The sequence below is a fragment of the Paenibacillus terrae genome, from assembly GCF_005217525.1.
GTDB classification, from domain to species: Bacteria; Bacillota; Bacilli; order Paenibacillales; family Paenibacillaceae; genus Paenibacillus; species Paenibacillus terrae_C.
Window position 1 is genome coordinate 1,068,736 of record NZ_PNXQ01000016.1, and the last position, 57,312, is coordinate 1,126,047.

General features: G+C 45.9%; 60 protein-coding genes, 2 tRNA genes, 1 pseudogene and 1 other annotated feature (1 of these 64 only partly in view). Of the genes and pseudogenes, 17 read left to right on the forward strand and 46 right to left on the reverse strand.

Features of this window, described 5'->3' with window-relative positions:
* Positions 1-600: IS4 family transposase (locus tag C1I60_RS25980; RefSeq protein WP_252361832.1), on the forward strand; the 600-nt coding region annotated here is incomplete at its 5' end.
* A gap of 544 nt (positions 601-1,144) precedes the next feature.
* Here the strand turns inward: C1I60_RS25980 and C1I60_RS22525 are convergent.
* Together C1I60_RS22525 and C1I60_RS22530 are read right to left on the reverse strand one after the other, a co-directional pair.
* Positions 1,145-1,402 carry a hypothetical protein gene (locus C1I60_RS22525; RefSeq protein WP_137063704.1) on the reverse strand — a complete coding sequence of 86 codons (258 nt, stop codon included), beginning with the start codon at positions 1,400-1,402 and terminating at the stop codon, positions 1,145-1,147.
* A 133-nt stretch (positions 1,403-1,535) separates the two neighbouring features.
* Positions 1,536-2,177 carry a hypothetical protein gene (locus C1I60_RS22530; protein ID WP_434784421.1) on the reverse strand — a complete coding sequence of 214 codons (642 nt, stop codon included), beginning with the start codon at positions 2,175-2,177 and terminating at the stop codon, positions 1,536-1,538.
* 133 nt (positions 2,178-2,310) lie between these two features.
* On the opposite strand from C1I60_RS22530, the gene C1I60_RS22535 reads away from it, so the two are divergent.
* Positions 2,311-2,628: a hypothetical protein gene (locus C1I60_RS22535; protein ID WP_137063706.1), complete on the forward strand. Its 318-nt coding sequence runs from the start codon at positions 2,311-2,313 to the stop codon at positions 2,626-2,628.
* Positions 2,629-2,803: 175 nt separating this feature from the next.
* Here C1I60_RS22535 and C1I60_RS22540 read toward each other — a convergent pair whose 3' ends face one another.
* Positions 2,804-3,142 (reverse strand): hypothetical protein, encoded by a 339-nt coding sequence (locus tag C1I60_RS22540; RefSeq protein ID WP_137063707.1) that lies wholly within the window; start codon positions 3,140-3,142, stop codon positions 2,804-2,806.
* A gap of 561 nt (positions 3,143-3,703) precedes the next feature.
* Here C1I60_RS22540 and C1I60_RS22545 point away from each other — a divergent pair.
* Positions 3,704-4,987: a tyrosine-type recombinase/integrase gene (locus C1I60_RS22545; protein ID WP_137063708.1), complete on the forward strand. Its 1,284-nt coding sequence runs from the start codon at positions 3,704-3,706 to the stop codon at positions 4,985-4,987.
* 76 nt (positions 4,988-5,063) lie between these two features.
* Here C1I60_RS22545 and C1I60_RS22550 read toward each other — a convergent pair.
* Positions 5,064-5,149, reverse strand: a tRNA-Leu gene (locus C1I60_RS22550).
* Between the two features lie 247 nt (positions 5,150-5,396).
* Here C1I60_RS22550 and C1I60_RS22555 point away from each other — a divergent pair.
* Together C1I60_RS22555 and C1I60_RS22560 are read left to right on the forward strand one after the other, a co-directional pair.
* Complete coding sequence (locus C1I60_RS22555; RefSeq protein ID WP_013371953.1) at positions 5,397-5,555, forward strand: hypothetical protein; 159 nt, start codon at positions 5,397-5,399, stop codon at positions 5,553-5,555.
* Between the two features lie 133 nt (positions 5,556-5,688).
* Positions 5,689-5,880, forward strand: a complete 192-nt coding sequence (locus tag C1I60_RS22560) for a hypothetical protein (RefSeq protein WP_137063709.1) — start codon at positions 5,689-5,691, stop codon at positions 5,878-5,880.
* Positions 5,881-5,957: 77 nt separating this feature from the next.
* Here C1I60_RS22560 and C1I60_RS24610 read toward each other — a convergent pair whose 3' ends face one another.
* From C1I60_RS24610 to C1I60_RS22570, 3 genes are all read right to left on the reverse strand, one after another.
* Positions 5,958-6,110: a hypothetical protein gene (locus C1I60_RS24610; RefSeq protein WP_162833923.1), complete on the reverse strand. Its 153-nt coding sequence runs from the start codon at positions 6,108-6,110 to the stop codon at positions 5,958-5,960.
* Between the two features lie 98 nt (positions 6,111-6,208).
* Positions 6,209-6,535: a YnfA family protein gene (locus C1I60_RS22565; protein WP_137063710.1), complete on the reverse strand. Its 327-nt coding sequence runs from the start codon at positions 6,533-6,535 to the stop codon at positions 6,209-6,211.
* Between the two features lie 55 nt (positions 6,536-6,590).
* Positions 6,591-6,773, reverse strand: coding sequence for a hypothetical protein (locus tag C1I60_RS22570; protein WP_137063712.1), 183 nt, complete (start codon positions 6,771-6,773; stop codon positions 6,591-6,593).
* Between the two features lie 352 nt (positions 6,774-7,125).
* Here C1I60_RS22570 and C1I60_RS22575 point away from each other — a divergent pair, with 352 nt between their 5' ends.
* A complete protein-coding gene (locus C1I60_RS22575; protein ID WP_137063714.1) occupies positions 7,126-7,404 on the forward strand; it encodes a hypothetical protein in 279 nt (92 codons plus the stop codon).
* 32 nt (positions 7,405-7,436) lie between these two features.
* On the forward strand, positions 7,437-8,468 hold the full coding sequence (locus C1I60_RS22580) for a glycosyl hydrolase (protein ID WP_137063715.1): 1,032 nt from the start codon (positions 7,437-7,439) through the stop codon (positions 8,466-8,468).
* 72 nt (positions 8,469-8,540) lie between these two features.
* Here C1I60_RS22580 and C1I60_RS22585 read toward each other — a convergent pair whose 3' ends face one another.
* The 3 genes from C1I60_RS22585 to C1I60_RS22595 all read right to left on the reverse strand — a co-directional run bounded on the left by C1I60_RS22585 (position 8,541) and on the right by C1I60_RS22595 (position 10,700).
* Complete coding sequence (locus C1I60_RS22585) at positions 8,541-8,756, reverse strand: hypothetical protein (RefSeq protein ID WP_025685324.1); 216 nt, start codon at positions 8,754-8,756, stop codon at positions 8,541-8,543.
* Between the two features lie 158 nt (positions 8,757-8,914).
* Positions 8,915-10,018 (reverse strand): glycerol dehydrogenase, encoded by a 1,104-nt coding sequence (locus C1I60_RS22590; RefSeq protein ID WP_137063717.1) that lies wholly within the window; start codon positions 10,016-10,018, stop codon positions 8,915-8,917.
* Between the two features lie 133 nt (positions 10,019-10,151).
* The gene (locus tag C1I60_RS22595; protein ID WP_137063719.1) at positions 10,152-10,700 is read right to left on the reverse strand and encodes a GNAT family N-acetyltransferase; all 549 of its coding nucleotides are present in this window, start codon (positions 10,698-10,700) and stop codon (positions 10,152-10,154) included.
* Between the two features lie 352 nt (positions 10,701-11,052).
* Between C1I60_RS22595 and C1I60_RS22600 the strand changes: the two are divergent.
* Positions 11,053-11,220, forward strand: a pseudogene (locus tag C1I60_RS22600) (excalibur calcium-binding domain-containing protein); the annotation flags it as partial.
* A 70-nt stretch (positions 11,221-11,290) separates the two neighbouring features.
* Here C1I60_RS22600 and C1I60_RS22605 read toward each other — a convergent pair.
* The 3 genes from C1I60_RS22605 to C1I60_RS22615 all read right to left on the reverse strand — a co-directional run bounded on the left by C1I60_RS22605 (position 11,291) and on the right by C1I60_RS22615 (position 13,528).
* A complete protein-coding gene (locus tag C1I60_RS22605) occupies positions 11,291-12,277 on the reverse strand; it encodes a ketoacyl-ACP synthase III (RefSeq protein ID WP_137063721.1) in 987 nt (328 codons plus the stop codon).
* Positions 12,278-12,331: 54 nt separating this feature from the next.
* Positions 12,332-12,682, reverse strand: a complete 351-nt coding sequence (locus C1I60_RS22610) for a hypothetical protein (protein WP_137063723.1) — start codon at positions 12,680-12,682, stop codon at positions 12,332-12,334.
* A 186-nt stretch (positions 12,683-12,868) separates the two neighbouring features.
* Positions 12,869-13,528, reverse strand: coding sequence for a cell wall hydrolase (locus C1I60_RS22615; protein ID WP_137063725.1), 660 nt, complete (start codon positions 13,526-13,528; stop codon positions 12,869-12,871).
* Between the two features lie 349 nt (positions 13,529-13,877).
* Between C1I60_RS22615 and C1I60_RS22620 the strand changes: the two genes are divergently transcribed.
* From C1I60_RS22620 to C1I60_RS22630, 3 genes are all read left to right on the forward strand, one after another.
* Positions 13,878-14,549, forward strand: coding sequence for a cupin domain-containing protein (locus tag C1I60_RS22620; protein ID WP_137063727.1), 672 nt, complete (start codon positions 13,878-13,880; stop codon positions 14,547-14,549).
* Positions 14,550-14,656: 107 nt separating this feature from the next.
* Entirely contained in the window at positions 14,657-14,887 is a 231-nt protein-coding gene (locus C1I60_RS22625; RefSeq protein ID WP_137063729.1) for an LSm family protein, read from the forward strand.
* Positions 14,888-15,379: 492 nt separating this feature from the next.
* Positions 15,380-15,649, forward strand: a complete 270-nt coding sequence (locus C1I60_RS22630) for a YuzF family protein (RefSeq protein ID WP_137063731.1) — start codon at positions 15,380-15,382, stop codon at positions 15,647-15,649.
* Positions 15,650-15,729: 80 nt separating this feature from the next.
* On the opposite strand, the gene C1I60_RS22635 is transcribed toward C1I60_RS22630, so the two are convergent.
* Both C1I60_RS22635 and C1I60_RS22640 read right to left on the reverse strand, forming a co-directional pair.
* Positions 15,730-16,917, reverse strand: a complete 1,188-nt coding sequence (locus tag C1I60_RS22635; protein WP_137063733.1) for a GH25 family lysozyme — start codon at positions 16,915-16,917, stop codon at positions 15,730-15,732.
* Between the two features lie 200 nt (positions 16,918-17,117).
* Complete coding sequence (locus tag C1I60_RS22640; RefSeq protein ID WP_137063735.1) at positions 17,118-18,179, reverse strand: YeiH family protein; 1,062 nt, start codon at positions 18,177-18,179, stop codon at positions 17,118-17,120.
* Between the two features lie 118 nt (positions 18,180-18,297).
* Between C1I60_RS22640 and C1I60_RS22645 the strand changes: the two genes are divergently transcribed.
* Both C1I60_RS22645 and C1I60_RS22650 read left to right on the forward strand, forming a co-directional pair.
* Positions 18,298-19,185 carry a LysR family transcriptional regulator gene (locus C1I60_RS22645; RefSeq protein WP_137063737.1) on the forward strand — a complete coding sequence of 296 codons (888 nt, stop codon included), beginning with the start codon at positions 18,298-18,300 and terminating at the stop codon, positions 19,183-19,185.
* Positions 19,186-19,251: 66 nt separating this feature from the next.
* Positions 19,252-19,761 (forward strand): SpoIIAA family protein, encoded by a 510-nt coding sequence (locus C1I60_RS22650; protein ID WP_137063887.1) that lies wholly within the window; start codon positions 19,252-19,254, stop codon positions 19,759-19,761.
* Positions 19,762-19,924: 163 nt separating this feature from the next.
* On the opposite strand, the gene yqeK is transcribed toward C1I60_RS22650, so the two are convergent.
* The 8 genes from yqeK to C1I60_RS22690 form a co-directional block, all read right to left on the reverse strand.
* Positions 19,925-20,545, reverse strand: a complete 621-nt coding sequence (gene yqeK / locus C1I60_RS22655) for a bis(5'-nucleosyl)-tetraphosphatase (symmetrical) YqeK (RefSeq protein ID WP_137063738.1) — start codon at positions 20,543-20,545, stop codon at positions 19,925-19,927.
* Between the two features lie 184 nt (positions 20,546-20,729).
* Positions 20,730-22,307 carry a glycoside hydrolase family 43 protein gene (locus C1I60_RS22660; protein ID WP_137063740.1) on the reverse strand — a complete coding sequence of 526 codons (1,578 nt, stop codon included), beginning with the start codon at positions 22,305-22,307 and terminating at the stop codon, positions 20,730-20,732.
* Positions 22,273-23,277 carry a pectinesterase family protein gene (locus tag C1I60_RS22665; RefSeq protein ID WP_137063741.1) on the reverse strand — a complete coding sequence of 335 codons (1,005 nt, stop codon included), beginning with the start codon at positions 23,275-23,277 and terminating at the stop codon, positions 22,273-22,275. The genes C1I60_RS22660 and C1I60_RS22665 overlap by 35 nt, the downstream gene beginning before the upstream one ends.
* A 25-nt stretch (positions 23,278-23,302) precedes the next feature.
* Complete coding sequence (locus C1I60_RS22670; protein WP_137063743.1) at positions 23,303-24,187, reverse strand: dienelactone hydrolase family protein; 885 nt, start codon at positions 24,185-24,187, stop codon at positions 23,303-23,305.
* A gap of 48 nt (positions 24,188-24,235) precedes the next feature.
* The gene (locus C1I60_RS22675; RefSeq protein ID WP_137063744.1) at positions 24,236-25,597 is read right to left on the reverse strand and encodes a glycoside hydrolase family 28 protein; all 1,362 of its coding nucleotides are present in this window, start codon (positions 25,595-25,597) and stop codon (positions 24,236-24,238) included.
* Between the two features lie 179 nt (positions 25,598-25,776).
* Positions 25,777-27,297, reverse strand: coding sequence for an extracellular solute-binding protein (locus C1I60_RS22680; RefSeq protein ID WP_137063745.1), 1,521 nt, complete (start codon positions 27,295-27,297; stop codon positions 25,777-25,779).
* Positions 27,298-27,325: 28 nt separating this feature from the next.
* On the reverse strand, positions 27,326-27,949 hold the full coding sequence (locus C1I60_RS22685) for a YesL family protein (protein ID WP_137063746.1): 624 nt from the start codon (positions 27,947-27,949) through the stop codon (positions 27,326-27,328).
* A gap of 21 nt (positions 27,950-27,970) precedes the next feature.
* Positions 27,971-28,942, reverse strand: coding sequence for an ABC transporter permease (locus tag C1I60_RS22690; RefSeq protein ID WP_137063747.1), 972 nt, complete (start codon positions 28,940-28,942; stop codon positions 27,971-27,973).
* Positions 28,943-29,210: 268 nt separating this feature from the next.
* Here C1I60_RS22690 and C1I60_RS22695 point away from each other — a divergent pair, with 268 nt between their 5' ends.
* Entirely contained in the window at positions 29,211-30,095 is an 885-nt protein-coding gene (locus C1I60_RS22695; RefSeq protein WP_137063748.1) for a carbohydrate ABC transporter permease, read from the forward strand.
* Between the two features lie 31 nt (positions 30,096-30,126).
* Here C1I60_RS22695 and C1I60_RS22700 read toward each other — a convergent pair whose 3' ends face one another.
* Entirely contained in the window at positions 30,127-32,388 is a 2,262-nt protein-coding gene (locus C1I60_RS22700; RefSeq protein WP_137063749.1) for a helix-turn-helix domain-containing protein, read from the reverse strand.
* Between the two features lie 219 nt (positions 32,389-32,607).
* Between C1I60_RS22700 and C1I60_RS22705 the strand changes: the two genes are divergently transcribed.
* Both C1I60_RS22705 and C1I60_RS22710 read left to right on the forward strand, forming a co-directional pair.
* Positions 32,608-34,119: a GDSL-type esterase/lipase family protein gene (locus tag C1I60_RS22705; RefSeq protein ID WP_137063750.1), complete on the forward strand. Its 1,512-nt coding sequence runs from the start codon at positions 32,608-32,610 to the stop codon at positions 34,117-34,119.
* Positions 34,116-34,727, forward strand: coding sequence for a uridine kinase family protein (locus C1I60_RS22710; RefSeq protein WP_137063751.1), 612 nt, complete (start codon positions 34,116-34,118; stop codon positions 34,725-34,727). Before C1I60_RS22705 ends, C1I60_RS22710 begins: the two co-directional genes overlap by 4 nt.
* A gap of 200 nt (positions 34,728-34,927) precedes the next feature.
* Here C1I60_RS22710 and C1I60_RS22715 read toward each other — a convergent pair.
* From C1I60_RS22715 to lspA, 11 genes are all read right to left on the reverse strand, one after another.
* Positions 34,928-35,001: transfer RNA gene (locus C1I60_RS22715), tRNA-Ile, on the reverse strand.
* 125 nt (positions 35,002-35,126) lie between these two features.
* Positions 35,127-35,291 (reverse strand): hypothetical protein, encoded by a 165-nt coding sequence (locus C1I60_RS24615; protein WP_014282411.1) that lies wholly within the window; start codon positions 35,289-35,291, stop codon positions 35,127-35,129.
* 129 nt (positions 35,292-35,420) lie between these two features.
* A complete protein-coding gene (pyrE, locus tag C1I60_RS22720) occupies positions 35,421-36,062 on the reverse strand; it encodes an orotate phosphoribosyltransferase (RefSeq protein WP_137063752.1) in 642 nt (213 codons plus the stop codon).
* Positions 36,059-36,796 (reverse strand): orotidine-5'-phosphate decarboxylase, encoded by a 738-nt coding sequence (gene pyrF / locus C1I60_RS22725; RefSeq protein WP_137063753.1) that lies wholly within the window; start codon positions 36,794-36,796, stop codon positions 36,059-36,061. Before pyrF ends, pyrE begins: the two co-directional genes overlap by 4 nt.
* 124 nt (positions 36,797-36,920) lie before the next feature.
* Positions 36,921-40,139, reverse strand: a complete 3,219-nt coding sequence (gene carB / locus C1I60_RS22730) for a carbamoyl-phosphate synthase large subunit (protein WP_137063754.1) — start codon at positions 40,137-40,139, stop codon at positions 36,921-36,923.
* A 1-nt stretch (position 40,140) separates the two neighbouring features.
* On the reverse strand, positions 40,141-41,277 hold the full coding sequence (locus tag C1I60_RS22735) for a carbamoyl phosphate synthase small subunit (protein WP_137063755.1): 1,137 nt from the start codon (positions 41,275-41,277) through the stop codon (positions 40,141-40,143).
* Positions 41,278-41,340: 63 nt separating this feature from the next.
* The gene (gene pyrC / locus C1I60_RS22740; RefSeq protein ID WP_137063756.1) at positions 41,341-42,663 is read right to left on the reverse strand and encodes a dihydroorotase; all 1,323 of its coding nucleotides are present in this window, start codon (positions 42,661-42,663) and stop codon (positions 41,341-41,343) included.
* Positions 42,664-42,766: 103 nt separating this feature from the next.
* Positions 42,767-43,681 carry an aspartate carbamoyltransferase catalytic subunit gene (locus C1I60_RS22745; protein WP_137063757.1) on the reverse strand — a complete coding sequence of 305 codons (915 nt, stop codon included), beginning with the start codon at positions 43,679-43,681 and terminating at the stop codon, positions 42,767-42,769.
* A complete protein-coding gene (gene pyrR / locus C1I60_RS22750) occupies positions 43,678-44,244 on the reverse strand; it encodes a bifunctional pyr operon transcriptional regulator/uracil phosphoribosyltransferase PyrR (RefSeq protein WP_137063758.1) in 567 nt (188 codons plus the stop codon). Before pyrR ends, C1I60_RS22745 begins: the two co-directional genes overlap by 4 nt.
* Positions 44,245-44,746: 502 nt before the next feature.
* The gene (locus C1I60_RS22755) at positions 44,747-45,718 is read right to left on the reverse strand and encodes an RluA family pseudouridine synthase (protein WP_137063759.1); all 972 of its coding nucleotides are present in this window, start codon (positions 45,716-45,718) and stop codon (positions 44,747-44,749) included.
* 1 nt (position 45,719) lies between these two features.
* Complete coding sequence (gene lspA, locus C1I60_RS22760) at positions 45,720-46,211, reverse strand: signal peptidase II (RefSeq protein ID WP_134913499.1); 492 nt, start codon at positions 46,209-46,211, stop codon at positions 45,720-45,722.
* A 237-nt stretch (positions 46,212-46,448) separates the two neighbouring features.
* Here lspA and C1I60_RS22765 point away from each other — a divergent pair, with 237 nt between their 5' ends.
* Positions 46,449-47,180 (forward strand): TraR/DksA C4-type zinc finger protein, encoded by a 732-nt coding sequence (locus C1I60_RS22765; RefSeq protein ID WP_137063760.1) that lies wholly within the window; start codon positions 46,449-46,451, stop codon positions 47,178-47,180.
* A gap of 30 nt (positions 47,181-47,210) precedes the next feature.
* Here C1I60_RS22765 and C1I60_RS22770 read toward each other — a convergent pair whose 3' ends face one another.
* The 11 genes from C1I60_RS22770 to sigE form a co-directional block, all read right to left on the reverse strand.
* Positions 47,211-47,606 carry a DUF5665 domain-containing protein gene (locus tag C1I60_RS22770; RefSeq protein ID WP_434784422.1) on the reverse strand — a complete coding sequence of 132 codons (396 nt, stop codon included), beginning with the start codon at positions 47,604-47,606 and terminating at the stop codon, positions 47,211-47,213.
* 143 nt (positions 47,607-47,749) lie between these two features.
* Entirely contained in the window at positions 47,750-50,839 is a 3,090-nt protein-coding gene (gene ileS, locus C1I60_RS22775; RefSeq protein ID WP_137063761.1) for an isoleucine--tRNA ligase, read from the reverse strand.
* Positions 50,840-50,915: 76 nt separating this feature from the next.
* Positions 50,916-51,202 (reverse strand) — a binding site (T-box leader).
* Positions 51,203-51,369: 167 nt separating this feature from the next.
* The gene (locus C1I60_RS22780; protein ID WP_014282424.1) at positions 51,370-51,879 is read right to left on the reverse strand and encodes a DivIVA domain-containing protein; all 510 of its coding nucleotides are present in this window, start codon (positions 51,877-51,879) and stop codon (positions 51,370-51,372) included.
* A gap of 170 nt (positions 51,880-52,049) precedes the next feature.
* Positions 52,050-52,832 (reverse strand): YlmH family RNA-binding protein, encoded by a 783-nt coding sequence (locus tag C1I60_RS22785; protein WP_137063762.1) that lies wholly within the window; start codon positions 52,830-52,832, stop codon positions 52,050-52,052.
* 8 nt (positions 52,833-52,840) lie between these two features.
* A complete protein-coding gene (locus tag C1I60_RS22790) occupies positions 52,841-53,098 on the reverse strand; it encodes a YggT family protein (RefSeq protein ID WP_014282426.1) in 258 nt (85 codons plus the stop codon).
* A gap of 7 nt (positions 53,099-53,105) precedes the next feature.
* Positions 53,106-53,558 (reverse strand): cell division protein SepF, encoded by a 453-nt coding sequence (locus tag C1I60_RS22795; protein WP_137063763.1) that lies wholly within the window; start codon positions 53,556-53,558, stop codon positions 53,106-53,108.
* A complete protein-coding gene (locus C1I60_RS22800) occupies positions 53,549-54,250 on the reverse strand; it encodes a YggS family pyridoxal phosphate-dependent enzyme (RefSeq protein ID WP_137063764.1) in 702 nt (233 codons plus the stop codon). The genes C1I60_RS22795 and C1I60_RS22800 overlap by 10 nt, the downstream gene beginning before the upstream one ends.
* 8 nt (positions 54,251-54,258) lie before the next feature.
* Positions 54,259-55,143, reverse strand: a complete 885-nt coding sequence (gene pgeF, locus C1I60_RS22805) for a peptidoglycan editing factor PgeF (protein WP_137063765.1) — start codon at positions 55,141-55,143, stop codon at positions 54,259-54,261.
* Between the two features lie 96 nt (positions 55,144-55,239).
* Entirely contained in the window at positions 55,240-55,584 is a 345-nt protein-coding gene (locus C1I60_RS22810; RefSeq protein ID WP_170970873.1) for a YlmC/YmxH family sporulation protein, read from the reverse strand.
* A gap of 118 nt (positions 55,585-55,702) precedes the next feature.
* On the reverse strand, positions 55,703-56,485 hold the full coding sequence (sigG, locus tag C1I60_RS22815; protein WP_007431182.1) for an RNA polymerase sporulation sigma factor SigG: 783 nt from the start codon (positions 56,483-56,485) through the stop codon (positions 55,703-55,705).
* Positions 56,486-56,581: 96 nt separating this feature from the next.
* Positions 56,582-57,312, reverse strand: the 3' portion of a protein-coding gene (gene sigE, locus C1I60_RS22820) for an RNA polymerase sporulation sigma factor SigE (protein ID WP_137063767.1). 10 nt of this gene lie beyond the right edge of the window; 731 of the gene's 741 nt are visible here — the last part of the coding sequence; its start codon lies beyond the right edge, outside the window; it ends in the stop codon at positions 56,582-56,584.

The following is a 57,312-nucleotide window of genomic DNA, read 5'->3' on the forward strand; positions in this document are numbered from 1 at the left end:
CCGGACTACATTGTGGTGATGGACCGTGCTTATGGGAAACTGGAGCGTCTGGACGACTTCAAAACCCATGGGCAATCGTTTGTCATTCGGCTTCGCGACAACGTCCATTTAGAAAAAACCCATGCGCTACACCGCCTCCAGAAGCCGGATTCATCTGTCATTCGAGATATCACTTGCCAGTTGGGGACACCGCAGTGTCGTTCCAGGCAACGTCATCGTGTGGTGATGTTTCGAGATTTTGAAGGTCGGGAAATTCGGGTGGTTACCCATTTAATGCAGGTGACCGCAGAACAAATCGCGCAGATGTATAAAGCTCGGTGGCAGATTGAAGTCTTCTTCCGTTGGATCAAGCAACATTTGAATATTCCAACCCTGTTTGGTACGACCGAAAATGCGGTCTATGGGCAACTATTCTGCGCTCTGATCGTCTATGTCCTGCTCAAATGGCTATTTGATGCTGCCCAGACTCCATGGCCAAAACATGCCGTTCTTTCCTTTGCGCGTTTTTCTCGTCTAGCTCTTCTTCAAAACCTACCTGTTGAATGGCTGATTCAAATTCAGCGCGTTCTTCTCCAGAGTACCTCTGGTTTTATTAATTAAATTACTTATTATGGTTAATCAACAGGCGTGTCCTTATACTTCTTTTAAAAATTTCTTATTTTCTAGCTCTTTGTATCCTAAAAGACCGCAATACATTAAAGATAAGATACTGGAACACAGTAATAATATGAGGGAGACATTGTTTCAATCTGCACTACGCTAATATTACTTTGAAAGCAAATACAAAAGCCGATGGTTCTCAGGTTCTAACACGCTCATCGAGTGTGTAACCGATCAATCCATCAGCTGCTTTTTGATGTGCTTATAACTTTGAGTACAGGCAGCATGTTATTAAGCGGTAATTTGTAACATGCTGCTACCGCTAATCCGCCATGCCTGGAATGGACCTTCAGTGGACATCCTTCTTGCTCCGGGTTTATATTACCCTCTGAGTCCTGTCTCCGATTTAGTTTTGAATGCGCCCTAACCCTCCGTCATGCGCTTACCGTGACCGCTCCAGTATACTTGCGGTGTGGTTCCCACTATAGACGGTCGCTACCCTTCAATTGGCCGCCGCTTTCTTTCAGATGAAATGTTTAACGATCTACTTCAACTCTGCCGCAAGCTGCTTGAGCACTAGTGGAGTAGGGATGAGTTGACCATCATTCTTATTGCCTTTGACATACGCTTTATCTTCTAGCGCATAATAAACAACGCCTTGCCCTTCTACAACTGGGAAGCCGCTCTCATCATCAGTCAAAGATGTTTGTATGTGCTTACCGTGCTGGGCTGCATGTTCTTCATCGTGCAAGTGTAGAATACCGTCAGAGCTGAGAAATGCAAAACGTGGTTGTGCAGACATAATTCGTGTTCCTCCTAAAGTGGGTTTGATTTGTTCCTGAATAAAGTGTAAATCATTTCTACTCCGTACCTACTGCGGATTTGTCTTACCCTACATAGCAAATAAAGACCGCAAAGGCTTAAGCCCTTACGGTCTAATTTACTTCTGGCATCCTGAGTCCGATTTCGCCTTCCTTGTTACGGCCCCGACCATAGTCGATGATCACAAAATCCAATGTTCGGTTGACTTTAAGACTTTTTGCTAAATTTTCTATGACCTTGCGTCTTTTGTCAGCGAATGTTGTGGCCGATATACCATGAATCCCTTTTTTATACTCTCTGCTCATATACTGTTGAGCTTTTAGATACTTCATTCCATCTAGGAACAAAAGCTTTGCAGCAAGCCTTTCATGCGCATCTCTAATATTAGAGATTGCAAAACAGATATTGTTTGTAATGAGGAGATAAAACCTGTAATTTATGTGGCGCTGATCCTTGAGCAAAACAGCATTTGCTGTTACGTCTGCTGTCAGTTCTTGACCTGTTACCCTTTTTGCTACAGAGCCTTCCGCCGAAAGCAAATCATACGCAGCCATTCCGTTTTCCAACTGCTGAAGTGAATATTCATAGTTTTTGATTACATCAATTAAGTCAGTATATTTGTTTAGCAGCCACTTTGTTTTTCTTATATCTACTGCAACTACATCATCAAAGAAGTTTACTTGGACTATTTTCTGTGTATCAGAAGACTCATTTTCAAGATTATTAATTATACACATTTGATTGTCATTCATCATTTATCATTCCTTTATATAATGTGATAATTTGGTGAAATCGTTTTTTTTGGTGGATTAATGTAAATAGAAACACTATAATAACCTTACACCATAGTTTGCACACGAAGATAAACAAACTAAGGAGGCTTTACTTTTGAAAAAATCTATTATTGCTTTGGCTGCTGGCACAGTTCTTCTCGGGGCATTGTCTGTACCGTCTTTAGGTTTTGCAGAGCAAACCAAAACTTCAGCAAATATTTCTTCTGAGAGATCATATACTCCCAAAGAAAACGCAAAAATGGTACGGGGCATCAGAGGCGCAACGGTCAAAGAGTCTATGAAATGGATGGTTCCAACTTCAATATTTTACAGACAAGGAGACTATGCAGGAGATATTTATTTACATAAATGGATTAAAAAAGGCAAGGATGAAGTATACCCAATATATCAAGGCTTAATTTACAGAAAATAAAGTCAACCTTAAAGTAAGCACTTTTCTCATAAGTGCTTACTTTTTTTCATCGTTGTTATCTGCCATATTTAATCCTCACCTCGCTTGGATCTACCCTTCTATAATCATATACCGATCTATACTGACTACACCTATAAACAACAGTCAGCAGCTAATATAGTGGTATATGTGTAGGTCATGGCTCTTCACCTTCTACCTTTACAATATTTTCAGGAAGGCAAGAACTGTATACCCTAGGGAATAGGACGTTAGTATTCCCTTCTGAAAAGCCCGTTACTATACCCACACCGTGATCTATCCTTTTATGCCGCACCCGATCCCCTACCTGTATATCTGGCTGCTTTGCTGAGTCTGGATCAAACTTTCCTAATGCAATAGCATCATCTAAATTGTCGAATGATTGGGTAGCTTGGACGGTCATCTCTCCTTCTCCCCAAAAACCTTCTGCTTCTGGAGATTCCTCAATCCACTTAAGCAGCTTATCTGCATCTATTAAGCGTGGTTTATCTGTCATTGTTGTTCCTCCCCATCCTCTTCATTGTCATAATACTCTTCCCACCAAGCTGACAATGTTTCGCAATCCGGGCATTTAATCTGTATCCACGGACCATCCTGATTCCACCGGTAATGATGTCCTTTTCCACATCCAGTACATCTGATGTATCCCTGCGAGCATGGTGCGTTATGGGCTCCGTTAATTACATGTACCGGGTAAGGAGTTGCTTTCGGATCATAGTGTGGTGTATACATAACGAACTAGCTCATGACCAACTACATCCAGGTTTAAATAGATTTTGGCTTGATCAGAATGCATTTTTAACACTGGAAAATATGAGAGACAAGCCAACATATTCGCTTTAAAGTTGCTTACACATGGGATAGAACAATATGCTGAAGAATCAATTGCGAATTATTACTTTCGCTGCGGAATCCCTGTTGAACTACATAAATTATTTATCCAGTAGTCTTTCTTAAATGACTTTTGTTTTTCTACGCCCAAAATAAGAACGTATATTCCTGTAAAGGAGGTGATTTGGTTAATATCGGGTCTTATAATTAAGAAAGGAGCTTATCTATGGCAAAAGGAAGTATAGAAAAACGAGGAGATAACAAGTGGCGACTTACCGTCGATCTTGGTCTCAATAGTGACGGCAGCCGCAATCGTCCCCGTAAGGCAATCACTGTTGAGGACAAGGCGTTACTGAAAACCACAAAGAAACTTAAAGATTATTTGGATGACGAGTTGGCTAAGTTCAAACAAGAGGTGCTGAGCGGGAATTACATTTTACCGTCTAAACTCACATTCAAGGACTTCTATGAGAACGAATGGAAGTCCAAAGACGCCGAGCCGAGGTTAAAGCGTACGACGTATCTATCACATTGTTCTAAAATTGATCATCATGTTTTACCGGCTATTGGGCATTTGCGGCTGGATGAGATCACGACAATGAGGCTAGTGACCTTATTCAACGACTTGCGGAAACCTGGTGCGCGGATTGACAAACGAGGTAGAAAAGAGACCATCAGTTCTCGTACAATTCAATACATTTATGATGTGACTATGAGCATATTCAAGCGAGCTGTAGAATGGGGAGTCCTAAGTAAAAATCCATTAGACGGCATCCAGCGCCCGCAGATCAGCAAGGAAGATAAGAAGGCTCGGAAAGACAGAAAGAACTTTTTCGAAGAAGAGGAAGCTACTGAGGTCATTGATACGTTAATCAAAAGCGACTCGGTTTGGAGACTCTACTTTCTTGGAGCGATAATCGGGGGCTTCCGGCGCGGAGAATTGATTGCTTTGGACGAAGACGATTGTGATTTTGTAAATAATCAGTTACGTATCGACGAAAACATTTCGCACACCGAAAAAGGAAAGGCCGATATAACCGACACGAAAAATGAAGCCTATGATGACTATGTGGACATGCCACAATGGTATATGGATGAGCTAGCCAAACACATTAAAACGATGCGTAAAGCAAAACTTGAGGCAAAAGCTCTGGGAATATGGCAAGGTGATGATCGAAACTTTGTCTTTCATGCTGGATCGGGCAAGCCCTATTACCACACAACCCCATCCCAGCGATGGAAAGACTGGTGTGAGCGGAGCGGATTCCGTAATGTTTCACTTCACGGGCTGCGCCACACAAATGCAACGTATTTGCTTGGGCAAGGAGCATCCATCAAGGAGATTCAGCATCGACTGCGACACTCCACTTCTCAGGTGACCACAGATACCTATGCGCACGTCACCAAGAAGCTCAGTCGCAAAACGACAGCTCACCTTGATGTCTTCTATCCAAAAGTAGTTCGTCCCCAATCCGTCCCCAAGAGCGAAAAAGGCGCTCGCTCACTGTGATATGGAAGTCATGATTTCAATCACTAAAAAATAAAAAATCCCTTGATTATCAAGGGATTCAAGAGATAAACGATAGTGCCGAGGACCGGGATCGAACCGGTACGGTAGTCACCTACCGCAGGATTTTAAGTCCTGTGCGTCTGCCAATTCCGCCACCCCGGCATAAATTTAGGAACGTTATTTTCATACTTACTTGACTTATAAGTAATGGAGAAACATCCAGCTTATGTACAAAATGGTTCTCGTTATGTAAATACCGTTTTAATGGGCACCAACATATAATACGACAATTTCATCAAGTTGTAAAGTATTTTTTTCTAAAATAATAAAATTTCTTTTCTGCATAACTTGGGCGCATTTGAATTACACTAATAAACGTCTTTCCAAACTACCAGAAGGGGTGTTACGAATGCGTGAAGGTATGATTCCAACTGTTCTTGGAACGGTAGTATCGGCTTCAGGCGCTGTGTTGCTGAGCAGTAAGTACAAGCTTGCGGCTACAGGCATTCTCGGTTTCGGACTGGCTCATGTTGTTCTGGGAGCGATTGATCTGATTGAGCATCGCTAGTCGTTTGGGAAGTGCCGGGCGGGAGCTATTTCCTCCCCGGCTTTATTATTATAGCCGCTTTAGCCGCCTTGAGCGTAACGTTTATATAAAGCGTACAATATGCTTGCACTCGTAAAGGAGCGTGTGATGTATTATGAAAGAAAACACTAGGGAAGAAAAGAATCGCACCGTCGATCAGGTCGAACATGAACAGTCGTTAGATCAGCGCGAGCCAGGTTTTAATCGGATCCCTGACCTCGATGCCGATACTCCTGCTGCTACAGATATAATTGAAGAAGCTGTGGGCCGTGGCCTGAACAAGTTGCGTAACGATTTTACAGATTAAAGCATGGGTCATAAGGCATGGGTTACTCAAACAACAACATTGAACCAAGCCACCTTATAAACGGTGATTTCTAGTGATCACTTGAAAATAAGCATAAACCAGCCAATAATCGAAACCCAAAGCACAATACTAATCAGGATTCCCCACACGATGCCCACTGAGAAATTCCCTTCACTCTTCGGTACAGCATGGCCAAATTTCAATCTAAGCTTCATTTGATTCCAGTTCATAGAACCCCCTCCTTAAGTTCTATTTCGGAATATGGAGCTCATTTATGTAGATCAATAGTCATGTTTTCCGAAAAAATAAAAAAGGGCTTTTTGTCCTATCATCCAGTCCGGGGATAAAGTATTACTGCTATTCCGACCAAACAAATCAATCCACCCACGATATCGTACAAATCAGGTGTCTTTTTATCAATCCACCATCCCCATGCAATGGAAAGGACAATAAAGACACCTCCGTATGCTGCATACACACGCCCAAAAGAGGAGAAAACCTGAAAAGTTGCAATGACTCCGTATACAGCCAAAATCACCCCGCCGCAAAGTCCGACATACCATGTCTTCCCTTCACGCAGCCACTGCCAGATCAGATACCCTCCCCCAATTTCAGCTATGCCAGCCAAAATAAAAAGTAACGATGCCTTTAACACCATTCCACATCCCTTTTCTGCTAATCTTCTCGACTTTATTTCTTAAATGCCATCCTTAGAGCACTCGACCTAAAATAATAATCAACGCAATTACGCCAACCAAAATAAGCAGATTGCTGACCTGACGCCATAAGCCAGAGGCTCCCTCAGAGTGAAGCTTCCGCTGGTTCACATCAAAATTCGCTTTGGCTCCTTCAGTATCTACAGGGCTAGAAAACGGTCGGTTATCTTCATTCATGTGAATGGCCTCCTTATCAATACCACCTTAATGATACCAAACTTTTCCGCTGATTTCGCGTTGATTTTATACTCATGCTTACTGTATATTTCCCACTGCACCTGCATATTTATGAAGTGTACAACTATGTGTCAATATTTCACTGAATATAGCGTATGATGGCGAAGCAAGGCAGAGTAGGTATTTTGACACCTTTTATTGCAGGACGGTAGTTATGGTATAATTTAGTCAACTTAATCATGATCGTAACGAGAGTACAACTACTTGTCCATCTGTATTGAATTCACATCCCATGAATCCTCATCCCGGTTACAACCTGCATAATCTGATGTAATTTAGGAGGAGGATACCAATGTCCCCAATCTTTCTAGCTACTTTAATGTTAATGGGCATGTTTTTACTCCAGGCAGCCATCGTTCTGGGCATCATACACTGGATTTCCAAACGTAGCCGCCGTCCAGCGCAAACCAAAATGGTTCTTATCATGGGTTTGCTTGCGTTGATTTTCGTCTTACTTCTGGTAAATGACTCGATGTATTCACAGGGACCGAACTGGTTGGTCTACTTCTGTTTGCTAGTGATCCTCATTAGCGCATGTATCCAACTGAGAAAACGCAAAGAAAAAATGTAATTTCATCATGATGTCATCAAAGGAGGAGCGCCATGAAATCTCACTCAATACGCTTTTGGATACAAAAGGTGCTGCTGCTGCTACTTGTTTTACTATTCAGTGTCTCTCAGCAATCGTTCATTATAGCTGATGCCGCTCCACCTGTTAATTCCCAGGCCTCTGCCAAAGCCAGGCAACTACTTGCCTACCTTTCCAATGTACCAGAGGGTACGCTAATCTCCGGACAGCATGACTACTTGGAGGCACCAGATGAACAAAACAACAAGTTGCAACAAATCAGCGGACAATATGCAGGTGTTCATGGCTATGAGTTTGGAGGATTAGCCAACCAGTCCCACGCCGCCTTACGAGAGCAGCGTCTACGTGTTGTGAACAGCGCTATCCAGTGGAGCCAGTCTGGCGGAATTGTTGCGATCACCTTTCATCAGGCGCTCCCAGATAAACCTAAAACGTGGAAAAACGTGCAAACCAAGCTCAGTCAGGCTGACTTTAATCGCTACATCACACCGGGTACCCCGCAATATCGACAGCTGATTGCCGATATTGATGAGGTCGCACTTTCCCTCAAAACGTTGCGGGACGCAGATGTGCCTGTTCTGTGGAGACCCTATCATGAAATGAACGGCAACTGGTTCTGGTGGGGAAACAAACAAAATTACGCCCAGCTCTGGAATGTGATGTATGACCGATTCGTTAATGTTCACCATCTGAATAATCTGTTATGGGTATGGAGTCCGAATGCACCGAACGCATACAGCACACCATACAGTCGAACCTTTCCAGGTATAAACAGAGTGGATATTCTCGCAGCTGATATTTATAACAATGATTACAAATACTCCTATTACACAGGACTGCTCAAGCTTGCACAAGGCAAGCCAATCGGAATTGGGGAAAGTAATATCCTACCGAGCGCCAATGTGTTAAAAAACCAACCCGACTGGGTCTATGCCATGACATGGGGAAAGGAGCTATCCGCAACCAATTCGCAATCAACGATCAGAACATTTATGAATCAGAATAATATTATCACGCGGGACCTTCTCAACGAGGCACTGCGCTGAAATCACAAAAAAAGCTCAACTTCGCTCTATGAGTGAAATTGAAGCTTTTTTGAGCCTAACCAAGCCAAGCGCTTAACTATTTCTAATTACTTCTTCCAGATCAATATCGGCATAAGCCTCTTCACCGAGATGCACAGATACAATGGTATAGATCCGCTTGGTCAGTCTTGACATCAGTCGATCTCCCGGTGCTACTGAATATTCTTCCCGATAATCTCCAATTTTGTGAAAACCGCTGGACATATGGATGTACAAACTGCCTCTTCGTGTTTTACCATGTACCAACATCAAATCTCCTCCTGCTGTAACCATTCCTAATTTCATCTGTTACATGTATATCGGTCAGAATAAGATATGATATAAGTCCGCGTTTAAACCAAACGGGCCTGCCAGTAATATGACAGACCCGTTTTTGCAAAAGATATTTTAATTCTTTAGGGAAAAAACTATCCCTGATAGGATTCTGCAATCGCATTCGCCGCAATGATGGCGTTGTACACGTCAGCAGGACTGACCGGAAACGGCATATTGACCATCGTGTCATTCGATGCACAGGCAGCTTCGGCTACTTGACGCCATTCAGCCTCGACAAACTCCTCTACACCCAGATCACGAAGCGTCAATGGAAGACCTACGTCCTTAACCAGTTTGATGACCGTTTCCAGTTCCTCTTTCGGTGCATTTTCCAGCACCAGCTGAGTTAGCAAACCGAATGTGACCTTCTCGCCATGCTGTGCTTTATGCAGTGAAGGAACAGCCGTCATGCCATTATGAATCGCATGAGCTGCTGCCAAACCACCTGATTCCGCACCAACACCACTCAGATAAATTGTCGCTTCAATGGTATCCTCCACCGCGCGAGTATACACTTTACGATCCACCGCAAGCTTGGCCTTCACGGCATTTTCCAGCAACGTATCATAACAGAGACGGGCCAGTCCCAGCCCTGTGGTGGAAGGCTTGTTCAGTACCAGGTTGTCCCCGTTGGACTGATAACAAGCCCGCGCTTCAAAATAAGTAGCCAGCGCATCGCCGATCCCGGCTGCAAAGAAACGTGCAGGCGCCGCTGCCAAAATGCCCGTATCCGCCAGTACAACGTCGGGATTGGTTGGCAGGAACAAATATTCATCAAAGGAGCCGTCTTTCTTGTAGATAACCGCGAGGGCAGTACAAGGGGCATCCGTAGAAGCAATCGTCGGGAAAATAACGACAGGCAGCTTTTCATAATAAGCCGTTGCCTTAGCGGTATCCAGCGTTTTACCGCCGCCGATCCCTATAATGATGTTAGCGCCATGCTTGCGCACCAATTCCCGGTTACGCTCAATTTCTTCTTTAGTACATTCATATTGGAATTTCTCGAAAATGGCCTGATTGCCAGCCGCTTCAATAGAAGCGCCAGCCTCCTTTTGCGCCTTTTCGAGTATAAACTCATCACAAATAATAAAGGCTCTATCGCCATAATCTTTAATGTAGTCATTTAACGACGAGAGCAGATTCTGGCCAGAAATAAATTTCTTAGGTGAAGTGACGGACCTTACAACGTTTGTCATGTAAATTCCTCCTTAGCTTTGACTCATACCGAAAACACGATGTATCTCAGTATGTGACAATTTAACTATAGACCTCTTTTGACCCTGTTAAAAGACTGTTTATGGAATATTTTATGAACAAATTGTGTATCTCTCAAACTTTAGCGCTTTCATTCCATTCGGAATACAGCATCCCCATCATAATACGGTCATAACTGTTGCCATCACGAAGAACAGCCGAACGAACTCTGCCCTCAAGCTGGAAACCCACCTTTTCGTAGGTCCGAATAGCCTGTTCATTGTACTCAATAACATCCAGACCGACCCGATTCAAATTTAATTCGTAAAAAGCATAACGAAGAATGAGGCGCACCGCTTCGGTCCCGTAGCCCTTCCCACGGTAGTCCCCATTGCCAATGCCAACCGCCAACTGGCCGATCCGATTATTCCACTCAATCCCGTGAATGGCCACAAATCCGATCAGGACATCATCCTCTAACGTTCTCAATCGGAAATAGACTTCGTTCGAACTGGGTGAACCTTCCGATTCCATTTGCTTCAGCGTATAAGGAAGTGCCAGGTCTGTATCCACATTTCGCAGATAATCTGCATCCTCTCCCCATTTGAACATCGTTTCGGCATCTTCTTCCCTAACAGCGGCTAGTTTAATCCGATCCCCGTAAAATAAATTTTCGATTGTCATGACACTTCATCTCCTGTTTTATGTTGCCCATTTTTCCGCTCCAGCTATCATGATATTAAACGTCCGCAATATTAAGCCCCCTCAGGAATTCAATGTATAAACTTTACAAAAAAATCGGACAAAATACAAACAAATAGCTATAAACTATCCACTCATCCTTTTTTATAGAAAAATATTCCTGATTCTGATAGACTATAACCAGTCTAATCCCCTACAAATTTGTATAAAGGACCGAGACTATAGTCATGAACAGAAAGGAAGAGTAAGGATGAACAAACAATCCAAAATCGTCTCCATCGCACTGGCATCGGCTCTAGTATTCAGCGTTTCTTTTCAATTCGCCCCCACCGTGGAGGCCAAAAAATCAAAAAAATCCCATAAATCAGCTACGCAAAGTTCCGTCTATTACAAAAACTGTACAGCTGTTAAAAAGGCAGGTAAGGCACCTCTCTACAAAGGTGATCCCGGCTACCGCTCAGCACTCGACCGTGATCATGACGGAATTGCCTGCGAAAAATAATCTCTCATTACATTTGAATGGGTATTATGTACAAAAAGACCCTGCGGCCGCAAGGTCTTTTTCATATTTCTTAATATTTATACAGCATAGCCACCAGCTGATATCCGGCTCCAATTGTCCAGAACAGCACATAATCACCGCGTCGGATGCGACCCGATTCAATGCCTTCATACAAGGCAATGAACGGGCTACTGGTGCCCGTATAACCATAACGGTCACCCACATAGATCATTTGGGCGTCCTCCAGCTCCAAATGAGCCTGTATTTTCAGCACATTTGCCAATGAAAACTGGGACAGGCAATAAGCCCGTACATCCTGAGGCGCCAGTCCGTTCTTCTTCAAAATTCTCTTGAGCAGATCAAATGTGGGGGGCAATGCCATATTGGCATCGAACGGGAGCCACTGAATATATTTTCCGGGTGCATTCCTTTGCAGTGTTGCCGCTAATCCCTGAGCCGGATACAAAATTTTATCTATATTGACCACGTCCGTAAAATACATGGAATCTATAAAGCCGGTATCCTCTACTGTACGCTCCAAAATAGCCGCACACGCAGCATCTCCATAGTTAGCATACGTAATTTCATCCTCGGGGCCGGAAATGAGCGAGTTATAATCCGAACCGATAATAAGCGCCGTGCGCACATCGGGATTGGCCAGCATCGCTCGACTAGCTTGATCAACAGCCACCGTCATGCCTGCACAATTCGCGTTAGAATCCATGACAACCACGTCATGTCTGGCCTCAATCGCTTGATGAATAAACAGGGCATTCATTGGAAACAGCGACTCTGGGACTTGGGTGGAAAACACGATCATGTCCACATCACGGCCTGTCATTTGAGCTTGATCCAGTGCTTTCTTGGCAGCCGCGATCCCCATCGTCAAGCCGTTCTCGTCCGGGTGATCAATAATGTAACGCTTTTTCCTGCCCATATGCTCCATGAAGCGCCGAATATCTTTGCCCTGTTCATCAAAATGACGAATATAATATTCGTTATCCACCGAATGAGGCGGATGATACACACCCAATGCCTTTATTCTAATATGGCTCATCAGCAGGTTCCCCCTTACACATGCATCTCGCTATTTGTCACCGCTTCAGAAACATTATTGTACGACGATATCTACGTTGTTTAATCCTGCTTCACGTGCTACACGACCAAGCTGCATTTTAATAATCGTTTGTTGAAGGCTGATCACAAAAATCACTTTGGCAAACCCGGTCTCTTTATACCGTACAAAAGAACCTTTCAGTTTTTCTACTTCTCCTGAGTCCAGCAGTGCCATTTGGGTACAGTCCACCTTGAGCGTAAAGCTGGAAGCCTGAATGGAGGAAGTCTTGGATACATACTCCTTGACAAAGCTATCATACTCAGTCGGGCTAAACACACCATTCACTGCCATATGTACCGTTTTAATGGTTTGATCCACTTCGATGCTGTAAGGATTTTGACTCATTTCAGTAAGACTCCTTTGAATTCAGATTTTTTACTATTAAGAATATCGGAAAAATATGTAGAAATTTTAATATTAAAACAGATAAATCGACACTCATATATTACAAATTTGTGAATATGCAAAAAAGCCGCCACTGCTCCTGGCTACAGGGAGCAACTGACGGCTAACAAGTGTTCTTACGTTGAATTAATTTGTAAACGTATGGCGGCCGAGTGAAATGACAGCCGGACGGCTCTTGCTCCACTTGGCTGTAGCAATGGCCGGATTGTAATAAAACAGGGACCCGTTCGTCGGATCTGCACCATTAAGAGCCTGTCTCGCCGCACGATACGCGGTCTTGTTCGGTTTCAGGCGGTATTGACCATCCTGTACAGCGGTGAACTGGCCTGGCTGCAAAATAACGTCCGGAATCGAGCTTGGAAATTCATTGGACTGCACACGGTTTAATACGACCGCCCCCACGGCTACCTGCCCTTGAAAAGATTCCCCGCGTGCCTCAGCATAAATAATCCGAGCCAGCTGGTCCAGGGCGGTTAAACGCACCTCCCCAAAGGAATCCAGCTTGGCTTGCGTTGCCGCTCCGGCTACACCGTCGGGCGTAAGACCGTAGTCCCGTTGGAAACGGGCAACCGCTTTACTGGTCAAAGAGCCATAATACCCAGTAAAACCGGCTTTAAAATAACCAAGCGAGTGAAGCTGCTGCTGAAGCTCCAGCACCTGCTCACTCTGAGTACCTTTCGCCAGCGTTGATGATTGTGCTTGTGCTTGTGCTTGTGCTGGCTCAACTGGCAACACAATGCCCAGCATACATGCGCAGGACAGGATCAACGTAGAACATTTTTTCATATTCCAGACAACCTCCTCTTTCTTGTTCTGTCCGGTACAACCGTACCGGCCTGTACAACTCAGGGACGTTTATCCGATGAATGTTTCTTGGGCTATAGCTTATGCCTGGCTGCGGAAATGACGCGTTGCTACATTCGGAATCGGACAAGGATGCACTCACACGTCCGTTGCAGTATACCACAAGCCGCATTTACGTATCATCCGGCTCTGGTCCTAAGACTGTGAATACAAATAAACGCTAGCCTTAACGGACTGCGCGTGCCCTATTCCTTGCACACAACTTTGGGCGAATGCATAGGGTAGCTGTACGATCATCAAATTTTGAATAACAGAAAGGCAGGAACCACACGTGGATTCATATATGGATTACACCTCTCCCTCCGCACAATTTACTTATGATGTAAAAGACAATGTTCTATTTCAAAAGGATGCTCAAAACTACATCAACGAGCTTTCGATCCAGCAACTAAATACGTTGGCGAATATATCGCTGCTGGATATTTACCTCAGCACAGCTAACGTCATAGAGCCTCATTACCACCAAAATGCAGCAGAACTGGTATACTGCGTCTCTGGAGCAGTGACCGTGTCACTAATGAACCCTTTTACCCGCGAGTTGCACCATTTCCCGCTCACACCTGGTCAGGTCGCTAATGTTCCCCAGGGATGGTGGCACTACGAGGTCGCCACAATGGATCATACTCATTTGATAGCGATTTTTAATGCTCCCATCCCTGAATTCATCCTCGGCTCCGACATTTTGCGATTAACGCCAAGCAATATTCTCGCTCATACCTACTGCCTGAATGAGAATAAAATTCAGGAAGCGCTCGCTCCTATCAAAAAGCCTGTAATCATCGGTCCGCCTAATGACTGCAAGCACCAGGCAGCTAAAAAGCCGGGAATACATGTGAGACTTGCCGATGCTCCCCCATACCAGCAGGTCGCCACGGAAAGAAACTATGCCCCTACAAACGGATATCCCGGCTTCGCCTTTAATCCTTATCATGAATGGACCTAATCCTGATAAAATCATAAACCAGCGGGAATGCCCTCTCCCTGTATATTAGCCGTTACCGTTACATCATTCGTCTCATAAAATGCGAATGTACAAGAGGGGGTGATTGAATGGACGCTTATTACAACTGCTTGGGCTGTATGAACAGACGGGTACGTGTTTTGACCATGGACGGACAGCAGCACGAAGGAACCATCGTGAAGGTGGATCGCAATAACGTGTACTTAAAAAGGGAATCAAACGGGCGTGTTCAAACGTCTGCTTTTTATCCTGGCTATGGATATGGTAATCAGCTCTTAACCTTGAGCCTGTTCACCCTGCTGGCAATTGCTTTAATTTAATTAGCTGCTCCACGTCAAGCCCTGTCTACCAAACGATGACACATCTTATGACAGCAACCACCCCCGACAATCATCCGTCAGGGAGTGGTTGCTGCTATTTGGGGTGTTTTACAATCCAAACAAGTCTCTTGAATCCCTTAAAACGCTTAAATCCCCCACCAGCTATGCTCCGGTGAGGGATTTAATACACTCATTTCAAATTAGATCCATAACGACTTGGTGATGATGACCAGCAGAATGAACAGTACCAAGATAGCCCCTGTTGATGTCCAAACTCCGCCTGGGTATCCACCGCCACAACCTCTTTCACATTCACTCATGGATAAGTTCCTCCTTCAATTCAAGGTACATCATAGCTTATGTATTGAGGCTTCCTATGGACCGGGCTTATCGGCAATGATGTGAATCTTTACGTTGATTGGGCATCCGCCTACACCATTTCTGGGCAGGAGCATAAGATATCACAAATAATCCCCTGAAGGAGTGAAGCAATTGAATCCAAATCAAGCGCTTAATTACAGTATGAACCAACCTTTTCCCCATCACCAGCATACCCCTCATCACATCATGGTGACCCCTGTGGACCCGTATGTGGTAGAAACATTAAAATCGGTCATTGGCAAATATGTTGTACTGGAGACCACTCGTGGCAGAATTGACGGTTGTGTAGTGGATTGTAAACCCGATCATGTCATTTTAGATGTGTATGGAAAGAAATTCTTTGTCCGGATCTGCGAAATCGTATGGATTATGCCCACCTAAGTATTTAAACAATCAGACGCCAAAATCCTCGCCGATCCTATACTGGATTCGCGAGGATTTACTATAGTCACAAGCTTCTACTATTCAATATCTCCCGCCAGTGAAGAACGGAGTTCATCTATTGTTCCATTGAACTCATTCAAATCCACATTACCACGGATACCCTGAACACTGCCTGTGCTACTGTACTGCCATGCCCACCAGTTATCCCAGGCTGGAACTGCAGTCGGTTTTTGAGTGGTGCTGTATCTGGCTACCCACAATTTATACACAGAAAGTGTAGGATCAAACTTGGAAGCAAAGACATTGCCCGTGTATACGATTGGCAGACGTCCGGTAAGCTTCTCCGTTTCATCCAAAAATGCATGAGCCACTTCACTAATTTGCGCAGGAGTAAGACCTTTTGGATTATTTTCATAATCCATCACTGGCGGCAGATCCAGACTGCCGCCTGCTGATTCTATAGCCCTGGCAAAATTAGCAGCTTCCTGACGAGCACCATCCGCAGTTGTAGCGTTCAAAAAGTGATAAGCACCGACCAGTATGTTGGCATCCCTCGCTCCCTGAACATTTGCTAGAAATTGATTATCTTGATATGTTGTCCCCTCAGTAGCCTTGATGAAAGCAAATGTCTTGCCTGCGGCCGCAACCTGCTGCCAATCTATATTGCCATTATAGTGAGAGACATCGATCCCTTGAGCATGTCCGTCAGAAGAGATGACAGGCTCAGGGACAATGGTATCAGGAGCTATAGCAGATGTAACAGGCTCAGTAGATGTTGACTCCAGTGTTGCTTCTGAATCCTGATTCAAAGGAGCACTACTTCCACTTGAGACAGGCGGGGAAGTCAGAAACACCGTTTTTAGCTTGCTGCTCCATGCCACATCAAGACCTGTCTGTTCAGATACAAAGCGAAGCGGAACATAAGTGGTTCCGCCTTTAAGCAATGGAGCTACCGTCAACCCCATTTGAATACCATCGACAGATGCTATGGGGTTATTTACCTGAAGGCTGAGGTTATGATCTCGATCCTGGATCGTTACCGTACTTGTCTTGGAGTCCCAATTGACCTTATAACCTAATTCCTCCACAATGAGACGAAGTGGGACCAACACACTACCCTTTATTTCCTGAATCTGAATTCCCTTCGCAGTACTTAAATCTTTACCATCCAGCTCAATATGTGAGCTTGAAGACGTAGCGTGAGTTTCCCCTGGAAATACCCATAAAAACAGAAATAAAAAAGCCCAAAAATATATTTTCTTCATTATGTACCCTACCATTCTATAAATTTTCACTGATGAAAATCGTGCAATCTAGTATCCTCAGTACCCGCCATTTTGATAGACGCCAATCATATGTAAAAAGTTACGAATAAGTCATCACATATCTCAAGTTTATCATTTATAGCACTAAAAAGTCTCTACCAGCTACATAGCGAGCAGAGACTTCTTTTTTGTATCCTTATTCACATAGTTAAAAATGTTAAGCTTGCAAGAATGATCGAGGTGATGGACAGCACCAGTAAGGGAAGCACCGCTTTCTCCCGCAAGGTCTTAAAGCTCACATTCAGCCCCATGCCTACCATGGCCATCGTTAGCATAAATGTGGTGATGTGAGAAAATCCGTTCATCAGACTAGAAGGAACTACGATATATTTTCCCAAAACATAGCTACCGATCAAACTTGTGATGACAAATCCAATGAGAAACCAGGGGAACTCCATTTTCGCATCCGAGCGGATCTTTCCGGTTCGCTTCATCCAGTACATGATCATAAAGCTAAGCGGTATTAGTAAAAAGACACGGCCCAGCTTGGCTAGTAAGCCAAGCGCGAGAGCATCCTGTCCGGCAGGTTCGGCAGCTAAGGCCACATGTGCAATTTCATGCAGGCTGATGCCTGACCATATTCCATATTGCATATCCGTCAAAGGAAGCCACGATCGAAGGACGGTAAATAAAATGGCGAATACGGTTCCGACCAAAGCAATGAGCCCTACTCCTATAGCCGTATCCTCATCCTTGGATTTCAACAGGGGAGAAACAGCAGCAATCGCAGCCGCACCGCAAACACCTGTCCCAATACCGAGAAGAAGCGAGAGCGAAGCGTCAGCCTTAAAGAGCTTGGCCAGCCACATCGTAAACAGGATGGAAAATACGACGGTACCCACATCACGCAGGAGCAAGCCCATACCATGATGAATAACAACATCCATATTGAGCTTTAGTCCGTATAATACGATAGCCCCTCGCAGCAATTTTTTAGCCGAAAACTCAATCCCTGAACGTAAAGCTTCGGGATATCCCCATAGCTGTCGGTATAAGACAGCGAGAAACATGGCGCAAGCCAAAGGGCCTACATAATGAAATCCAGGTATTTCGTTCAGACCATACCCGACGAAGGCAAATATCATGGTCAGTACAATGCCTAAGATACGTTGGATAAAGCGATTTCGGTTAGAGTGTGGGAAACGCTTTGGTGGTAAACCGGAACGTAGTGAACATTTCATGCGCTTTATGTGACTGCTCATGGTGAATACCTCCAATTCTGTCTTCATAAAGTTTAATGCGTATTTTGTCATAAGAAAAATAAATCATTATAATGGTATCCATAAGTAAATAGGTATGATGAAAATGGAGGAGTCGGCTTTGGATCAATCTTTAATCGTATTTGTTATGGTCGCAGAAAAACAAAACTTCACAAGAACAGCCGAAGAGCTACACATGACACAGCCCGCCGTCAGTCAATACATTCAAACGCTGGAGCGTACCGTGGGAACACGGCTTTTGGAGCGAAGTAATAAATATGTGCGTCTAACCAAAGCCGGTGAAATTGTGTATCATCATGCCAAGGAAATCATCCGCCTCCACACCCGAATGCAGTATTTGGTGGACGAGTTGATGAATACAGCAAAAGGCAATCTATCCATTGGCGCAAGCTACACATACGGAGAGTATGTACTGCCGCATGTGATTGCGCAAATGAGAAGTCAATATCCGCTCATTCAGCCCTCCATTAGCATCGGCAACACTCAGGAAATTGAAAGATTGGTGATTCGTAATCAACTGGATGTGGGGATTATTGAAGGAGAATTTCAGCATGACCATTTGTATATTGAACCGTTTGCAGAAGATGAAATGTATATCGTCGTTCCACATCATCATCGTTTGGCTGGTAAATCTCAAGTAGGTTTAAGTGAGCTACAAGAGGACATATGGATTCTGCGCGAAGAAGGCTCTGGAACCCGGGAAGCGGCGGAAAAGATGTTTGTACGATTTCAGTTTACCCCTGCTCATATTATGGATTTTGGCAGCACCCAGATTATTAAAGAGTCTGTAGAAGCAGGCTTGGGCATTTCTTTGCTGTCACAGTGGACGATTCAAAAGGAACTCACCTTGGGCACTTTAAAAATGTTGAATATAAGCGGTTTCCCAGTCGTTCGGAAATTCTCTTTTCTGACCCCTTCTGCCGTATTTGAAACGAAAGCGACCACCGTATTTTTAGAGATTTTGCGAGGTTATAATGTGAAAAGGTGAACAGGTACAGCTTCAAGTCCATAGAAAAAGCACCCCGGAAGGCGCTTGGCTTACTCGAATATATCCATCCATGCCCCTTCGAGCTCTTTTAATAAGGCTCTTTTCGTAAATAATGTTGCTTTATTACGTAAGAATTTTATCCTTATTGATTTTGTGAGGTTTTTACGCATAATTGTAACTAAGGGAGATGATTCCAAGTTGAGCAAACATAATATCAGCACCACAGTTTCAGGAGATTTAATTGTTACCCATCTAATTGGCAAGATTAAAACAGATGATGTTAATGAATGGTTTAATGGCTTCGAGCAAGCTTGTCAGCAATTCATTTCCGAGGGTCGGAAATACAAATTGTTGGTGGATAGAAAAGGATACACGCCAGATCATTTTTCTGTTCAAAAAGCATGGAAAGATAAGTTCTTCAATGAAACCATTTTGAATCACAGCAAGGCAATTGCGTTTCTCCTTGAAGAAGGGGAGATAATGAATTATTTACAACAATCCAATACAAAAGAATCCGTAAAATTTTTTGATAATTATGAACAAGCATTTATTTGGTTGAATGAATATCCAATATAAAACCTTTATTGAACCAGTTGCTCTTAATCAACTGGTTTTTTTATGCCCGTAATGTTGCTGTTGTCATAAAATTCACTTGTTACAAGCTTCCTACACCATTGTTTTTCTTCACAGATTCTTGTCCACACAGATTGCCGGTTCATTGTGAGTCAGCAACAATATTTTAGAAAAGAGCCTTTAATAAAGACTGTCTGGCTTCTAATAACCAAGGATGTACAACCTTCATCTTTTCTTTATTGCTCCACACATGGTTTAAATAAATCATAATCGCTTCATCCAACAAATGATCGTTCACATTCTTCCTTATCTCTTGTACAAAAGGCGCAGCGTGTGCCTGATCCCATGACAATTTGTCTCCTATAAATAAAATTTTATCCATCAGACTCATGGATTTCCACAGCGTCGTGTGACATTCAATCGCATTCAGCAGCATCGAATCCGTTAGTCCAAAAATCTGAATAGTCATCTCTCTGGACAGCTTTTGGTGCAGAATATACGGAAATGCTAATTCTTCTTCAATAATGGGGATATGTAAAGCACGTGCAACAGCTACTTTATCTTCATTAGGGATGATGGTGCCTATATCGTGCAACCACCCCGCCCGTTCAGCTATGAAAGGATCAGCATGGAATTGTAGAGCCAGTGCCTTGGATTCATGGGCTACCCTTGTGCAATGAATCCACGTAGCTTCTGCGTTATGTTTGTTAAAAAGCTTCTCTATGTCCAAAAATAGTTCCCCTGAAAATTCAAATTCAGCAATGTAATGATGTAAAACAGGATTCATGTATTGTTACCCCCTCTTCGCTTATTCCGATGATTTTACTATACATATTGATTACATTATAACTGGACTCGTCCAAAATAATCCAATTTACTTCAGGTTAATGAAAAATTGCAAAAAGCCCCTGCTAAGAACAAGGGCTTGAAGAAAATACCTTGATAAATACTCCTAACGAAAGAAAGGTATTTTAAGAAGATAGATGATCTTGTCCATGATACAGAAAATGGATAAAATCGGCGTAGCTGCCTTGAAATTGTTGCATGTCATGGGCGGCAATCCCTACAAAATTCCCTGTAAATCCACCTGATAAAAAGCTGATGTTTTGCTTTTCAAAAAGCGGAGTCCAGGTAGGCTCATTTCCAAGATGGTAATAAAAATGTCCTTGGATTGCATGGACTTCTACGGCCAAATGTATAGGAATATCCTTTTGAAGCGCAATCGACTGAGGGACTAATGTGAATGTATCTGCTTCACATCTCATCATGCGCAGCACTTTCCCTTGTCCCTCTTCATAGCTGACATAGGCATACAGGTAATTTTCATCATTTAGATACAGCAGGAGCCCCGCCATTTGCAAATAGCTTGTAGGTTGATATTCCAACGCCGTTTCTACCCGAAAATGATGATCGGTTTGCCGGATGGCAAGCACATGATGCTGAAACAGACTTTGAATGGATTCTCCAGCCAGAATTCGAAGATAGCCCGGACGCTGGCTCAGTGAGCACCAACGATCATCCGCCAGTATACGCAATGTATTCCATGTTTTATTTAAAACTGGCCCTTCGAAAAAGTCTTTGAATATAAAGCTGTGCTTCTGCCCTGCCGAGAAAGTGGTTCCGATCGGTGCAGGCACTTCTAATTGCGGCGTATTGCCTCCGCCGGTTAATCGCAACCAGCCTTCATCATTCCAGTACACGTGCTGCAAGGCTGTTTCTCGCCCTAAAATGGCATACTTTCCTTCCAATGGACGAGTACATAAATGAGCCATATACCAATCGCCATCTGGCGTCTGTACAAGACTGCCATGTCCTGCACATTGTAAAGGGAGTTCAGGACGATCGCGTGATGTAAGCATCGGGTTATGCGGATCTACTTCATAAGGCCCGGATAGCTGCTTCGAACGGGCTACGGTTACCGCATGTCCCGTACCCGTTCCACCTTCCGCTGTAATAAGATAGTAATATCCGTTTTGCTTGTAGATATGAGGGGCCTCTGTTTTTTTCAAAGGTGTGCAATCAAAAATTTTCACAGGCTCGCCAATCAGTCGCTGCTGCCCGCTATCGTATTCCTGCATAACAATACCTGAAGACTTATTGCTGTCCACCATGCGGTAATCCCACAATGCATTCAATAGCCATTTACGTCCATCCTCGTCGTGAAATAAAGACGGATCGAATCCACTGCTGTTGAGATATACCGGGTCTGACCACGGTCCATGGATCGCAGGTGCCGTCATCACAAAATTATGAACGTCCTTAAACGGACGTCTGGTGCTCTTCACATCCGTATAGAGCAGATAAAAAAGGTTATCCGCGTAGCTCAGCTGAGGCGCCCAAATGCTGCAATTTTTCGGGTTTCCTTTTAAATCAACCTGATCAGTCAAAATATCCGTACAGTGCTCCCAATGGGCCAAATCCTTGGACTGATACACCCGTACTCCCGGCAGCCACTCAAACGATGACACGACAATATAGTAAGTATCCTCGACTCGTACAATACACGGATCGGGATTAAAGCCTTTTAATATGGGATTTTGGATCATCATGAGAAATGACTCCTCCTTGCTTCCAAAAAGTGTCTCCCTCAAAAACCTGCTCCTTGCTCCACGCTTCTGCTCGTCCTTCAAAACAACCCGCCCACGGAACACGCTGCCCACGCAACGAGGTAACATCGGATACACCATACTCCTGATAGCAAACCGTTTTCTCATTTGCAGCATCGTCCCAATTGTCCCAACCCCGTGGATCAATATGTTCACCCATTTTACAATCCACAAATACGGTCTTGGCATACTCACGCCACGGACGCCCCAAAAATACCGGGGTAATATCAGGCTCTGCGGTTAAGCAGCAATGATTGAATACATAGCCATACGCTTGTCCCTGGGGAGTGGAGGCGGCTGTAATGTAGCTCGTTTGGTTCTCATGATGGCGTAAACTGCGAATTTCGCAATGTTCAAAATAAGCAGTCGCCCCGCCAAAAATGAAGTCTACCGTTCCCTCGATATAACATTGCTGATAAAGCTGGCGATAGTGGGCATGATGTTCTTTCAAATGGATGCCGCCAAACTTTAGCCGTTCTTTCGGTGCCGGAGGCAAGGGACCAGTAAATAACGTATCCTGATGCCCGCGAAAGGTGCAGTTTCTAAAAACCGTTTTATCACAGTGAGCATATACAGCAACAGCCTGCCCAATGGCTTCCCCCTGTCCAGCCGTGTTGGAAATGATGAGATTTTCTAGGATCAAATGATTGCCGCCTAAAAATAAAGTGGGAGTCGCAAAGGTTCCTATTTCCTCGCCTGCCTCATCCAGCTCCCTGGCATACCGATGCATTCGAATGTCTACCTGCCCGATGCCTATGATATGAAGATACGAACGGTAAATTCGCACCTCTTCCTCGTAGGTACCCGATAAAATATACAGCGTTTCCATTTCATGTGAAGGCGACTGCTCCAATGCAGCAATCGCCTCTTGAATCGTATGGAAATCACAAAAGGATTCTTTCCCTACCAGCATGGTTGCCCCAATCCTTTCATTGGAATTACAGGTGTTCTGCTAAAAATGACTGCCACGCCGTCCGCATTTCCAAGGTTTCCATATGCCCGCCACCTGCGATCACAGGCTGCCAATGCTCAGGGTGACCTGCTTCCTGGTAAGCTTCCTGCAGTCCCTTCGCCAAATGCTCGACCCCCTCAATTGGACACATTCGGTCATTTTGGCCTGTTATGCTCATTCGTGGACGGGGAACAATCCGCTTTTGAATATCCAGCGTGGTAAAATGCTTTAGCAAGCCGGGGACATAGGAATAGAAGCCATGGTGATCCAGTCCCCTTTTGGTGATCAGCGTATGGGCATCTACCTGTCCGCAAATATCAATGGTGACCTGTATTCGCTCATCTAACGCTGCCAGCCACCACGCCATCAGTCCTCCCATCGACATCCCAATCGTTGCGATGCGGGAAGCATCAACATTCTCTCGCTGGCACATATAGTCCACCAAACGACGGTTATCGTACAGCATCATGCCCCACAGCACCTGGCCCTGCCAGAGCATTTCCTTTACCAGCTCGCTCTCGGTTTTACCCCCGCGTTCATTAAAGCCCCACATGTCAATACAACAAGCGCAATAGCCCATGTCTGTCAGGGTTTTAGCAAACGAGGGCTGCTGCAAGTAAGAGCTGCTATGGATAAATTCCTTGCGTCCATGGGTATAATTGCCTCCATGCGAATGGTTGAAAATGACCAATGGAAACGGACCGTTTCCTTGTAATGGTGTGGCTATATAAGCTGGCACAGGCTCGATTCCGTTGATGTCCAGCAGAATAGATTCCAGTTGGTATCCCTCTTGTTCCTCTTGCTTTAGCAGGGTGGCTGTAACGGGTCGATCTGCCGGAAGATCTCCCAATAATGCTTGCAGCTTATCCATGTTCTCCCTCCTTCCATGCCCCTCTTAAATCAGGAATTTGCAAAATCCTCAATTAAAAACATTTTGTTCAGAAGGTTGTATCGTCACTTGTTCGATCAGCTTTTCAGGCTGGTTTGTATTTTTCGAATGACAACGGTTGACCTCAACGCCTTCCCCGTTTTCAATATAAAAAGCAGGGCCTTCATGATTCTCAATCGTCACCTGTTGAAAACGGATATCTCTCACATTGCCTAAATAAAAACCACGGTTGTTCATATCTTCAATCCCTGTCATCATGGCAGGACGGCCAGGAATCGCATTTTTCGCCATAGAAATATCAATATTGGAAAATGTAATTTCAGCAATATATTGTTCTGCAAGTCCGTATAAGAATCCAGCAGCCGCATGAACCTGTCGTGCCGTGATATCGGAAAAATGAATCCGTCTAAAGCAAGGTGTTTCATCGGTAATTGGATAGGGATTTTTGTCCCAGACATATTTGTCTTTGCCCCGAGGTCCGCAGAAATAATAGAGATTCAGAATAAATGGACAAATCACATCTTCCATCACAATATTGCTAACGCGAATATCTTCGACGATCCCCCCGCGTCCCCGTCTTGATTTCAGGCGGATGCCCCGATCCGTTTGCTTGAACACACAATTGCTGATCGTGACATTACGGATATCTCCACTCATCTCGCTTCCCAGTACAACAGCGCCATGTCCATGCACCATCGTACAGTTGGTAATCGTTATATTTTCACAAGGAATCCGCTCCTGTGTATCTTCGGTTCCTGCTTTGATCGCAATACAATCATCGCCCACATCAATATTGCAGTTACTAATACGAACATTGGAGCAGGATTCGGGATTAATGCCATCCGTATTGGGGGAATCCGCCGGGTTAAGAATGGACACATTGTCAATCGTAACGTTATAGCAAGCGATAGGGTTTACAGTCCAACTGGGGGAATTTTTCAACATGATATCTTTAATGGTGACCCGCTGACAACGGTCAAAGCTGATTAATTTGGGTCTCGGGTACTGTAACTCCTCGGGATGATTCCGATGCTTTTCCCACCACGGTTGACCATTTCCTTCCAGCGTTCCACTGCCTGTAACTGAAATATTCTCCAGGTTCTGCCCATAAATACACGATGCATGTACTTCTCGCTGAACGCCTTCCCACCTGGATTCTACTACTGGATAATCAACCAAATCCGTGCTGAAGGAGAGAATTGCACCGGGGCTTATATGCAGCTGAATGTTACTTTTCAGAAAAATAGCGCCTGTCAGATACGTACCCGAGGGAACAAAAACCGTTCCTCCCCCGGCATTGCTAGCCGCTTCGATTGCAGCCGCAATCGCCCCTGTTGCCAACGTCGTACCATCCTGAGGTGCTCCATAATCTACAATGTTATACACTTGCATCTCGTTCTCTCCTGTCTTCATTTTTTGTGAATACGAAAATGATGTATAGGCTGAACTTAAAAATACACTGGAAAACGGAGTAGGCGGAATGGTGCTGAACAAGCGTCAGCGATGGTAAGCACCATCCGCCTGCGTAGTGGCACTTCATGTACACTGATGTTCAACCTATATCTATATCCTTATTTTTTCGATTTCTTATACGCTTCTTCGTATTCAGTAATAATCTGTGATCCACCGGAATTTTTCCAGTTCTCTACGGCTGCTTTGAATCCGGCTTCATCGGTCTCACCCATAATAAATTTGAACGTAGCATCGGTTATAATTTTTTCGAGTTCGGTTCCTTTTTCATTGGCAGTTACAGAATCCAGAGGAACGGTTGGATCCAAAACAGCAAAGTCGTTATTTTCCTTGATTAATTGATTGGCTAGTTCCTTTTCAGGGTTGGCATCTTTTAACGTATACGTCACTTCGCTCGGTCTGGAACTTGCAAATGGCTGTACATCTGCTTGCCACAAATCGGTGTTAATAATTCTGAAAGCTCCTTCATTATCAATGTCATAATGAGTTCCCTTAATACCACCTGTCATGTCCATAAATACTTCTTCATCAATCAAATCATTGACGAATTGAAGTAGTCTCTTCAACTCAGCTTCCGACTTCACCTCGGATTTAGGAAATGCCAGCAAACCACCAACTCCGCTGCCTTCGGACCAAATGTGATATTTACCGTCTCCATTGGAGATTTTGTTTACAGGCACCAGCTCAAGCCCCTTTTGCAAGCCTTGTGACAGATTTCTCAAGTTGGTGATATCCACCATGCCCGTATAAATTCCGGTTTTCCCTTGAGCAAATTGCTGCTGCTGATCAGTTTTAGCAGTTACGGCGAAATCCTTGGATACATACCCGTTCTTATATAATTTATTGGAATACTTTAACGTCTCCAAATATTGAGGTGTATCAAATTCCGGCGTAAACTTGCCATTCTCATCTACTTTCCAGCCATTAGGTGTGCCAAAATAAGAGCTTAAGGTTTTAAAGCTGCTGTAGCGCAGATCAGATCTGTCGCCAAAGCCTGTCGTATCCTTTTTGCCATTACCGTCCGGGTCATCCTCTGTAAACGCTCTCGCAACTTCGTAAAGCTCATCCAAGGTCGTAGGTACTTTAAGCCCTAAACGATCTAGCCAATCCTTGCGAATAACCAGGCCTGCTCGTGCCAAATTTTTCTGGAATGGAACTCCATACAGAACTCCCTCGATGGAAGCTGCATTTCTAACTTCGGGAGGTATCTTTTTTAAATTGTCATAATCGTCCAGATACTTACCTACATCCCAGAATAGGCCTGATTTCAATGAACTTCGAACTGAAGAATTTGTCATCATCGTAAGAGTCACGATATCCGCCAATTCACCGGACGCCAGTGCTGTAGTGATTCTCTCTTCTTTGGACGCATCAGGAACCCAGTTGAACGTAATCTTGGAATTAGTGTATTTTTCAATTTTGTTCTTAATCGTGTCTGTAGGTGGAGAGGCCGTGTGCAATACATTTAACCAGGTTAATTCCAGCTTTGAATTTGGATCATACGTTTGGCTGCCTTGATCCTCTGCCCCCTTGTTACCGCAAGCAGCTAAAAAAACACTCATGACCATAAGTACGGTAAGAAGACCCGATACTCCCATTTTCATCGATATCCCTTTTTTCATTGTGTTTGCTCCTTTTCTGATCGTATATTCATGCCATATCTTCCTCTTTCACCAAAACCTCTCGCTCTATTTTGCTAAATACTTGATGCGTCATCCACATCACGAGATAACCGATAATACTGGCTCCGGCAAAAGTCAGAATTCCTGGGTACAAGCCTAGAATCAATGTAAAAAGCGCGACAATCGCAACAAAAAGAACAAGTGTATATTGTAAATACGAAAACCCAATCACCACAGACATTCTGATTTTCAGCTTAATTCCTTTCCAATCATAATGAGCCAGTAAGGGGAAAATGTACGCCAACGAGATAAGATACAAAAAGGCTCCAATAAGCGTCACTACGCGAACATACCAGGACGAGACATTGACGATATCCACATAGAGCACGTAGCCCACGAGGCTGTAAATGGCTCCAATGATCGCGCCTTCTTTAAAGCTTTCTCTAAAGTAACGTACAAACGTGGGGAAAATGGCAACTTCCTCATTCCCCCGAATCCATTGCCTTAAAATGCTGAGCATAGCGACAGTTGCAGGTCCCACGCCTATAAATCCCAAGCCCAGGATCGTCGCAACCGTCCACAGCAAATTAAGGTAAACCAGCCGAAGCAGGCGCATGCACCATTTGTTCATGTTTTCTACAAACCGTACCATTCCGCATCCTTCCCGTCGTCATTAGTAAACGCCGTCTTCACCAAATTTCTTGGCCAGTCGATTGGAGCCCATGATCAGAATTAATCCCACCACGCCTTTAAAAAGTCCTACCGTCGTACTAAAACTCAATTGTCCATTCTTTAAGCCTGCTGTATAAATGTAGGTGTCAAATATTTCGGCAACCTCGCGGTTTAATGAGTTCAATAGCAGATACATATGCTCAAAGCCCAAATCCAGCGTGCTGCCGATTTTTAAAATTAACAACGTAATAATGACTGGGCGAATTGCAGGCAAGGTAACATGCCATGTTTTCCGGAGACGTCCGGCACCGTCCATTTCTGCCGCCTCATACAGTTGCGTATCCACGACCGTAATCGCCGATAGATAAATAATGGTAGACCAGCCGAGTTCCTTCCAGATCACTTGCCCCATATAAACGGTACGCAACCATTCCTGGGAAGTTAAGAAGCTGATCTTCTCACCACCTAGCGCAGCAATCATTTCATTCAGTACCCCGCCGTCTACGGTTAAAAATACATAAGAAATCGAAACAATGATAACCCATGACATAAAGTGCGGGATGTAGATAATCGTTTGGATGATGTTTTTAAACACAAGCTTCCTTACCTCATTCAGCATCAATGCCAAAATGATCGGTAATGGAAAGAAGATCACAATGTTGAGCGCAAACAAAACCAGGGTGTTACGTAATAGCATGAAAAACGTGGGCTCGGTAAATAAACGAATGAAATGCTTCATTCCTACCCAGGGGCTGCCCGTGATTCCCAGAAAGGCTTGATAATCTTGAAACGCAATGACCAAACCGCCCATAGGGAAATACTTAAAAATGATGAAGTACACTAGCCCGGGTAAAACCATCAGATACAACAACTTATGTTTTTGCATTCGTAAAAGATTTTCCGTCGTTCTGTTGTTCTTTTTCATTTTCATATTCGGTTTCATGTTTGGTGATGGGACACTTGAAACTTTCATTAGCTCGACCTCCTTCAAACGTTCCTGTATACGTTTTCAAGAGTACGTGATTTTAAGCGTTACGCATATAATCATCTAATGATAGCGTTTACAAAACCTTATACATAGCCTACTTTCCGCCTTTTCACCTTACCTAATGATTACTACACAACCTAATGATCATCCTCTTTTTTCCATGCTTAGGAGAACACCTCAAGATTTGATTATATACGGAATTCCGCCCTCTTGGTACAGTTTACATGTAAACGATTACGAGGAGGTCAAACACTTGGCGCAAACATCACTAAAAAAAGAATCGCTGGGCAGTCGTATTTTTACCATCGTAAACAGTACTTTATTAATTCTCATTGCCCTCACTTGTCTCTTGCCTTTTCTGAATATCATCGCCAGCTCTTTTGCTTCAACCCAAGAAGTGGTAGCTAAAAAATTCATTTTGTTCCCTGTCACTTTTTCCCTGGATGCATATCGGTATATCCTGTCGACTCCAACGATTTTCAGAGGACTGGGGGTTTCGGTCGGAGTGACTATCGTAGGTACCGTGGTGAGTATGATCTTTACGGCTTTTATGGCCTACGGATTATCCCGAAGATATCTGCTTGGACGAAATACGATTAATTTCATTGTCGTGTTTTCCATGTTGTTTAGCGGGGGAATGATTCCAACTTTCCTGGTTGTAAAAAGCATGGGGCTTATCAATTCGTACTGGTCCTTGATCCTTCCCGTGGCGATTAATGCATTTAACCTGATTATCATGCGTAACTTTTTCCAGGCGCTGCCGGATGATCTGGAGGAATCGGCCAAGATGGATGGGTGCAACGATTTTGGTATCTTCTTTAAAATTATGCTGCCGTTAGCCATGCCTTCTATTGCAACCATTTCACTTTTTTACGCAGTGGCCTACTGGAATACGTATATGCATGCCATTCTCTATATCAATGATTCCGCTAAATGGCCCATTCAGGTTTTGCTTCGCCAAATTGTAATCGTTTCCAGTGGTATGCAGGCAGAAGGAACCTCTGTGGATGTCATCCCGCCTGCGCAAACGATTAAGATGGCGGTCATTGTGGTTGCAACCGTTCCTATGCTAATCGTGTATCCATTTGTGCAAAAACACTTTGTCAAAGGAGCATTATTAGGGGCAGTAAAAGGGTAAGCTGCCCCTTGATTGTCAGTGAATGTTTCACTCAATTCGCTTGCTTCATCTTACGATATGCTCCGGGCGTGACCTGCTCCTTCTTCCGAAACGAGCGGATAAAGTTCTGCGGATTATGATATTGCAATCGTTCGGCGATTTCTTTAATCGTCATATCCGTCTCAATGAGCCACTTTTTACCCATTTGCAATCGGTAGCCCATCAGATATTCGCTGAACGTCGTACCGTATTCTTTTTTGAAAATACTGCTTAAATAATTGGGATTGTAATGAAGACGCTCTCCAATGAGCTCCAGTGACAATTCCTGGTCATATTCAGCCCTGATCATGGCGGCAATTTTCTCGGAGAGACAGCGGAATTGCTGGTTCGTCTTTTCCTTCATACTTTTTACCATTGGGGAAATGACTTGCTCCACCAGCATACGCTCGATCTCTTCCGGATTACGTATGTCCAGCAGCCGATGGTACAATGCATGATTGTCTTGGGTCAGCAGCACTTCAATCCCTAACAGCTGCTCCAATTGAATGAGGTTATTCACGAACCGCACCAACAGCACCTCAAAGTTCATGGAATGATTGTTCTTTGTCATTATTTCTGTCAATAAAGAATGTACGGTAAGTTGTACTTGCTCTTCGTCTCCTATTCGAATGGCGTCAAACAACTGCGACTCCATTTCCGTCGGATAGTGAAGCAGCACCGGACCTGAAATGACATTGGAAATGTCTTCATAAAATATAATGGATTCTTTGCCTAAATTTAAACGATGGTGCAAGGCTTGCTTACTCATCTCACAGGCTTCCTTGCTCTCTAACAAATTGTCATATGACTTACTAATACCGATACTGATGGATACATTCAAATACTCTTTTACAGTTCGAATCAAAAGGGTAGCATCGTCTAGCACTTGCTTGTTTATTTCCTGTTCATTCTTGCCTGTAAACATTAAAATGGTCGCCTGGATGTCATCGTTCAAAATAATGGGAAGCATTCGCTGCTGCTCTGGAATGGTTTCTTCTACGATTTTGTTAATAGCCAGCAATAAAACGTCCTTATCCGAGGGCTCTCGATCTCCCAGATTATCCAGTTGAATCAACAGGGTAATATACATTTGGTTCTCCAGTTGCGGATAGCCCAAACGTGGCATTTTTCGTGCCAATTCCTCCGCTGAAATACGCCTGCGAAACAGGTTAAGGATCAGTTGGGTTTCCAACTGTGGCATTTCGGACTGGATGAGGCTTTCCAGGCTTTCCTTTTCCGTTACAATGCTGTCAATGGAATCAATAATCCAATCAATTTCATTTCGGGAAGGCTCATTTTTGAACGAAAAATTAGGATTTTTAGGCAGACTGCGTTTAATTTTCTGGAATGGCTTTGTAAAATAGACGGCTATGATATACGCCACTACCACAATCAGGAACGTAAGTACAAGTACCATCGTGATGATCCCGAATTTGGTCGTTTGGAATGCATTCGAAATCTCCTTTTTATCTAATATCGTTAAATACGTCCAGTTGTTATAAGCAGACTTGGCATAAATGACTTGCTGAGCAGGTTGATGCTTCGTTTTTTCCAGTGTCAACATGCCTGAATTATCGGGTGTATCCGTAGCCTTTGAAATGTGCTGAAGCTGCTGGGTGGTCAATAATTGGTCGACAGGCTCGGTTTCGTACATTAAATCGCCTTGTTTATTCAGAATAAGAATGGCCATGTGATCCTCTGCTTGAATTGTACGATTTAACGTTTTCAACGAAATATCCGACAGCGCAATGGCTTGCTTCTTTTTGGAGAATACAGGCAAGGTATTAACAAAGCGGATTCCCTTGTCTGTTTTAATCCAGAATAGCCCCTTATCCTGATGGTCGATATAGGTTTTAAATAGCTTCTCCCGTTCTGTTTTCGTCAAATAGGACAGGCTTCCATTGGATATCTTCCAGTTCTGATCCAGGCTAATCAGTGAGTATTCCGTTCCTTCTAATCCCATTGTAGCAATATAATTGAGTTGCGAATTCACATTCCGATACGCTACAAAATCTTTTTCTGTAATGGGATGTTTTACGACTTCATCAAATGAACTGGTCGTACTATACGTATTAAAAGCATATTCAATTGTTTGGATTTTCTGCTCCAGACTGTTTTTGATTTGCGTCATGTAGCTTTGTTTACTGTTGGAAACTCTTTCCACAACTGAGCTAATTGTTGTAAAATAGATGTAGCTGCCGAAGCTGGCCACCAACCCTATTCCCAAAACCAGAATCGTAATAAAAATGGTGTAGAACATCCTGCCTTTTTTCATTGCGCTCCCCCTTTGGTTCTTTGCATCATATCAAATTATAGCGCTTTCATAACAAGGTTTAAATCATTTTTTTCACGTGTGCATTTATTTAAAAAACAAACATGGGCTTAAGCCCACTCTTTAAGCAGAAATGTTAAATACCATTACATCCGTCCCATCCCGTTTTATGTTCATCTGGATTAGCTTGCAGAATTTAAAAAAGGAATTTGGAGGTACCTTATGTTACACGTTGTTAGTCATAAAGAACAGATTGTAAAAAAAGAATTTACAGCAGACACTTCCTTTCTCTCCCTCTATCCAGCAGTGGCCCATGAAGCTCGCCCTTTTATATTGGTACTGCCCGGCGGTGGCTACGAGCACTTGGCTTCACATGAGGGAGAACCCATAGCTCGGTGGTTGAATGATTTAGGTATTCATGCAGGTGTGCTGCATTACCAAGTCGGAGACTTTGAGTTCGATTCCTTGTTGGATGATGTGGAACATGCCCTGAGGTGGATTCGACAAACGCCTAAAGACTGGCAAGTGATCCCGGAGCAAGTTGGTCTGATTGGATTCTCAGCAGGCGGGCATTTGGCCTCCATCGTCGCCACCAGAGGGACGGAAAAACCCGATCTTCTGCTGTTGGGCTACCCCGTGATTACGTTTCATGATGCTTATACGCATATCGGAAGCCGCACTCATTTTTTAGGTGAACAGCCGACACAGGAGCAGCTTCACGCCTTTTCATCCGATCAACAAGTGACTTCACAGACCCCTCCAACTTTTATTTGGACAACAGCCAATGACGCCGCTGTTCCAGTCGAAAACAGCTTGTTGCTGGCTTCCGCATTATCCAGAGAAGGCATTTCATTTGAGCTACATGTGTTTGAGGAAGGGCGCCACGGCTTGGGACTGGCTGAAGATAACCGCGAATGCCAGCAATGGCTCGCTCTTGCGGAAAAATGGCTTCAAAAACATAGCTATGTTACAGAAGGCCAACAGATAACATCCAGGCTGTTTATCGCTGGTGATTCCACCGCTGCCCAAAAAGGAGCTACCGAAAAACCGATGACAGGCTGGGGCGAACACTTGCAGAGTTATTTTGACCCGTCTGTTCAAGTGAACAATCGTGCGGTGAATGGACGAAGCACCAAATCTTTTATAGCGGAAGGTCGATTGTCTCATATTGAAAAGGAGCTTCGAGCTGGCGATTATCTGTTTATTCAATTTGGACACAACGATGAGAAGAAAGAAGATCCCACCCGCTATACCGATCCTGACGGGGACTACCGTCAAAATCTAATTCAATGTATCGAGTCTGCTCGGAAGCGTGGTGGAATTCCAGTGCTGTTGACCTCTGTAAGCCGCCGCCGCTTTACCGCAGATGGAGAACCTGATCCGCATGCAGTGGGAGCTTATCCCGCAGCCATGAGACGAGTAGCCGAGGAAACCCGGACACCACTGCTTGATATTTTTGAAGCCTCTCAGCAGCTTTATCATAACCTTGGAGAAGAAGGGTCCCAGCAGCTATTTATGCACTTGCCTGAAAAAGCACATCCGAATTACCCGGCTGGCGTAACGGATAATACTCATTTCTCTGACGAAGGAGCACGGCAGATTGCCAAGCTGGTCGCTGAAGCCATTAGCCAATGTGCGGAATTACATGCCTTAAAGCAGTTTATGCACTTGGAAGGAACGAATCAAGATAGTGCAAAAGCAGAATTGTTGGTTAAAAAGGGTGGTTATTTATGAGAGATTTTAAAATAATAAAGGGACAATTCAACTCTTTTCAAAACTTCGTAAATGCTATTAACGAAAAATCTAAAAAAAAATCTACTTTGCTGATTGGGATAGATGGTTGTGGTGGTTCCGGTAAAAGTACATTCGCTTACAAGTTAAAAGAAGAACTATCTAACTCAACTATTGTTCATAAGGATGACTTCTATCTCTCCTCCTCTAACATTTTAAATACACATCCCTCAAAAAAACCTATCGGTGCTGATTTTGATTGGAAACGTCTTTTAAATCAGATACTGGAGCCCATAAGAAATGAAAAGGATGGGCATTATCAACGGTATGATTGGGAGACGGATAAGCTTGCGGAATGGCATACTGTTCCTGTTGGTGGCATTGTCATAATCGAAGGAGTATATTCCATTCGAAAGGAACTGGAGGATAAATATGACTTCAAAATTTGGGTTGATTGTCCACGAGAAATTAGGCTTTCAAGAGGTCTTGAAAGAGACGGAGAGCGTGCTCGTGGGATGTGGGAGGATAATTGGATGATTTCAGAAGACATTTATGTAGAAGCTCATAAACCCTTTAAAAGAGCAGACCTCGTTATTAGTGGAGCTTTATAAACTTCTTATTCAAAGAATAAAACAGAGAACCTCCATACATAGAGGTTCTCTTGTTTCTTAGCTTAACGATCATCACAGGCTTAGTTTTAAGGCGAAGAATTTCGTCGTTGTAAATGAGCTTAGAGATAGTGTCCTATCTCCTCAGCGAAAGAAGGTATAAACAACAAAAACCCCTTGCTATGGAAGGGGTTTTGAGGAAATGGGCCCTGAGGGACTCGAACCCCCGACCAATCGGTTATGAGCCGACCGCTCTAACCAACTGAGCTAAGGGCCCTCAAAAAAATATGTATATTCACGCTACATTTACATAAAACAGCGGCGTTAATTAATATACAACATTTTCTTGTGTTTCGTCAATAGTTTAGAGAAAATTTTTCTTTTTAATTTTTTTTTATGAATCTAGGGAATAAACCGGACGCCATAACGTCCTTTGCGCGAGCGGTACACCTCCACTGCGCGGGGATCGTTGTAGCCGTACATCCAGCCGTCGTGCTCCAGCCTTTTTGCCAGACAACCTGCCTGAAATTTGGTCGTGTACAGTCTGCCGTAGTAAATCCAATACATCCGAACTCCCTCTTTTCACATGATGGTAGGAGTTAGTGTAACCGGATCGAATTCGAATTACACGGCCTGCATCATAACAATCTGCAACGAGTATGAGTCGCTTTAATAAATGGCCCCGTATGCTAAGCCTTATTTGCCAAAGGAGGCCGGGTCCTGACGCCACGAACGCAGCAGCTCCAGTTCTTCCTCCTGAATCGTTCCCTCACGCAAGGCAACGTCCATCAGAGCCGTGTAATTGGACAAGCTTTGCAGCTTCACACCTGCTTCTGCAAAGGCTTGAGTCGCTTTATCAAGCTGGTAGCTGAAAATAGCGAGTACAGCTAACGGCTGGGCGCCTGCTTGCTCTATGGCCTGCGCTGCTTTGATGGAGCTGCCGCCAGTAGAGATGAGATCCTCGATAACAATAACCTTCTGTCCCTCACTAATCCGACCTTCGATCTGGTTCTCTTTGCCGTGTCCTTTAGCTTTGTCCCTTACATACGCCATCGGCAGATTTAGCTTTTGCGCCACCCAGGCAGCATGAGGAATCCCCGCTGTAGCCGTGCCTGCTATGACTTCGGTTTCAGGGTATTGCTCACGGATCACAGCAGCGAACGAATCAGCAATCAGCTCGCGCACCTCCGGGTAGGACATGGTCAGGCGATTGTCACAGTAAATAGGCGATTTAATGCCGGATGTCCATGTAAAAGGCTGCTGTGGACGCAGCGCTACCGCCTGGATACGTAACAGATGGGATGCAATTTGCTCGGGGATATTATTTAATGTAGTCATACTTGGTTCATCTCCTCAATAATGTGTTCCGCTGCGGCACGCGGGTCTGCTGCAGCCGTGATGGGGCGTCCAACGACGATGTAGCTGCTACCCTGGGCGATGGCCTGTCCAGGTGTCACTACACGTGACTGGTCGCCTGTAGCGCTGCCTGCCGGACGTATGCCAGGGGTAATCGTCTTGAAGTCCGCCCCGCATACAGCGCGGATTGCAGGCACTTCCAACGGGGATGCCACTACTCCGTCCAATCCTGCCTCACGGGTCAGTTGTGCGTATCGAACGACCGCATCCTGTACCGTACCAGGAATACCTATCTCCTGGTTCATAGTTGTCTGATCCGTACTGGTTAGCTGTGTAACAGCAATAATGAGCGGCATGGCAAGCGAGCTGTCTGCGGAAACTGCTGCTTCGGCCCCGGCCTTGGCGGCTGCCATCATATTTCTTCCTCCGGCAGCGTGTACGTTGAACATATCCACACCCAGGCGGGTGATGCTCTCCGCACCTCCCCGTACGGTGTTGGGGATATCATGCATTTTCAAATCCAGAAATACGGAGTATCCTCTCGCCTTTAGCTGCTCAACAAAGGCGGGCCCTGCGCTATAAAACAGCTGCATGCCTACTTTTATATAACAGGGAATACCCTCCAGTTGTTGAATAAGCCGCTCTGCCTGCTGCGCATCCGGGTAATCTAACGCGACCATCAACCGTCCTGCCATCTGCTGAAATGCTTCGTTCATCGTCCTGCATCCCCTTTTCACGTCAATTCGGGTACATTTGCCCGTGATAAAGGACATCCGTCAGCCGAAGCTGATGAATGTCCTTTCCTGTACTACTTATTTTTCATCCTCTATTCGTATCGCGTTAGTGGCTCAGAACCGGCATGGATTCGGATGTAAAGTTAATCGTCTCCAGCATTCTCAGCAAAGCGCGTACAGTATCCAGCGAGGTCATGCAGACGATGCCGTTCTCAACCGCTTCACGGCGAATACGGAATCCATCACGCTCTGGCGTTTTCCCCTTGGTCAGCGTATTGAAGACAAAGTTGGCTTCACCCGTACGGATCATATCCAGAATGTTCGGGGTACCCTCGCTCAGCTTGTTGATCGTCTTCACTGGAATGTTAGCCTGCTCCAGCGCAGCCGCCGTTCCACCTGTTGCAATAATTTTGTAGCCCAGTCTGTAAAAGCCCTGCATCAGTTCCACTGCTTCTTCTTTGTCCTTATCCGCCACCGTGATGATGATCGCTCCGGTAGATGGGATTTTCATACCAGCACCCACGAGTCCTTTGTACAACGCTTTGGCGTACTGAATGTCGCGTCCCATCACTTCACCCGTCGATTTCATTTCCGGCCCCAGGGTCGGCTCTACACGGCGCAGCTTGGCAAAAGAGAATACCGGAACCTTGACCGAGACATAATTACTTTCAGGCCATAGCCCTTCTGTATAGCCCGCATCCTTGAGTTTGCCGCCCAAAATGGCCTGTGTCGCCAGATTCGCCATCGGAATATTCGTGACTTTGCTCAGGAAAGGAACCGTCCGCGAGGAACGCGGGTTGACCTCGATCACATACACCTCATCTTGATGAATGACGAACTGGATGTTCACCAGACCGATCGTTTTCAATTCCTTGGCGATGCTGATCGTGATTTCCACGATTTTTTGCTTCAGCTCGTCAGACAAGTGTTGCGGTGGGTACACCGCGATAGAGTCACCTGAGTGAACCCCTGCCCGTTCCACATGCTCCATAATGCCCGGCACCAATACCGTTTCGCCGTCACAGATGGCGTCAACCTCAACTTCTTTGCCCAGCATGTAACGGTCGATCAGTACGGGATGCTCAGGGTTGATTTTAACAGCTTCTTCCATGTAGCGCAGCAATTCCGCATCGGAGTAAACAATCTCCATAGCACGTCCGCCGAGGACGTAGGATGGACGCACCAGCACCGGATAGCCCAGCGCTTGAGCAGTTCCTACCGCTTCATCAACCGAGATGACCGTGTTGCCCTTAGGCTGTGCAATAGCCAGACGTGACAGCAACCGCTCAAACTTTTTCCGATCTTCCGCTTCGTCGATACTTTCCAGACTCGTACCCAAAATGTTCACGCCTGCCGCACTAAGCGGAGCTGCGAGATTAATGGCTGTTTGACCGCCGAACTGGACGATAACGCCAATCGGTTTTTCCTGCTCGATGACGTTCATGACATCCTCGAAGAAGAGCGGCTCAAAGTAGAGACGGTCAGATGTGTTAAAGTCCGTAGATACCGTTTCAGGATTGTTATTGATGATCACTGCTTCATAGCCCGCTTTTTGAATGGCCCATACCGCATGTACGGTGGAGTAATCAAATTCAATCCCTTGCCCGATCCGAATCGGCCCGGAGCCGAGTACGATGACTTTCTCTTTATTGGATGGAATCACTTCGTTTTCCACCTCATAAGAGGAATAATAGTACGGCGTTGTAGCTTCAAACTCGGCTGCGCATGTATCTACCATTTTATAGACAGGACGCAGGTTGTGACTCAGGCGGAACTCACGTACCTCGCGCTCGGTTGTCATGCTGCCACCCAGTTGGCCCAGACTGCGAACCTCGGCGATGGAGCGGTCCGTAAAACCATTACGTTTGGCCTGATAGAGTGTTTCGTAGGTCAGTTCGGATTCTTCAGCCATTTTGGCTTCGAACTTGACAATGCCCTCTACCTTGTCGAGGAACCACCAGTCAATTTTCGTTAAATCCTGAATTTCCTGCTGCTCCCAGCCGCGACGGAATGCTTCAGCTACCAGGAACAAGCGCTCATCATCCGCTTTAATCAGGCGCTCCGTGAGCACCTCATCCGACAGTTGATCGGCTCCCTTAAGATGCAGACGGTGTACACCGATTTCCAGCGACCGTACCGCTTTGTGGATGGACTCTTCGAACGTGCGACCGATAGCCATCACTTCGCCAGTTGCTTTCATTTGCGTGCCTAGCTTGCGGTTGGCAGAAATGAATTTGTCGAACGGCCAGCGCGGTATTTTGCTCACAATATAATCCAGTGTCGGCTCAAAGCAAGCATATGTTTGCCCCGTTACCGGGTTCACGATTTCATCCAGCGTGTAGCCCAGCGCGATTTTGGCAGCCATTTTGGCGATTGGATATCCAGTCGCCTTGGAAGCCAGCGCCGAGGAACGACTCACCCGCGGATTTACTTCAATGACATAGTATTGATAGCTGTGTGGATCAAGCGCAAACTGCACATTACACCCGCCTTCAATGTTGAGGGCGCGGATAATTTTCAGGGAAGCAGAGCGCAGCATCTGGTACTCTCGATCTGACAGCGTCTGACTCGGCGCTACAACGATACTGTCGCCAGTATGTACGCCGACTGGATCAAAGTTTTCCATGTTGCAGACAACGATACAGTTATCATTGCCGTCACGCATAACCTCATACTCGACTTCCTTCATGCCTGCGATGCTTTTTTCCACCAGACATTGTCCAATGGGACTGTAACGCAAGCCAGAACTTACCGTCTCACGCAGTTCTTCTTCGTTCGCACAGATCCCGCCGCCTGTTCCACCCAGCGTATAAGCCGGGCGAACGATGATCGGATAACCGATTTCGTTAGCAAAATCCAGCGATTCCTCTAGCGTTGTAACAATAACGCTCTCAGGTACAGGCTGTTCCAGCTCACGCATCAAATCGCGGAACAAGTCACGGTCCTCGGCTTTTTCAATCGAAGTCAGCTGTGTTCCCAGTAGCTTGACGTTTTCACGCTCCAGTACTCCGGCACGAGCCAGCTCCACCGCCATATTCAATCCTGTCTGTCCTCCCAGTGTAGGAAGCAGGCCATCCGGACGCTCTTGACGGATAATTTGTGTTACAAAATCAAGTGTAATCGGCTCGATGTATACTTTGTCCGCCATGTTCGTGTCTGTCATGATGGTTGCCGGATTACTGTTGATCAGCACTACCTCGACGCCTTCTTCTTTGAGCGCTTGACAAGCTTGTGTACCAGCGTAGTCGAATTCCGCAGCCTGACCAATCACGATAGGGCCGGAACCAATTACGAGTATTTTTTTAAGTTCTGTATTTTTCGGCATATTAGCGCTCTCCTCTCACTGCGGCGGCGATAGCAGCCTGACGCGGTTGCTTTGGATGATTTCTTTTGTGCTCACGGATCATGTCCAGAAAGCGGTCAAACAAGTAGCCGTTATCGTAAGGTCCAGGCGCAGCCTCCGGATGATATTGCACCGAAAACGCGGGATACTTGGTATGCTTAAGACCTTCAATCGTTTTATCGTTGTTATTAATATGCGTCACTTCAAGCTCGGTTCCTTCGATCGAACCCTCATTCACGGTGTAGCCGTGATTTTGTGAAGTGATGAAGCAGCGTCCGCTCTCCAGTTCCTTCACAGGATGGTTACCGCCACGATGACCGAATTTCAGTTTCTCCGTATCCGCTCCCGAAGCTAAGGCAAACAACTGGTGTCCCAAGCAAATTCCGAAGATCGGATATTCTCCTAGCAGTTCAGCCACCGTGCGTACGGCATGCGGTACGTCTTTGGGATCTCCAGGGCCGTTGGACAACTGAATTCCGTCCGGGTCCAAGCGACGAATTTCCTCTGCCGTTGTATCATGCGGAACCACTACTACGTCGCAATCCCTTTTATTCAGTTCACGCAAGATACCGCTCTTAGCGCCGTAGTCAATCAGTACGATCCGCTCCCCGTTACCAGGGCTGCTATACGGATGAGGCGTGGAGGTCAATGGAACCTGATTACGCAGTTCTTCAATCGTCAGGTTAGCCATCATTTCTTTCAGTTCTTCCACAGGCTGAGTGCCCGTCGTCAAAATGCCCTTCATCGTGCCGTGATGGCGAATAATCCGGGTAAGCATGCGGGTGTCGATGTCGCTAATGCCAATGATGCCATATTCCTTCAGCAAATCGTCCACGCTGTATTGGGCACGCCAGTTGCTTGGCACCGGCTCGTAACGTCGAACGGCAAAGCCATGCACATAAGGCCGCACCGACTCGAAGTCATCCCGAGTAATTCCGTAATTGCCAATCAGCGGGTAAGTCATTGTTACGATTTGTCCGCAATAAGAGGGATCGGTCAGTACCTCCTGGTAGCCTGTAATCCCTGTGTTGAAAACGACCTCGCCTGTTTTTTCACCGTCCGCACCAAATGCTGTGCCTGTAAACAGCGTGCCGTCCTGAAGCAACAATCTTGCCTGCATCCCGTCTCACTCCTCTGTATGTTTTCCTGCTATAAGGTTCTATTTATAAAATGATTTGTATTTTTAGTTTGCTTGGTCAGCCGACCAAACCAGTTTGCCGTCTACCCAGGTTTTTACGGGCCAGCCTTTGAGCTTCCAGCCTGTAAAAGGGGTGTTGCGTCCTTTGCTGGCAAATGCTTGCGGGTCAACTGCCTGCTCCTGCTCCAAATCAATCATGGTCAGGTCCGCAGGTGCTCCTTCTTCTAGACGCCCTGTGTCGAGGCGGAAGACACGTGCCGGGTCAGCCGTCATGCGCCGCACCAGAAAGTCGAGCGTCCACTGTCCGGTAGCTACAAATTTCGTGTATAGCAGCGGGAAAGCTGTTTCAAAGCCAACGATACCGAAAGGTGCCAGTTCCAAGCCTTTTGCCTTCTCTTCTTCGCTGTGTGCCGCATGGTCGGTTACGATGATGTCGATCGTACCGTCCTCCAGTCCCTCGATGCAGGCCTGCACATCACGCGGGGAGCGCAGCGGAGGATTCATTTTCCAATTCGCATCCAGCCCCGGAATGTCTTCATCCGACAATACCAGATGGTGTGGACATACCTCAGCCGTTACCTTGATGCCAAAAGATTTTGCGTGGCGAATCAACCGCACTGACTGCTCTGTGCTGACATGGCATACATGATAGTGTGCCCCGGTTGCCTCAGATAGTAAAATGTCCCGTCCGACGTGAATCGCTTCGGATTCGTTCGGAATGCCTTTAAGTCCGTGACGCTTGGCAAATTCGCCTTCTGTCACCGCCGCTCCTTCAACAAGCGTGTTATCTTCGCAGTGAGCAATAACCGGCATATCCAGTGCTTTGGCCCGCGCCATGGCGTCCTTCATCATTTGCGCGCTTTGCACTCCGACACCGTCGTCAGTAAAGCCGATTGCGCCTGCTGCTTTGAGCGCTTCAAAGTCCGTCAGTTCCCGTCCCAGCTCGTTTTTCGTAATGGCTGCGTAAGGAAGTACCTTGGCAAGCCCGGCGTCCTGCCCCTTTTTCAGTACCAGTTGAACCGTATCCGCATTGTCTGTCACCGGGCGTGTGTTCGGCATGCAGGCAATCGTCGTAAATCCACCTTTCACCGCCGCACGGCTGCCCGTTTCAATCGTTTCTTTATATTCAAAGCCAGGTTCTCTCAGATGCACATGCATGTCGATCAAACCGGGAATCACCAGCTTGCCTTGGGCATCGATTTTTTCGACTTGGCTCTCCTGCTCGGATGTCCCTTCTTCCACGAGGAGACTAACTCCAGCGTCCGCATTTACGATTGCCAGGATTTTTCCGTCCGCGATGAGAATAGATTTCAGTTCAGCTTCGCCCTGCTCGTTCAATACGCTTGCGTTCATAATTAATTGGTTCATGTAAAAAGTTCCTCCGCTCAGGTTTTCTGCAACTTTAGCCGCTGCTTGTTATGCTTTGCTTTAACCGTTACCCATGCTAATTCCGTGATCCTGCTGACAGCTTCTACAGCTTCATTGCCCGTTCCATAACCGCCATGCGGATTGGAACCCCGTTTGCCATCTGCGGGAAAATCCGTGATTGCTCGCTTTCCACGACTGCACTGTCGATTTCCACATTCCGGTTCACTGGAGCCGGATGCATAATGATCGTTCCGGGTTTAAGGTTGGCTGCTCTTTGCTCTGTCAAGCCGTACTGCTCGCGATACTCATCCGCTGAGCGCAGCATCCCTTCGGCGTGCCGTTCCAGCTGTACCCGAAGCATCATAACTACGTCTGCCTGCAATGCCTCTTGCATCGGTATATAAGGCGCGTGCGCCGCAAGATCAGATGCCTGCATATTGTCCGGCGCGCAGAAGCTAACCTGGGCTCCAAATTTTTGCAAGGCCCACAGATTCGATCGAGCCACACGGCTGTGCAGAATGTCTCCAATGATGGATACTCGCAAGCCTTTTAGCTCGCCGAAAGTCTTGCGCATCGTGTACAGATCCAGCAACGCCTGCGTTGGATGCTCGTTGTTGCCATCACCGGCGTTCACCAGTGGAACACTGACCTTCTCAGCAAGCTCTTGCAGCACTCCGGCTGGCTTCAGCCGAATGACTCCTGCGTCGATACCCATGGATTCAAGCGTGCGTACCGTGTCGTAGATGGATTCCCCTTTTTCCACACTGGAGGCCGCAGCGGAAAAGTTCAAAACCTGAGCGCCTAAGCGTTTTTCCGCCATTTCAAAAGAAAAGCGGGTGCGGGTGCTGTTTTCAAAAAACATGTTAGCCGCAAAGCGTGATTGTAGCACTGGAACCAGCTTTTCCGGCTGTGATTCCCAATAATGAGCGCGATCCAGAATGGACTCGATTTCATTCCGGCTAAGTTCTTTTAATCCGAGCAGGCTACGTTCTCTAAGTTGACTGGTTGTTGTAATCATGCCTGTTCCCCCCGGTTCTGGTTGATCGTCACTTCGTCCTTACCGTCCGTCTCCTGAAGCGCAACTACGATTTCCTCGGATTTGGAGGTCGGGATGTTCTTGCCGATGTAATCTGGACGAATCGGCAGCTCACGGTGTCCGCGATCTGCCAGCACCGCCAACTGGATCATTTGCGGTCTTCCGCAGTGCATCAATGCGTCCATCGCCGCGCGAATGGTACGGCCTGTGTACAGCACATCGTCGAAGAGAATGACTTTCTTATCATGAACCGATACGTCAGCGGGATTCATCAAAAGCTCTTTTCCATTTCCCTTGGCTTCGGCATTGTTCCCCCGGTCATCACGGTAAGCTGTGACATCCAGTTCCCCCCATGGAATCGGAGCGCCCTCAATTTCAGCGATTTTTGCAGCGAGACGCTGCGCCAGATGAACCCCTCGCGTTCGAATGCCTACCAGCACACAATTGTCAATGCCTTTGTTTTTTTCCAAAATTTCATGTGCAATCCGTGTTAAAGCCCGGCGAATCGCAATTTCATCCATCAGTACATGTGTTTCATTACTCATGCTTCCAGCCTCCTCAGGTTATGTTCCCTTCAGACCTGGTCCCGTGTTCGGATACAAAAAAGACTCCTTGCCCAAGTTTGGCAAGGAGTCTCGTATGAACAGTCTTCCACCGTTCTCCGATCTCTCGGATACACTGAAGACATGCCGCCGCAGCGGATGCACTGATCAGTGATCCATTCACGTTACCTTGCCAGCCTCACGGGACTGATTTAAAGGTGCTATTCAGGATTTCCTTTATCCAGCTTCTCATAGTACAAGATGGCAAGCCATCTTTTGGACAAAGTTCATCGCAACTACAAGAAGTATGACAGATTGAAAATCACGTGTCAACACCTGTTCAACCGGAGCCACCGGAAGCACTTAAATAATTATACAACTTTACTGTATAATTATCCATAGTTGTTTTTACATATGCCAGCCCAATAACAAAAATAACCGCCAATCAGGCGGTTATGCTTAATCATTATTCAGGTTTGTGAATACGAATGCAATTCATCATGGATTACCGACTGCGTAAGGATGCCAGTACATCTTCCATATCGGGAGGAATCGGTTTGCTGAACTCCATATACTCTCCAGTGGTGGGATGCTTAAAACCCAATACTGCAGCATGCAGTGCCTGACCGTCCATACGGACCCCTTTGCTACGTCCATACATCGGATCACCGACCAACGGGTGCCCAATAAATTTCATATGCACGCGGATTTGATGCGTGCGCCCTGTTTCCAGTTGAAGTTCCAGCAAGGTATAATCCCCCAAACGCTCAATCACGAGAAAATGGGTAACTGCATGCTTGCTGTTACGCTCTGTCACCGTGAACAATTTGCGATCCCCCGAATCACGCCCGATGGGAGCATCTACCGTCCCCTGATCATGACTTAGATGGCCGTGAACCAGCGCTATATATTTGCGAGTGACACTGTGGTCCTTGAGCTGCTCTGCGAGCGAGGCGTGAGCCTGATCATTTTTGGCCGCCATCAGTAGTCCTGATGTATCCTTATCAATACGATGGACGATACCTGGACGCAATTCTCCGTTAATACCGGAAAGATCGTGACAGTGGTACATGAGCGCGTTGACCAGTGTTCCCGAAGAGTGTCCCGGCGCAGGATGTACAACCAGACCACGTTGCTTGTTAATGACAATGACGTCCGAATCCTCGTAAACAACATCCAGCGGAATATTTTCCGGTACAATATCTACACTCTCCGGCTCAGGTACGGATAATGAAATTCGATCACCTTCAGCCAGCTTGTAATTCGCTTTGATCGCTGTCCCGTTCACCAGCACTCGACTGTTCCCGATCCACAATTGAATCTGGGAACGGGACACATCCTTCATTTCTTCGGCGATATATTTGTCTATACGTGTTTTGGCATCCCCGGATTCCGCTGTCCATTCCAGAGATTCACCCTCCAGTTCGTCCTCATAAGACAAACCTGTGGCTTCGCCGTTTTCGTTTACTTCTTTCATGCTATGACTTCCCTTCAATGCTATCACTGCCATTACCTTTGTTCCGACGCGATTCCAATAATGTATCCAAAATAATCAGTGCTACACCAATGACAATCGCCGAATCTGCCACATTAAAAATCGGAAACGTATAGCTTCCAAAATTGAATTGAGCAAAATCAACCACTTCCCCTGAAATAGCCCGATCCAGGAAGTTACCAACCGCGCCTCCAAGTACCAAACTTAATGCAACTGGAAGCAATTTCTGCCCGGCCTTAACCGTTTTCCGCAAGTACCATATGATACCAATCACCACCACAATCGTAATCACGATAAACAGCCAACGCTGGCCTTCCAAAATCCCAAAAGCGGCTCCCCGGTTACGATGGGACGTGATTAGAAAGAAATTGCCGATGACGGGTATTTGCTCGTACAATTCCATGCGCGTAGCCACCAAATATTTGACTCCCTGATCAATCAAAAAAATAATTAGCGCAATACCAAAATAAATCACAGTCCTTCGTCACTCCGATCTGCTTATATCCGTTGTCGAACCCATTTATTGTAGCATAAGCCTTCTCAGATCGTCCACGAGTCCCCCAAGCTATTGGGCCTAGATTACGAATGAAATCAACTCCAGCGAATTTGATCAGAATTTCCTATGTAAAAGAGGTCTTCCCGGTGCAAACTACAAGGAGCATAACCGACACAGCACACGCGCAGGTTAAACCTAGAATAAGGAGAGGATTCCATGTCCCCATTGACGGAGCAACAATTGCAGGGATTGCGTAACGAACTGCTGGAACGTAAAAAAGAAATTGAGCATCGTTTGCAGGACAACGATCATTATGGACTCGGCGATTCCCAACGCGATCAGACCGGCGAGCTTTCCCCTATTGATAATCATCCGGGTGATTTGGCTACCGAAACGTATGAGCGAGCCAAGGACATTTCCCTATTGGAGCACGACGAATTTCAATTAGAACGCATCGAATCAGCCTTAATGGCAATGGATAAGGGAACCTATGGCATTTGTGCAGCCAGCGGCAAACCAATTCCTTATGAGCGTCTGCTAGCTGTTCCCTATACCATTTACTGCAAAGAATACAGCCCTGAAACAGAAGTTTCCAACCGACGCCCGGTGGAAGAGGAATTCCTCGCTCCCGCATTCGGCAGAACAAGTCTGGATGAGCGTGAAGATCAAAACGGCTTTGACGGCGAGGACGCCTGGCAAATCGTTGAAAGCTGGGGTACATCGAATACACCAGCAATGGCTGAAAGTGGAGAAATTCATAGCTACGACGATATGGAAATTGAGGCCAACGATGATAATATGGGCTTTGTAGAGCCTTACGAAAGCTTTGTAGCCACAGACATATATGGAAAAAATGTATCGGTTGTCCGCAGTTCCATTTATCAGCGTTATCTGGATGATGGTGAGGGCGAAGGTCTGCTAGAGCCGGATACGCACGAAGACGAATAGTTAACCAAATCCTAATAGGTAAACAAGTAACTAGTAGGTGTTTAGCTGCAGTTGTCGTTGCACAATCCGTACAATATCAGCAATATAATCACCGATGATCGGCAAATTCAGCGCTCCCAACACTTGCAACACATAGATAATGGTCGCCGCGAAAAAAGTAAATCCAAGCGCGATCCCGAGCCCCCGGGACAGACCTGATATTAAGTTTAGCCATAGCAATCGCCAAGGCTTGTTGAGCAACAGGGCATAATCAGCAATGCGGCTGCGCTCCAACTGCTGCGACACTGAACGCACCAGCTTTTCTACACGGCTTAGCTGGTCAGCCTGATCACCTGCTGTACCTTGGTCTGTGGCTACGCTCCCCCTACTTCCTCCGTTCATGCCTTGGCGGCTTCTGCCCTGTCTGCGCCTTGATCGTGCGGTCATGCACAATCCCCCTTTTCCCCATGCTGCCCTGAACGCAGCAAACGAGCCGAAGCATGTAACGGAGATCATCCATCCGTTCCAATGCTTAGGCTCGTTTTTTTATATGCTGCCTGTTATTGTATTATGGGACAAGGGTCTTGTAATTATTCCCCAATATGCACACCGATAGTTTTACCGTTCACTTCTACGCGTTCCACAGGCTCGGCTTGACCAAATGTCACTGTCGTTACCAATACGTTCTCACGCAACACCGAATCGAAGTTTTCGATCGCCTGACGCAGCTCACTATCAACATCCAGCGTAAGTGCCACATACTTTTCAATCGGCAGATCCAGCTTCTTACGGTAATCCTGCACCGCACGAACTACCTCACGTACCCAACCCTCTTGCTCCAGCTCAGGCGTAATGTCCGTGTTCAATGCTACGGTTAAACCATAGCCGGAAGCGGAAGCAAAGCCTTCCTTCGCTTTTTTCTCCACCAGCAATTCCTCTGCTGTAAGCTGCAACTCTTCCCCTTCTGGAGAAGCCACGTTCAGCACTCCTTTTTCCACAACCGAACGGGTGTCTTCAGCAGACATTCCTTTAAAAAAGTTTTGCAGAAAGCCGACATTTTTGCCGTATTTCTTGCCCGCTACCTTCAAATTGAGCTTCAGCGTGAAGTCTACAAAGCCGCTATCGTCCGTTTCAACATGAATATTTTTCACATTGATCTCATCCTTGATAATTTCCACATAACCACTCAGATTAAATTCCTGATCCATGGACAAAATCAATTCGGACAATGGCTGACGCGTTTTCAGCCCCGTTTCGTTGCGGACATTGCGCGCCAGTTCTACTACGCGGCGAGCCGTCTCCATGTCACGTTCCAACTCCAGATCAATCAGGTCTTCATTGGCAGTTGGATAATCATCCAGATGAACGCTTTCCCCGTTGCTCAGGTTCAGGTAAATATCCTCAGCCAGCATCGGTGTGAACGGCGCAAGCAGCTTCGCTGTCGTCAATAACACCTCAGTCAGTGTGCGGTACGCATCCAATTTATCTTCTGTAAGGCCATTGCCCCAGAACCGATCACGCGAACGGCGGATATACCAATTGCTCAGTTCATCCACGAACGACTCAATCGCTTTGGACGAGTTCAGGAAATCGTTCACAGCCAGTGCTTTGTCCACCACCAGAATCAAGCTGTTGAGACGGGACAAAATCCAGCGATCCAGCTTGTGTGCCGATGGCTTGAATGGATGCTGCGCCGGATCAAAACCGTCGATATCCGCATACAAGGTCAGGAAAGCGTGTGTATTTACGAGCGTATCTACTAGCTTCGATTTGGCTTCGCCAACAATGCCTTTGGAAAAACGTTTGCTATTCCACGGTGCACTATCGGACAACAAAGCCCAACGAAAAGCATCTGTACCGTACTCGTCAATCACTTCCCACGGATCAATCACATTCCCCTTGGATTTGGACATTTTCTGTCCCTGCTCATCCAGTACGTGGCCTGTCGCCATAACTGCTTTATAAGGGGCTTTGCCTGTCAGCATGGTGGAAACAGCAAGCAAGCTGTAGAACCAGCCACGAGTCTGGTCAATACCTTCACAGATCATGTCTGCCGGGAATTGCTGCTCGAATGTTTCATTATTTTCAAACGGATAATGATGTTGGGCAAACGGCATGGAGCCGCTGTCGAACCATACGTCGATCACTTCCGGTGTACGGGTCATTTCGTATTTGCCGCATGTACTGCGAACCTTAATTTCATCCACATATGGCTTGTGCAGCTCAATGTCGGCTGGTACGTCACCAATCGCACGTTCCCGTAGTTCAGCAATACTATGTGGAGCGAACTGCTCTCCGGTTTCCTCACAAACCCAGATATTCAGCGGTGTGCCCCAATAGCGATCACGGCTGATGTTCCAGTCCACCAATTCCTCCAAAAACTTGCCGAAGCGTCCTTCGCGTATATGACCCGGATACCATTCAACTTCGTTATTGTTGGCAATCAGTTGATCCTTGATGGCGGTTGTTTTGATAAACCAGCTGTCCATGGCGTAGTACAATAGCGGAGTATCACAGCGCCAGCAGAACGGATAACTATGCTCGTATTTTTCCTTGCTGTACAACAAACCTTTTTCCGACAGCATTTTAACAATATCCACATCACAGTCCTTCACAAAACGGCCTGCAAAATCAGTGATTTCCTCTACATAGTTACCTTGGAGATCCACCACATTAATGAATCCAACGCCATTTTCACGGCATACCCGGTAATCATCCTCGCCATGCGCCGGAGCCATATGAACGATACCTGTACCGCTGGAGTCCGTTACGAACTTCGCACCCAGAATCTGATTGCCCTTCTCGACTTGGAAATACGTAAATGGCGGAGTATACGATTGACCTACCAGTTCCGAGCCAGACAACGTGCCAATCACTTCATGATCGCCTTTAATCACGTCTTCGACGAGGTTTTTGGCAACGATGTATACACCGTCTTCCTGTTTCACACGAGCGTACTCCAGGTCAGGATTGACAGCCAGTGCCACGTGACTCGGCAAGGTCCAAGGTGTTGTCGTCCAGGCCAGTACATATTCACCACTGCTATGCAGCTTAAATTTGGCCGTGGCACTCAGGTCTTTCACGTCTTTGTAGCCCTGTGCCACTTCATGGGAACTCAGCGTTGTCTGACAATCCGGACAATACGGACTTACGCGATGACCGCGATACAGCAGATCCTTTTCGTGAATCGTCGCCAGAATGTTCCACACACTCTCGATATAATTATTATCCAGCGTGATGTATGGATGATCGAGGTCTGTCCAGTAGCCGATCGCTTCGGTCAGATCACGCCATTGCTGCTCATACTCAAACACGCTGGCTTTACATTTTTTGATGAACTTTTCAACGCCGTATTCCTCAATTTCAGGCTTATGGGAAATGCCCAGTTGCTTCTGTACACCTAATTCTACCGGCAGGCCATGGGTATCCCAACCCGCCTTACGTACGACACGATACCCCTTCATCGTCTGGTAACGGCCGACAAAATCCTTAATTACACGGCCCAGCATGTGACCGATATGCGGTTTACCATTAGCTGTTGGCGGGCCTTCATAAAATACAAAGTTTGGCTTACCCTCACGATGCGTGATCGTCTTGCGGAACGTGTCCTCCTGCTTCCATTTGCTCAGGATGCGCAGGTCGCGGGACCGTGCCTTTTCTTTGACATCTACTCTGTTCATAATGTCACTCTTCCTCTCTGTTCATCAGTTTCTGTAGCATTCTCTGAAAAAAAGCAACAAAAAAGCCCCGTCCCTGTAAAGGGACGAGACTGTGCTCGCGTTACCACCCTGATTTCGTAAACAGACCATTCTAAAAAGACTGGTCCCTTCACGACTCTCCGAGCCCTACTCAACTACAGCAGGGCGCCATTGTAACGTATGGCACACGGTGATAGCTTACACACGCCGGATAAAACTCAAGCGCTTCAGCTCACTTCTCAGGGATGATCTTCGGTCATGTTCTGAACGTTGGCTTGCACCGGAAAAAGGCCAACTCTCTGAGGGACAAAATCATGACGTACTCGTTCCCATCAACGAATTACAAATGTTAAATTCATCGGGATATTAAATCAGCAGCTTCGCTGCCCTGAATAGCAACCCATTATCTATAACGGATAACGTGATATTCAGTATAGTATTTACAGTTATAGCCTCTTTGAAGATAAAAGTCAACCCTGACGGGACCCGATCATCGCTGTCAGAAATGACGATTAATAAATTTCTTTCATTTCACGCTCGCGCTCCAGCACTTCGCGTTCACGATTTTCAAGCGCTTCCCATCCGTCCTGACTTAACAAGTCAAGCTGCGCCTCCACCAGTGTACGAAAACGTGCCCGGTAAATCGAAGCCTGCTTCTTTAGTTCCTCGACCTCCAACGCAATTTTGCGGGATTTAGATAACGCTTCATTCACAATGCGGTCCGCATTCTTTTCCGCTTCCTTCACGATGAGCTGCGATTCTTTCTTGGCGTTGTTACGGACTTCATCAGCCGCTTCTTGCGCCACGATAATCGTCTTGCTCAGCGTATCCTCAATGGTCGAAAAATGATCAAGCTTCTCCTGAACATTCAACAGCTGTGTACTCAGTTCTTTATTTTCACGGATAACGCCCTCGTAATCCTTGATCACCTGATCCAAAAATTCATTGACCTGATCTTCGTCATAACCGCGAAGCCGGCGGGCAAATTCCTTGTTATGTATATCCAATGGCGTTAATGGCATGCCGTCCACCTCCTATAAGATTGACAAAAAACATTTTCCGCGTCACGACGCTCACTATCATCTATCGGTCATCATACCCCGTTTTGTGAATGCTGTACAGAGAAAAATCGTTCCAGTTCTCCGCTATAGCTTAATTCTTTCGACAGAAAGCTCGTGAATCCTGCCACCAGCTATATAAACTTACCAATTTTGACACGGAATCGTCCTTTTTTTGTCATTCCATCTGTTTCCAGCACTTTGAAACGCCCAAATCCCTGCATGGAAATAACATCGCCCGCTTTAAGTGAAGTGGATGGATTCTCCTCCACCTTCCAATTCACCCGGCACCGTCCGGCCCGGATCGGTGCTAAAATCTTGCTGCGGCTCAGCTTGTACACATCACTGGCAATGCCATCCAGACGCAAAGAAGCCACCGACAAGTCCAGCGGCTCCAATGCAACATCCTTCGTCCGCAGATTTTCTGGAGACAACAGTTCTGTCCACACATGAACACGGTGAACCTGCTGTAAATGCATCGTAATAAAATCGCTGATCTCAGAAGCCACCAATACATGGCACCCATCGTCCAGCACATGAATATCCCCTATTTTTCCACGCTTGATTCCAAGTCCTAATATTGCACCCAGATAATCCCCGTGCTCCAGCGTGCTAATTTTATGATCATCGGACGTGACGGAAAGAACCTGAATACCCATATTCTCTCCGTCCACATACGAATAATCGGGCGCTAATAGCGCCCGCTTTCGTTCCGATGCCTCATAACCGCCATCTACCCTAATCGTGACCTTGTCTTCCTTCGAGGCAAGCGTCTCCAATATGTACAGTTGACGCGGGTCCAAAAAATCAGTCAGCTTCTGCTCATGATAAGCCCCCGCATGACTGATCCATTCGGAAGCGCGATCTACATAATCCCGTTCATCCGGGTGAAAATGCTCATAAATCTCGGTTCGCATAAGTCCTCCTAGACGAAATTGCTAATTAAAGACATCAAACCGTACGACGCAAAACGCAGAGCAATCAGTGCAACGATGGGTGAAATATCAATCATTCCGAAGATTGGCGGTATAAATCTGCGAAAAGGAGACAAATACGGCTCCACAAACTTGGCAAGTAAATCACCGATTACACTTTCTCTTGCATTAGGAAGCCAGGACATCAGGACATATGCAATGATCATGTAAGAATAAATCTGAAATAGCCAACCGATTACCTCGATCAAGAAAAGCTCACCTCATTCTGTTAAGTTCTTGTTCAGTGTCCGCTAGTATTTCCGTAATGGAGCCTTGAATTTCAACCGTATCCGGTGTACACAGGAAAATATTGTTACCCACCTTGGAAATTCCCCCGCCCAACGCATATACAGTACCACTTAAAAAATCAATGATGCGCAGCGCCTGGTCCTTGCGGATTCGTTGCAGATTGACTACGACGGTACGATGGGAACGAATGTGGTCGGCAATTTCCTGTGCTTCATCATAAGAACGCGGCTCATACAGAACAACTTTCACATTTTTCTGTGAATGGATGCTGACAACATTATTGCTCTTCTGGTTCTTACGTTTATCAAAGCTTGGGGTTTCAATTTCTTGATCTTCCGGCGTATTCATAACCTCTCGCTCTACAACTTCCTCTTCTTCCTGAAGTCCCAGGAAGTTCATGAACTTATTCATTACGCCCAATGGAAATCCTCCTCTCGTCCGACCAGTACAGAGCCAAGTCGTAACCAGGTCGCTCCTTCTTCAACCGCCACCTCAAAATCATTAGACATGCCCATCGACAGGTGAACAATAGGCTCTCTCGTTAAAGCTTGTCCATTTAACGCATCACGCAGTTCACGTAGCCCCCGAAATACAGGACGGGTATTCTCCGGGTCTGACTCATGGGGAGCCATTGTCATCAAGCCGATCACGTCCACATGCTCCAGATCGCGAATTTGTTTCAGAAAAGGTACCACCGCCTCAGAAGAAAGGCCATATTTCGAGGTTTCCCCTGAAATATTAACTTGCACAAAGGCTTTGATCCTTAGTCCAAGAGCAGCCGCCTTCTTGTCCAATTCCTGAGCCAGCGACAACCGATCAAGCGAGTGTATAAATTCAAATTTTCCAATAACATCTTTAACCTTATTGGTTTGCAGATGACCGATAAAGTGCCATGTTCCCCGGTCCCCCAACTTGCTCCATTTATCCGCAGCATCCTGCCAACGATTTTCGCCAACATGCTCCAAGCCATTGTCTAATACGGATGCCATTGCCTCTGCCGAAACATATTTCGTGACAGCAATCACATTTACTTCTTCACACGAACGTCCGCTGCGGGCACATGCCGCTTCCACACGGGCGTACACTTCTTTAATTCGTTCCTCCAAAGACACGGGAGGACTCACCTCTCTTCCAGACCAATCCAGCTCGCCATTCTCCCTGTGACGCCGCCTTCCTTGCGATACGAAAAAAACAAATCGCTTCGGCTACTTGTGCATAAGGTAGTACATTCGATACGACTCGGCAATATTCCTGCTTTCATCATAATGTGTCGATTGCATTGTTTCAAGTCAAGGAGCATTTTTCCGCCACCTAACGGGAAATAGACAGTGCCTTCCCATTTATCATTACCCGGGCAATCATGCTCCAAAACCCGAATTTGGTTCATAACATGCTCATCCACCTCGTATGACTCAGAACCAATGGATGGCCCAATGGCTCCAAGCAAATCGGACGGCTGCGATCCATATTCGGTCTGCATTGTTTGCACCATTTTCAGCGCAATCTCGGCAACTGTTCCTTTCCAGCCCGCATGCGCAAGCCCAATCACACGTCGCACCGGATCACAAAAATATAACGGCACGCAATCCGCATAAAAGGATGTCAGCAAAATGCCCGGTACATCAGTCAAGAGTCCATCTGTATCCTGAAAAGCGGATGCACGATCCACAAAGCCGCGCCCGCGGTCACCAGCCTTTACAATAGCAACATGATTACCGTGTACCTGCTCTCCACAGGTCCAGGCCTCAGGCACAAAGCCGAGCCGAGCCGCAATAAGCTGCCGATTGCGAATAACTTTCTCCGGGTCATCCCCTACATGAAACGCACAATTCAGACTTTCGTAAGGCACTTCACTGACACCGCCATGGCGTCCGGTAAAACCTGCCGTCAATCCGCGAACCTGTTTCTCCCAAGATTGAATATATAATAACTCCGGCAAAGGATGCGTGCCATCTGTCGTTGACGCGACACCCGTTGCCCCGGTATTCACTACAAACGGTTCCATTCGTTTTCACCTCTACTGCCCAGTGTACCAAAAAGCCGCCGCCGTGTCTTCACATAGCTGTCAAATGCACATATTCCTACAGCTCAAAATCACTGCTCAAAATCCCCGTCGATCATTTCGTTCCTGACGTTCGATATATAATTTTTCCTCACCATCACCCTGCGACTCATGCAGTCCCTCCAATCGTACAAGCACCACATCCGAGCCAATTTTCACAATGTTGCGCCAGGGAATGACCAGTTCGCTTCCTCCACCAAACCAGCCCATAAAACGGCTGCTGCCAGGGACAACAATGGCCTCTATTTTGCCCTGCCGTACATCAATCTCCAAATCACTGATTTGTCCCAATCGTCGCCCATCTACAATGTTAATGACATCCTTTGTTTGAAACTCGGAAATTTTCATGGCCCTTACCGACGTTTCCGGCGTACTCACACGCATCACATCCTTTATTTCACTATATGAGCGAGAGAACCCAAAAAATGTCCTTTAAACGCAAAAACGATCCACTGAGGATCGTTTTTAACAATATGCCTTTCAAGCTTCTCTTTCCTTAAGACTAAGACTTCACGTGCTTTTGCATTTGCTGTATAGCCGACTTCTCTAATCTCGAAACCTGGGCTTGAGAGATACCGATTTCATCGGCAACCTCCATCTGCGTCTTTCCTTCATAAAAACGCATGGACAATATCATCTTTTCACGCTGGCCCAGGCGATGCATCGCTTCACGCAGAGCGATTTCCTCAATCCATGAGACGTCCTTATTTCTGTCATCACTGATCTGATCCATCACATAGATTGGGTCGCCCCCGTCGTGATATATCGGCTCGAACAGCGAAACCGGGTCCTGAATCGCATCTAATGCGAACACAACATCTTCCTTAGGCACGTTCAGCGCCTCAGAAATTTCAAAAATCGTCGGTTCCCGTGAATTCAGATTTGTCAGACTATCCCGCACCTGAAGCGCCTTATATGCAATATCTCGCAACGATCGGGATACACGGATCGGATTGTTGTCCCGCAAATACCGGCGTATCTCACCGATAATCATCGGCACGGCATAAGTGGAAAACTTCACGTTTTGCGAAAGGTCAAAATTATCAATCGCCTTCATCAGGCCGATGCATCCTACCTGAAACAAATCGTCAACAAACTCTCCCCGATTGTTAAAGCGCTGAATCACACTCAGGACGAGTCGTAAATTACCGTTAACCAATTTTTCTCTGGCGGATCGTTCATTATTTTGCTGAAGTGATGTGAATAGCTCGCGCATTTCCGCATTGGTTAGCACTGGCAGTTTGGCGGTATCCACACCGCAAATTTCCACTTTGTTTCGGGTCATCGTGTCTTACCTCCCAAGGAGCAACATTAATGTACATTATCTCCTGAGGGTGTTTTTTTATTCGCCGTTTCCATCGCTTCCGAATATCCCCAAACGTCATACCATTTTGTTGAACTCTTTCCGTAAGCGCTTTATAATACGTTTTTCCAGACGCGAAATATAGGATTGCGAGATGCCTAACAGGTCAGCAACATCCTTCTGCGTCTTCTCTTCCCCGTCCTGCAAGCCAAAACGCAGCTCCATAATCAGACGTTCCCGATCCGTCAGCTTTTCCAGCGCCTTATGCAATAATTTACGGTCCACCTGCTCCTCAATATTGCGGTAAATGGTATCATTTTCCGTTCCCATCACATCGGAAAGCAGCAACTCGTTCCCATCCCAATCAATATTCAAAGGCTCGTCAAAAGAAACTTCCGTTCTCGTTTTACTATTTCGGCGCAAATACATTAAAATTTCATTTTCGATGCATCGGGAAGCATAGGTAGCGAGCTTGATTTTTTTCTCGGGATCAAAGGTGTTAACTGCCTTGATAAGTCCAATCGCCCCTATGGATACGAGATCCTCAATGTTGATTCCTGTGTTTTCAAACTTACGCGCAATGTACACTACCAGCCGCAAATTTCGTTCAATCAACATGGAGCGTACTGCTGCATCTCCAGAAGATAATTTTCCAAGCAAATACTCTTCCTCATCCCTCGTCAGCGGCGGGGGGAGCGCCTCGCTGCCGCCGATATAATAAATCTCTTCACTTTTTAACCCAAATAAAAATAAAATACGATAATATTGCAGCTGTAAAGTCAACCTAATCTTCATCTTGAATTTCATCT

What these genes read in the sequence shown, in the direction of transcription:
- C1I60_RS22680 (WP_137063745.1), bottom strand. Translation starts at nt 27,297, where the DNA reads ATGAAAAAAGGGATATCGATGAAAATGGGAGTATCGGGTCTTCTTACC.
- C1I60_RS22570 (WP_137063712.1), bottom strand. Translation starts at nt 6,773, where the DNA reads ATGAATGAAGATAACCGACCGTTTTCTAGCCCTGTAGATACTGAAGGA.
- C1I60_RS22640 (WP_137063735.1), bottom strand. Translation starts at nt 18,179, where the DNA reads ATGAGCAGTCACATAAAGCGCATGAAATGTTCACTACGTTCCGGTTTA.
- C1I60_RS24615 (WP_014282411.1), bottom strand. Translation starts at nt 35,291, where the DNA reads ATGTATTGGATTTACTACGGCAGACTGTACACGACCAAATTTCAGGCA.
- C1I60_RS22710 (WP_137063751.1), top strand. Translation starts at nt 34,116, where the DNA reads ATGAGAGATTTTAAAATAATAAAGGGACAATTCAACTCTTTTCAAAAC.
- C1I60_RS22625 (WP_137063729.1), top strand. Translation starts at nt 14,657, where the DNA reads ATGGACGCTTATTACAACTGCTTGGGCTGTATGAACAGACGGGTACGT.
- C1I60_RS22555 (WP_013371953.1), top strand. Translation starts at nt 5,397, where the DNA reads ATGCGTGAAGGTATGATTCCAACTGTTCTTGGAACGGTAGTATCGGCT.
- pyrE (WP_137063752.1), bottom strand. Translation starts at nt 36,062, where the DNA reads ATGACTACATTAAATAATATCCCCGAGCAAATTGCATCCCATCTGTTA.
- C1I60_RS22700 (WP_137063749.1), bottom strand. Translation starts at nt 32,388, where the DNA reads ATGAAAAAAGGCAGGATGTTCTACACCATTTTTATTACGATTCTGGTT.
- C1I60_RS22560 (WP_137063709.1), top strand. Translation starts at nt 5,689, where the DNA reads ATGAAAGAAAACACTAGGGAAGAAAAGAATCGCACCGTCGATCAGGTC.
- pyrR (WP_137063758.1), bottom strand. Translation starts at nt 44,244, where the DNA reads ATGAGTAATGAAACACATGTACTGATGGATGAAATTGCGATTCGCCGG.
- C1I60_RS22675 (WP_137063744.1), bottom strand. Translation starts at nt 25,597, where the DNA reads ATGCAAGTGTATAACATTGTAGATTATGGAGCACCTCAGGATGGTACG.
- C1I60_RS22530 (WP_434784421.1), bottom strand. Translation starts at nt 2,177, where the DNA reads ATGATGAATGACAATCAAATGTGTATAATTAATAATCTTGAAAATGAG.
- C1I60_RS22685 (WP_137063746.1), bottom strand. Translation starts at nt 27,949, where the DNA reads ATGGTACGGTTTGTAGAAAACATGAACAAATGGTGCATGCGCCTGCTT.
- pyrC (WP_137063756.1), bottom strand. Translation starts at nt 42,663, where the DNA reads ATGAACCAATTAATTATGAACGCAAGCGTATTGAACGAGCAGGGCGAA.
- C1I60_RS22580 (WP_137063715.1), top strand. Translation starts at nt 7,437, where the DNA reads ATGAAATCTCACTCAATACGCTTTTGGATACAAAAGGTGCTGCTGCTG.
- C1I60_RS22785 (WP_137063762.1), bottom strand. Translation starts at nt 52,832, where the DNA reads ATGCGAACCGAGATTTATGAGCATTTTCACCCGGATGAACGGGATTAT.
- C1I60_RS22745 (WP_137063757.1), bottom strand. Translation starts at nt 43,681, where the DNA reads ATGATTACAACAACCAGTCAACTTAGAGAACGTAGCCTGCTCGGATTA.
- C1I60_RS22545 (WP_137063708.1), top strand. Translation starts at nt 3,704, where the DNA reads ATGGCAAAAGGAAGTATAGAAAAACGAGGAGATAACAAGTGGCGACTT.
- C1I60_RS22780 (WP_014282424.1), bottom strand. Translation starts at nt 51,879, where the DNA reads ATGCCATTAACGCCATTGGATATACATAACAAGGAATTTGCCCGCCGG.
- C1I60_RS22810 (WP_170970873.1), bottom strand. Translation starts at nt 55,584, where the DNA reads ATGCGTGTGAGTACGCCGGAAACGTCGGTAAGGGCCATGAAAATTTCC.
- pgeF (WP_137063765.1), bottom strand. Translation starts at nt 55,143, where the DNA reads ATGGAACCGTTTGTAGTGAATACCGGGGCAACGGGTGTCGCGTCAACG.
- C1I60_RS22590 (WP_137063717.1), bottom strand. Translation starts at nt 10,018, where the DNA reads ATGACAAACGTTGTAAGGTCCGTCACTTCACCTAAGAAATTTATTTCT.
- C1I60_RS22585 (WP_025685324.1), bottom strand. Translation starts at nt 8,756, where the DNA reads ATGTTGGTACATGGTAAAACACGAAGAGGCAGTTTGTACATCCATATG.
- C1I60_RS22755 (WP_137063759.1), bottom strand. Translation starts at nt 45,718, where the DNA reads ATGAAAGAAGTAAACGAAAACGGCGAAGCCACAGGTTTGTCTTATGAG.
- yqeK (WP_137063738.1), bottom strand. Translation starts at nt 20,545, where the DNA reads ATGAATCCTGTTTTACATCATTACATTGCTGAATTTGAATTTTCAGGG.
- C1I60_RS22605 (WP_137063721.1), bottom strand. Translation starts at nt 12,277, where the DNA reads ATGAGCCATATTAGAATAAAGGCATTGGGTGTGTATCATCCGCCTCAT.
- pyrF (WP_137063753.1), bottom strand. Translation starts at nt 36,796, where the DNA reads ATGAACGAAGCATTTCAGCAGATGGCAGGACGGTTGATGGTCGCGTTA.
- ileS (WP_137063761.1), bottom strand. Translation starts at nt 50,839, where the DNA reads ATGAACAGAGTAGATGTCAAAGAAAAGGCACGGTCCCGCGACCTGCGC.
- C1I60_RS22525 (WP_137063704.1), bottom strand. Translation starts at nt 1,402, where the DNA reads ATGTCTGCACAACCACGTTTTGCATTTCTCAGCTCTGACGGTATTCTA.
- C1I60_RS22635 (WP_137063733.1), bottom strand. Translation starts at nt 16,917, where the DNA reads ATGAAGAAAATATATTTTTGGGCTTTTTTATTTCTGTTTTTATGGGTA.
- C1I60_RS22735 (WP_137063755.1), bottom strand. Translation starts at nt 41,277, where the DNA reads ATGCAGGCAAGATTGTTGCTTCAGGACGGCACGCTGTTTACAGGCACA.
- C1I60_RS22705 (WP_137063750.1), top strand. Translation starts at nt 32,608, where the DNA reads ATGTTACACGTTGTTAGTCATAAAGAACAGATTGTAAAAAAAGAATTT.
- C1I60_RS22610 (WP_137063723.1), bottom strand. Translation starts at nt 12,682, where the DNA reads ATGAGTCAAAATCCTTACAGCATCGAAGTGGATCAAACCATTAAAACG.
- C1I60_RS22540 (WP_137063707.1), bottom strand. Translation starts at nt 3,142, where the DNA reads ATGACAGATAAACCACGCTTAATAGATGCAGATAAGCTGCTTAAGTGG.
- C1I60_RS22615 (WP_137063725.1), bottom strand. Translation starts at nt 13,528, where the DNA reads ATGAAAAAATGTTCTACGTTGATCCTGTCCTGCGCATGTATGCTGGGC.
- C1I60_RS22595 (WP_137063719.1), bottom strand. Translation starts at nt 10,700, where the DNA reads ATGACAATCGAAAATTTATTTTACGGGGATCGGATTAAACTAGCCGCT.
- C1I60_RS22770 (WP_434784422.1), bottom strand. Translation starts at nt 47,606, where the DNA reads ATGACCGCACGATCAAGGCGCAGACAGGGCAGAAGCCGCCAAGGCATG.
- C1I60_RS22670 (WP_137063743.1), bottom strand. Translation starts at nt 24,187, where the DNA reads ATGGATAAGCTGCAAGCATTATTGGGAGATCTTCCGGCAGATCGACCC.
- C1I60_RS22660 (WP_137063740.1), bottom strand. Translation starts at nt 22,307, where the DNA reads ATGATGATCCAAAATCCCATATTAAAAGGCTTTAATCCCGATCCGTGT.
- C1I60_RS22575 (WP_137063714.1), top strand. Translation starts at nt 7,126, where the DNA reads ATGTCCCCAATCTTTCTAGCTACTTTAATGTTAATGGGCATGTTTTTA.
- carB (WP_137063754.1), bottom strand. Translation starts at nt 40,139, where the DNA reads ATGCCGAAAAATACAGAACTTAAAAAAATACTCGTAATTGGTTCCGGC.
- sigG (WP_007431182.1), bottom strand. Translation starts at nt 56,485, where the DNA reads ATGACCCGAAACAAAGTGGAAATTTGCGGTGTGGATACCGCCAAACTG.
- C1I60_RS22690 (WP_137063747.1), bottom strand. Translation starts at nt 28,942, where the DNA reads ATGAAAGTTTCAAGTGTCCCATCACCAAACATGAAACCGAATATGAAA.
- C1I60_RS22765 (WP_137063760.1), top strand. Translation starts at nt 46,449, where the DNA reads ATGTCCCCATTGACGGAGCAACAATTGCAGGGATTGCGTAACGAACTG.
- C1I60_RS22665 (WP_137063741.1), bottom strand. Translation starts at nt 23,277, where the DNA reads ATGCTGGTAGGGAAAGAATCCTTTTGTGATTTCCATACGATTCAAGAG.
- C1I60_RS24610 (WP_162833923.1), bottom strand. Translation starts at nt 6,110, where the DNA reads ATGAACTGGAATCAAATGAAGCTTAGATTGAAATTTGGCCATGCTGTA.